The sequence below is a fragment of the Sporosarcina koreensis genome, assembly GCF_001531445.1.
In the GTDB taxonomy this organism is placed as follows: Bacteria; Bacillota; Bacilli; order Bacillales_A; family Planococcaceae; genus Sporosarcina; species Sporosarcina koreensis_C.
Window position 1 is genome coordinate 57,672 of the sequence record NZ_LQYA01000203.1, and the last position, 40,837, is coordinate 98,508.

Here is a 40,837-nt window from a genome sequence, read left to right on the forward strand (position 1 = left end):
GCGCATGAAAATGATATAGAACTCACTCCAAAATCATTAAAACCGATCTATCAAATGTTCTTGAAAAAGACGAATAAAAAAGAAAAAGAAAAATGAAGTGGTTGTAAGCTCGTTAAAAGCTTGATGCTATGAGATTATAGCTTTCTTACTTGAGAAAGATAGACGGACATTTTCTATTTTAATCATGAAATAGAATGGTAGACTGGAACTATAACCAGTTAATACCTCTATCAATTTTATAAAATATGATTAATAATGTTTGTCGAGGGTATACGTATATGGGATGCATTACTCTCAATTATTTCGTACATCTCAGAGGAGGAAATTTATTTATGGGTAACAACCAACCAAAAAAATATCGTAATTTCATGATCGGTGCAGCTTCAGCAGCATTGGTCGCAACAGCAGTAGCACCAGTGGCTAGCGCGGCAGAGTTTTCCGACGTGAAAGGGAATACGCACGAACCAGCTATTAAAGCATTGGTAGAAACAGGAGTTATCAATGGCTATCCCGACGGTACATTCCAACCGAATAAAACATTGACTCGTTCTGATGTTGTCAAAATGATGGGTAAATGGCTAGTATCACTAGACTATAAAATCCCGACAGATTACAAGACAAACCCGCGATTCAAAGATCTTACATCTAAATCAAATGACGAACTCCTTAAATATGCTGCACTTGTAAAAGACAATGGCGTATTTAACGGTTACGAAGATGGAACACTCGGAGCAGGAAAAGATATTACACGTGAAAACATGGCGATCGTTCTTGTCAGAGCATACGACGCTATCCATAAAACCGATCTAGTAACACTAGTAAAAGAAAAAGAATTCAACAAAGATGTAACAGATCTAGCAAAAGCGAAAGCAGAAGCTCGTCCTTACATCGATGTACTAGACTACTTCGATATCACGAACCCGATTGCACCGCAATTCAACCCGAAAAACACAACAACACGCGGTCAATTCGCTTCATTCCTCTACAAAACTTCTAATGTAAACGTAGAAGAAGAAGCAGACACAGAAGCACCAAAACTAGTTTACACTGGCGAAAAAACACTTAACGTTGAATACGGCGCAGACTTTACACTTCCAGTTGTAACTGCAACTGACAACGTTGACGAAAAAGTCGAAGTCACTTCTGTTATCACAAACGAAGCTGGCGAAAGACTAACTGCCATCGACACAAAAGTCTATGGCACATACAAAGTGACATACAGCGCGGTTGACGAAGCAGGAAACAACGCTGAGGATTTAGTACTTACGGTTGTCGTTGCAGAGCCAACAAACCTTGAAGTTGCATCCGTTGAAGGAATCAACGCTACACAAGTTGAAGTGAAATTCAACCTTCCAGTTGATAAAGCAACTTTGTTTGCAGACGGTAAAAGCGGAGCGTTCAAAGCTAATGTCGTTTCACTAACATCACTTGACAATGTACGTCCAGGAGCTCTTACAGGCGAGTTGTCAACTGACGGTAAAACGTTGACAATCACAGCGGCTAACGTACTTTCTAAACGTTACGATGTCGTCATTGACGGTTTGAAATCATACAACGGCAAAAACATTGTGAAGTATGAAGAAATGGTTACAATTGCGGCAGATAAAACGGCACCAACAGTCGTGAAAACCGAAAGAACTTCTGCTAGCACATTCAAAGTAACTTTCTCTGAACCTCTTAAATCTCTTGGAGATGTTAGCTATAAACTAGCAAATGGTACAGCTGTTACAAGTTCTGCTAAAGGTGTTACAAACAACTTTAAAGCGGGAGCTAAAGAAGTAACATTCACTCTAGGTTCAGACGTTGCTGCTAACCAAGACGTGATTGCTACATTCATTGGCACACAAGACCAAGCCGGCAACTTGATCTCACCGAATCCTACTACTGTCACTTTCCAAAAGGGCGACAAAGATGGAGTGAAACCAGTTGTAACATCTGTTACGCAAACTGGTGCGAAATCTTTTGCAATCAAATTCACTGAGGAGTTACAACAAGGTCCGACTGTAAAAGTTGGTGGCACAACAGCTTCAAAAGTGGAGAAAGATGCAAATGATCCAACTGTTTACAATGTAACTACTTCAGCTGTTCTTGATGAAGCGAAAACTGTTGAAATCAGTGGATTCATCGACCTTAGCGGCGAAGCGGGCGACACAGTTAGCAAAGTGGTAAGCTTTGTTAAGGATAGTAATGCTCCAAAAGTTGCTTCAAGCAAAGTCGTTGCGGATGAAACAAACGGAAAAGAATATCTTGAAATTACATTCGACAAGAATGTTGATTTAGGTAATGCTCCTACAGTAGACGGAGTTGGTTCGTATGTTAAAAATTACGTAACAACACAAGTTACTGCTGAAAATCTTTCCGCTACTACTGTCGAATACAAAAACACTTCAAATAAGAAGGTTGTACGTGTTGAGCTTGATGCATTCCTTGGTTCTACATTTGATGTAGAAGGTGCAGTTTACACACTTGATTTGACATTTGCAAATATTACAAGCGAATCAGGAGTTATTGCTGACACAGCTAAAGTAACGTTTACTCGTGGTAAAGATAACACTCCTGCAAGCGATGCAATCGTTGGGGTAGAATCTGTTGTTCAAGATCCACAAGATAACAACAAGGTAAATGTCACATTTGATAAAGCGGTTGACGGAGCATCTGCGACGACTGCTGCTAATTATCAAATCGATGGTGCAGTAGTTGAATCTGTGAAATTAAATCCTGTTGCAGATGGTAAGCAAGTTGCAGTTCTTACATTGAAGCAAGATTCTAATAATTTTACAGGAACTCGCAACATCAACATTGCAAACGTGAAAGCACTAGGTTCAGCTAAAGTGATGGAGCCTTTCTTCACGAATACTGTATCACTTAAAGAGAATGTTGCACCAACAGTAGCATCTGCTAAATTAGTAGGAACAAATCAAGTGACTCTTACATTCTCTGAAGCTGTCACTACAACTTCAGGAACTAATGATTTTGACCTTCTAATCGGTGGAGCGACAGTTGCATCTAAAACGGCTGTAACAACTCCAGCACATACAGACGGAGTTACTACTGTAACATTCACATTGGAAAACAACCTTTCTAATGCTGATTTAGAAAAGACGTTAGAGTTGAAAGTTAAAAACACCCTAACTATTAAAGACGCTTCTGGAAATAAACTGGCAATACCTGCGAATATCACTATTTCTAGATAATAGAAACGCATGATACTACGTAAACCCCTTGGTTCAGCCAAGGGGTTTTCTGTATACTAAATTTAAAAGCAAAAGGACTGATCCCAATCAAAATAGGTCTAATCGGAAAAGGAAACCTCGGCACATATCTCTTACAAAAAATAAACAAAGAACAACTCCTGCCCAATGTCAAAATCACCGCTATATTAGATGAACGAGAGAAAGCGAGAGTTGAGCTTCCTGCGTGCGCCGATACATACGATTGCCAAGCATTTCATGACATAACTTCATTCTTGCAATCTGACATTGATATCGTAGTCGAATGCTGCAACATCGAAGCGGCAAAAACATATGGACTTGGCGTCATCCAAAAGAAGGACTTGATGCTCATCAGTGTTGGAGCGTTCGCCGATTCTTCCTATGGCAAACGTTTAGAACAGGCGGCAGAAGAAAACGGACATCGAATCTATTTGCCATCCGGTGCGATAGGCGGCTTGGATGTCCTGAAGGCGGCTAAATTGGCAGGCGGGCTTGAGTCCGTCGTGCTTACTACCAGAAAACCCGCTCACTCTTTAACTGCAGATAAAATTACTGTGGAGCAAACGCTGTTTGAAGGGCCAGCCCGTGACGCGATTGAACAATTCCCTAAAAATGCGAATGTCGCCATCGTATTGTCGTTGGCGGGTGTTGGAGTAGAGAAGACGCGTGTCCGTATCATTGCCGATCCAGCCATCAAGCAAAACATTCATCATATCACGGCAAAGGGTTCTTTCGGCGAATTCGATATGACCATCAAAAACAACCCGTCTCCGGACAATCCGAAGACGAGCCATATAACGGGTTCTAGTATTTTAGCGGCTCTTGCCAACTTGAATAGTGCAGTTGTAATAGGAACGTAAAAGTTTAATACCCTTGCACTCTTTCCTTTGCGGGATTGCAGTCAGGATCCGGTGTACCTGCCGACTCCGCGAGTTTCAATAAATAGTAACATTCCTCGCGGGCCATATGGTCAGCCATCAGTGGGGTTAAGGCTCCAAGCGTTTCTTTTTTCAATCCCATTTCTTCTAGTTCATTCAAAAACGTTTTGAAGATGGACATTTCCAAGTAAACGTCGCTATGGAATTTTTCCAATGCAGGGAATTTGGCCACGTTAGTGCGCAAAAATCCAGTCATTTCAACGGCTTTCAGGTAGAACGCTTCCCAGTCCTTCATGAATATGCTGCTTTTCTTTTTCAGCTGCGTTTCAACACGATCCATATTTGCATCAATCGCACCGGCGTGACCTGCTGCGTCTAGCAGCCATATGAGATCATGGTGAAGTGGGTGGACTAGCGGAGGCGTTTCCCCCTTTTCCAAATAGGAAAAGAGTCTGATCGCTTCTTCGACTTCATTGACCATATGGTTGATGAAAGATGGAGTCAATGAAATCTTTATGTTCCCGACCAATTGTTCCTTGATAATGGCTAGCTTAAACTCGCGGATTGCTTCACTTTCTGTTTTAGAATGACTGACCAATGATAGTAATTCGCTTTGATTTAAAGATTGCTTCGACCGATTCAATAATTTATCGAACCGATCAATGAAAGCTGCGGCAGTGTCAATCCAAGCGTTTTGGCCAGGGGCAAGTGAATCGTGAAGGAATCTGCCATGATCCCCAAGTATTTGAAGCCAAAAATGCAATTCATCCAAAGCTTCTTTCTGAAATGAACTATTCAAAACTTCACCTCCTCGTATACTACTTACCATTCTATGAGAAAAAAATGGATATATAACAATCTCCAAGGTATTCCACTTGATCCTCGACTATGGTTAAATAGTAGTAGGTCCAGAGATTCCGAATAATAGTGAAAAGTCTGTGTGTGAAGAGAGTTAGGGGGGATGAAATGGTGAAACAGGTGATTGAACAAGTAACGGATGATCATGTCGTAAAGGCGCTCGAGAAGAATCTTGCCATCATCCGATATGATTTGGATCATAAAATTGCTTACGTCAACGATATTTTTGCAAATGCAATGGGGTACTCGAAAGATGAAATGATCGGTGTCCGGCATGACGATCTTTGTTTTGATGAATATGTGAAGAGTGCTGAGTATGACAAGTTCTGGCGGGAGTTGCTGCGTGGCATCAGCCAACACGGGAAAATTGAAATGAAAGATAAGAATGGTGAGAAAGTATGGCTTGAGGCAACGTATATGCCTGTATTCAGTCATGATGGGAGAAAAGTCATTAGTATTTCCAAAGTTGCCTCAAATATTACGAAACGGCAAATGTCTATCACCTCTGTTGTCGAAGAGTTAAGACAGATGTCGGAAGGGTTGACGGAACGCGCGGATATTGGAATGGAACGGAGCAAGGAGTTGTTAGTAATTATCGAAGATATCGCGGCGATTTCCCATGACAATACGAAAACTCTTGAGAATTTGCAGTTGCATGCCGAAAGCATCCAGCATATCGTGAAGACGATCAGGGAAATTGCGGCTCAAACAAATTTGCTCGCTTTGAATGCAGCGATTGAAGCCGCGCGGGCGGGGGAGCATGGAAGGGGCTTCGACGTTGTTGCAAAAGAAGTCCGTAAATTGTCTGCAAATGTGGAGAAGTCGATCGTGGAAGTACGTGAGGGAGTCGAAGCGATCACGACGGAAATCAAAAATATTTCTAAAGGAACGACGTTGGCCCAGGAAAACGTCGACCGTTGCCAGCAACGGATTGAAATCGCAATGGACGATTTTTTAGCGATCGCTTCATCTGCGTCCGAGTTGGACAATCAATCGAGGAAAGTATCGAGTATCGTGTAAGCATAAAACAGGTGAAGGAGCATTTACTCCTTCACCTGTTGTTTCATTTATTCTTGCAAGGGCACTATGAATTGCGCAAGGGTCCATTCTTTTGAACAAGGGCTCATTCTTTCCGCTCTAGGGTCCATTCTTTTGAACAAGGACCCATTCTTTCTGCTCCAAGGTCCATTCTTTTGAACAAGGACCCATTCTTTCTGCTCCAAGGTCCATTCTTTTGAACAAGAGCCCATTCTTTCCACTTCAAGGTCCATTCTTTTGCGCAACGGCCCATTATTTCCTAAAACCTCAATCAAAGATTCCCCGCGCCAAATGTATCTCCCTCTTCAAGATTGCCAGCTTCAAAACCTCGGTAAAACCATTTTTTTCTCTGTTCTGAAGTACCATGTGTGAAGCTTTCGGGAACGACATAGCCACGAGCCCTTTGCTGGATTGTATCATCGCCGACCGCGCTTGCTGCGTTCAATGCTTCCTCCAAGTCTCCCTTCTCCAAGACGCCCATTCCTTGCGCATGATGCGCCCATACACCTGCGAGATAATCGGCTTGCAACTCCAGCCGCACTGAGTATTTATTATATTCCTCCTCACTGACGCGACTACGTATTTTCGCCATTTCATCGCTGATACCTAACAACTTTTGCACATGATGCCCGACTTCGTGTGCGATAACGTAAGCCATCGCAAAATCACCAGGCGCCTTGAACTGTGTTTGCAAATCATCATAAAAACTCAGATCGATATATAATTTCTCATCAGCTGGACAATAAAACGGACCGACCGCTGAACCCGCCATCCCGCAGGCGGATTGGACGCTTCCCGAGTAAAGCACCAGAATCGGTTCGCGATAAACCATTACTTCCTTCTCAAAGACTTCTGTCCAAACATCTTCCGTATCGGCCAAAACGACGGAAACAAAGTCGGCTAACTCCTTATCCTGCTCTGTTTCTACATACTCTGTATTTTAAGGGGGCGTTGCCAAGTTGTTTAAGATATCTCCCGGGTCACCGCCGAGAAACATGACGAGGAGCACTATGACAACACCGCCGATACCTCCACCGACGAGCGTTTTTCCTCCCATCCCTCTGCGATCTTCCACATTTCTGCTGCCCCTTCTTCCTTTCCATTCCATATGCATTGCCTCCTTGAAAACATCGATGAATAAGCAAGTCGTTTCCATATGCTTTACCCTTTTCCTGGACATCTAGCCCGCAATATAAAAAAAGATATCGCAATCCTTTTCGGAGTCCGATATCTATGCATTATTTGGAGAACATGATTTCTTTGCTGTCATATCCCTTGAAAGTAATTTCCAATCGAATCATTTGAAAATCCTTAAATTCAAATGCCTCTGCGGCACTTTTGATCAATTCCGTTTCTTCGGCTTCGGGGTCAGGTTCCATTTTATCAAAAGCGTCCATTATCTTTTCAAGCGCCTTCTTCCCGTGCAATGCAACTTCCTGTTTTTTATTCAGATACTCCGCCTCTGATCTTTCCTTTTTTTCGGCGAAGCTTGCCTTCAATGCTTCTTTCTCTTCCTTTGTATCAATCGTCACGCTAAATGTTGTGATGCCATATGTATCGACGACATTGCTTGCTTCCTTTTTTGGAACGATGTTTTGGTTGCTGCAGCCACTTATCATAACGCAGCAGCAAGCTAACATGAAAAATATCCATCTTCTCATATTTGATCATTCATCCTTTCGATTCCACTGTTTCTAACATAGCCGGTAATCTGTTCATATATACGATGTCGGATAAAGTGAAACTAATATTCGCGTTCATCATAGACAGTGGGGGGATTTTTTATGGATCATAAATTTCCAATCCAAGGGAATTTCTAATAATCACATACTATTGAAGTATTACAATAATATGTATATAGTGAAATATAATACAATGTTTTGAAATAAATAAAAACAATAATCAAAAGGGGAAGCTGGGATGAATCGAAATTATTTAAAGCATGAATTTTTAATTACAGCAAGAAGCAGACGTACGATTCCATTTGTTTTCTTCATCACAGTTTTATTGTTTAGCTATTGTTTACTATTATGGCCGTATGCGAATACGAAGGAAGCATTTAATAAAAAGGAGACAGAGGAATATTTAGCTTATTTGGGAGACCAGCAAAAATTATGGAGAAGTATCGGTAATACCGGCCTTGTTTTTCCTTGGCATAGCTATTCCTATGATCGTCAGATAGGCACACCCGTTTATTCGATGAATGCCTATAATTATGATTTGTTTTCCGGTATGTTGATGTCTTTTGAAGATCGGAACTATGAACGGTTGCTTAAATTAAGGACAATCTATTTGCAAGGGAATCCAGGTGAATATTTAGAGGATCGGTTTTTATTTCAGACCGCACCATTTCCAAGCAAGGACAGGGCGCATGCTTATCAGCAAACGATGATGAAGTATGAGGATTATCTAAATAAGGATCACCCCATCACATTTGGTTTAATGTATGAAAAAACGGGGTTGCAAACATTGCAGAACTTCCTCCAAAATTACGGCGTTTACTTCCTTTTATTTTGCGTGATTTATGTGAGCAGTGACATCTTGTCAAGGGACCGAAAACATCAGGCGGTCCTGCAAGGCTTGCCATTATCTTGGTATCGCCAACTGAATTTGAAATCATTGTCGGCATTCCTTTATTCAATGGCATTCATTGGAAGCGTTATCATTGTTGGCGTACTCGTCATGACGATTCAGTTCGGATTCGGCTATTTCGATTTGAATGTTCCCATCATGATTCAACAACAAACGTTTACACTCGAGGACTATAGTGTCATTTCTTTGGCTTCCTATTTAGGAAAGACACTCGTCGTCATACCGCTGTTAGTGATCTTATTCGTACGGTTGAATATCGTCTTAAGTTTGCTTTTTAAAAATGAATGGATTGTTCTATTCATCAGCAGTTTGATCTTGTTCTCTGAACGCATTTATTTCACGCGCTCGACACAAGAATTGTTTGGCAAGGACATCAGCCTGTTTCCACAGACTTATTTTGATTTTGGCAAAATCATTGATGGACAAAAGAATTTTTTATTGAACACAGAAACGATCACCTATGCAAAAGGCATCTTCGTCTTGCTCATTACATACGTCATCATTGAAATCATTCTGTATATTGTTGCCCTTATCATTAATAAACGCCGATATTATTTAGCACGTTAAAAGCCAGGAAGGAGGTAAGATCCAATCATGTTTTGGAAATATTTATTATTTGAAACAAGACTATTACTATTAAATAAAAAAAATTGGTTGTTAGGACTTGCACTGATCCTCTTTTTTCCGCTTTATTATTCACATTACAGTCAATTGGATTTGATTGACATAAGGGAAGAAAAGAATGAAGAAGCTGAGAACTTTCCTAAGATTTTGGATAAGTTTCCGGGTTCTGTTTGGCAAACGAAAGAAGGAAAAGAAATTCGGGCCATTTTGATAGAACAATCTTCATTGCTTAACATGCAAAGACTTTACTTACGGAACGAAGGAATCTCTCAAGGGTATTTTAGTGCAGGACCTAATTTTCACAAGTTTTTTGATGCAGGACTTCAGCTGAATGAATTGCGTCTTGATTTGCATCGACGAGGAAATAAAGGGATTCAAAAGGAGTATATTGTACCAGTTGACGAAATCCTAAAAGAAAATGCACTGTTTCGGTATCACATAGAGCATGAACTCTCCCTCATCAAAGATCCATTTGAGGCTAGCAATTACTTACCAGTGGCATTGCGCCTCATAAGCGGAGTCATGTTTTGCCTGCTCGTATTGTTTTCGGGAAGCAGCATGCTTGTAAATGATCAACTTCATCCTTCCGTCTTGTTCGGGTTTCCTGTTTCGTTCATGCAAAAAGCATTTAGTAAGGTAGGGGTCCATTTCGTGCAAATTATGCTCTTCCTATCTGCAAGTATAGTAATAGGAGGTTATTATGTATCGAGAAAAACAGGGTGGGGAGATTTTAGGACTCCTGTTCTCATTTATCAGGACGCGGATTTTATCGCAGTATCCATGCTGCGCTATTTGTTTTACATGTTCGTCGCATTTGGATTAATTGCCCTATTACTTTTGTTCACGTTCCTATTCGTTAATCTTGTGACGAAAAACTTGTATGCGGCAATTGTCATCATCTTATTTGTATTGCTCTCCCCACAACTTCTTTTAGTTGCCGGATTGGAGACGAATTGGCTCTATCCATTGAAATTCATTGATATCGGCGCCGTTCTAAGCGGGGAAGCGGCTAAGGAATTCGGAATTGAAGAACTTGATTTCAAGCATGCGTATAGTTGGCTTATCGTCCTTAATTTGATTGTCATCTCCGTCTTATATGGAAGAAATAAGCTAATGCATATTCAAAGGGTGGAAACAGTATCAATAAAATCAAGTTGAAAGGCTGGGGAAGATGATGCTGAAATTATCGAATGTATCAATTGCCTATAATGATAAAGTGGTGTTAGATTCATTAGATTTAACAGCGGACAAAGGAGAAATTATCGGAGTTGCAGCGCCAAATGGAACAGGTAAGACGACGATGTTCAATGTGATGGCGAACTTTGTGAAACCCGATTCCGGACATGTGTTTTTTGATGGGAAATATACGTACCGGAATGAAAAGGAAGAATTGCACATCCATCGTATGTTGGCGACATTCCCCGAACAAAAGGACTTATTTGAAGAGTTGTCTGGCGTCAATCATATGAAACTGTACGCAAATATGTGGAAAGGATCGACGAAGCATGTGCCCACCATCATCGAGCGTCTTCATATGGGGCATTATGTGAAACGGAAAGTTCAGACGTATTCATTAGGGATGCGGCAACGATTATGCTTCGCGATGATGATGGCGGCCGACACGCCGATTATGCTGATGGATGAAGTGATGAATGGTCTGGATGTCGAGAATGTCGCGCTCATTTCAGAGTGTTTAATGGAAATGAAGCAGGATAAGCTCATATTTGTCGCTTCGCATTTGTTGGCAAACTTGGATCTTTACGCAGACAGAGTTCTTTTTTTGAAAGATGGAAAGTTTGTACATGAACAAAAATTTACGGCTGAAAACGAAACATTCCTTAAAGTGGAAGTAAGTGTTGAACAGTATGAATTGCTTCAAGCGGTACGGGATTTGCCGCCCGGCCATATGTATATAGCCAATTACTTATTATGCATTCCTATAGGTGGGATGAGTGAATCGGAACAAATAAAATGGATGGGCCGGATGCTTAACTATAATAAGGAAATGACAATCGGACCAATGGGAACGGTGGAGTTTTATGAGAAATATTATGCTAAATCGATTTGACGACAAGGGCATATTAACTTTGATTATTATTTCCATGTTGCTCTTATCAGGTTGTCATAATTTACAAGGAACCAGATCGAACAAAATTACCGCATACGCAGAAAACTATGAAATTATAGGAACGACAAGAGATGAAATCATCGGAACGGTTCATCAGGCAATTTTCACGACGGTCGATCGGAGTAATAAAGAAGCAAAAAGAACGTACGGCCCGATGCCGACAAAAAAAGGAGCAAAGCTAAATATTGAGACTGGAAGATACGCATTGACCGGTTATCCATCAGGGAATATTTATATATACGATAATGATGATAACTTGATCGTTCAGGAAATCGTAGGGGAAAAAGCCGGTGTGCCTACATTAACCGTTGATATCGATTCAACTTTTTCTATTGTATTTGACGGTGGATATAATACGGTAACGATACAACCTGTAAAGACAGAGCTTTCCACCGAGTTGACCGCAGGCATATGGGATGTCGGGTTGGACATTGAGCCGGGTACGTATACAATCAGCATCCCCTATGGGTATGGCTATGTACAAATTTTTGAAGAAGGAAAAGACCCTCAACTATTTGAAATGATGGGAGGGGAATTGACAGGCTCCCAAAGTCAAGTACAGTTGAAAGAAGGGCAGAAAGTGCGTATATCAAAAGTTTCAATGGTTACATTTGAACCATTGAGTGAACAGAATGGGAAATAAATGAAACGGCGGGTTGAATTGCATCCGCTGTTTTTTATATGATTAAGGAGGCTTTACTCCTTCTCCTTGTCGTCCATCGCTACTGTATAAGCATTTATAAGCAAAACAGGTACGGTAAAGGGGGTGAAAGGATGCAGACAGAAAAACAGATGACATTGAAGGATTGGATTTTGACGTTAGTTCTCCTATTTATTCCGATTGTAGGACTTGTTATGTTAATTATTTGGGCTACGGATAAACAAGATCCACGAAACATTTTTGCAAAAGCCTATTTAATCGTGTCAGCTGGAATGCTCGCGATCGTCTTCATATTTTATGTGTTCATTTTCTTATTTTTCTTAATCGTAGGTGTTATGGTTTCATAATCCTGACGAGTCCCTTTGACTTTTGAATAAATTGTGTCAAACCAAAGGGAAAACCTATGAATTTCCAAAGAAAAATCCGTAAATCTTTAAATTATTGCAGATGAAATGATATGATGGGAAGGATGATACATTGGGGAAATACCTCTGAGGAGCGTATATAGATATGACGAAGGATATTAAAATTACCTATACTGAAAATGTTTTAGATGATCAAAAATCGGGCACGTTGATTGCGGATTTGAAATCCCTATTTAAAGCGCCTGTTTTGATTGCCAATGCACTGCCCGTATTTGTCGGCTTTTGGCTTGCCCTTCATTTCACAGGGGGCTCCCTGTTTGCGAACAGCAAACTGTTTTGGCTGACAATCATTGGCAGTACGATTTTGATGGGTGGGGCGCTTGTTCTAAATAATTGGTATGATGTTGACATCGACACGGTCATGAAAAGAACGCAAAAACGTCCGACCGTAACCGGAAATATCTCATTGAATACCGTTTTGGGAATTGGGATTTCCTTGTCGGCGATAGGCATGGTCATGTTGCTGTTCACGACGATGGAAGCTGCGATTTACGCATTCATCGGTTGGTTCACATATGTGATCATGTATACGATGTGGACAAAGCGCAAATACACATTGAATACGGTCATTGGAAGTGTTTCAGGGGCCGTGACGCCGATGATAGGATGGGCTGCAATTGCACCGTCCTGGCATATGGTACCGATCATGCTTTTCATCATTTTATTCATTTGGCAAATGCCGCATACATTTGCAATTGCAATGAGGAAGTACAATGAATACAAAGCGGCGAATGTAGCGATGCTGCCGGTTGTTCGCGGATTTAAGATGACGAAGCGTCAAATGTTCGTTTACATTGCATGCCTGCTTCCATTGCCGTTTTATTTGGGATCGTTAGGAATGGTATTCATCGTGCTCGCAACAATCTTGAATGTCGGATTCTTGATTGTCTCCATTCGCGGCTTTTTCACGAAGGATGACGATAGATGGGCATATGTGATGTTCATCTACTCCGTCAATTATATTGCGATACTATTCTTATTGATGGTGGCTGTTACGCTGCCAATCTTCTAAAACCAAAAACTGCTCCGTTTATCGAAAGAGGATGACGGAGCAGTTTTTCTGTTTCTGTATGATTGAAATTTCGCTCTCGACTATCAATTGGAAATATTCAGTTGTGAATGAAAGCGTTTTCGTATATAATCTAATAAAGTATCAATCAATTCTGTTAATTGGTAGAAACAAGGGGGAGTTAAGATGGAGAAATCAGTAAAACGTTTTCTGATCGGCATCACATTAGTGTGCACATCGATTTTTCTAATCGGATGCGGCGCGGGTTCTACAAAGACGAACAGTTCTGGTGGGGATGATACAACTGGTAAACGGAAATTAATTGTCGGAACGGATGCGGCATATGCGCCGATGGAGTTTATGGATGAAAAAGGAAATATTGTAGGGATTGACATCGATATCGTCAATGCTGTCGCGGAAGCTGCAGGTTTTGAAGTTGAGATAAAGAACTTGGGTTGGGAACCTTTATTTCCTGCATTGGAAAATGGAGAAATTGATTTCGCTGTTTCATCTATCACAATCAAGCCGGATAGAGAGGAATCATATGATTTCTCTACTCCCTATTTTGTAGCGAATCAATTGATTCTTGTTCCAGAGGATTCCGATGTTGAAAGCTTTCAAGATTTAAAGGACAAAAAAGTTGCTGTTCAAATTAATACGACTGGACATGAGGTTGTCAAAGATCTTTTAGGAATGACAAGCAAAAATATTGTCGCTCCTGAAACAATGCCTCTTGCCATAAGTGAAATGATTAATGGAAATGCAGATGCTGCTGTCGGTGACAATGCGGTTATCATTGAATACAAGGCGCAGAATCCCAAAGTCAAATTAAAAACGGTTGAGGATGATAGCTTTGAGAAGGAATATTACGGACTTATGGTGAAAAAGGGAAATAAGGAAATTGTGGATTTATTAAATGAGGGAATTGAAAAGATCAAAGCAAATGGAAAATTGAAAGAAATCACTGACCAAGACTTGGAGTAATTGTTGTCCTTTACGCAACAACTGCACACATCTTGGAGGTGATGAATGTGGAGTTTTTAGGTTTACGTATTGATATGTTCGAAAATATTTGGAGCTACCGAGAGCTTTTCATCCGAGGAATTTGGGTAACTCTTGGTTTGACCGCTGTGGGTTATGTAGGCGGATTCATTTTAGGATTGATCGTGGGGATAGGAAAACTATCAAAACGGAAGTGGATCCATTATCCAGCAAAAATGTATGTTGATTTTTTCCGGGGAACTCCATTATTAGTGCAAATCCTATTGATTCATACCGCATTGATCCCTAGTATGTTTGGACATTCATTAGGATTTTTTGTGTCGGGATCGCTGGCATTAATGCTCAACAGTGCTGCCTATAACGCGGAAATTATTCGCGCTGGAATTCAATCGCTCGACAAAGGGCAGATGGAGGCTGCCCGTTCGCTTGGCATGCCCCATAACACCGCCATGAAATTGATCATTCTACCGCAAGCATTCAGAAGGATGATCCCGCCGCTTGGCAATGAATTGATTGCTTTGTTGAAGGACTCTTCACTTGTTACGGTTATCGCTGCGACTGATTTGCTGTATGCAGGAAAGATTGTTGCAGGAGCTTATTTTAGATTTTGGGAGCCGTATTTAACGGTCGCCGTCCTTTATCTCATTTTGACATTTATCTGTGGGAAACTCATCACTTATATCGAAAATAGGTTCAGCAATAGCTATGTCCCGTCCTCAAGAAAGTCTATTTTTTCAATGAGACGTTCGGAGCCAGGAGGGGGATTGCGATGATAAAAGTAAGGGATTTGCATAAATCATTTGGACAATTGGATGTGCTAAGAGGCATAGACTACGACATTAAAGAGAAGGAAGTCATTTGTGTCATCGGTCCGAGTGGATCTGGGAAGAGTACGTTTTTGAGATGCATCAACCTTCTTGAGGAAATTACTGCGGGGGAAGTCTTTATAGATGGCGTAAAAATCAATGACGCGAAAACGGATATTAATGATATTCGGCGGGAAGTCGGGATGGTCTTCCAACAATTCAACTTGTTTCCCCATATGCGGGTTATCGATAATATTACGATTTCCCCGATTAAAATCCGTAAAATGAGTGAACAAGACGCGGAAGAATTGGCGATGCAACTTCTAGAGAAAGTGGGTCTGTCCGATAAGGCAAACGCCTACCCGGAGCAATTATCCGGCGGACAAATGCAACGGGTTGCCATCGCAAGGGCGCTTGCAATGAAGCCGAAGGTCATGCTATTCGATGAGCCGACATCTGCATTGGATCCAGAAATGGTGAAAGAAGTGCTGGATGTCATGAAGCAGCTGGCAATCGAAGGGATGACGATGGTCGTTGTCACTCATGAAATGGGGTTCGCGAAGGAAATGGGAGATCGGGTATTATTTCTGGATCAAGGCTTGCTTGTTGAAGAAGGGACGCCTGATGAAATCTTTTCGAATCCGAAACATGAAAGAACCAAGGCTTTTTTCAGTAAAATTTTATAGGGAATAGAGGGGCTGTCCAGAAAGTGGGTTTCTGTGACAGCTTTTTTGCTTTTAAAGATGATAGGCGCCTAAGCGATGGCATCTATACTAATTTTCCTATCCAATTTTGCATATCATGAAAAAGAGTAAAAGACTAGGAGGGATAATATGTATTATCCATACCATCAACAAATAAGAACGCCAAATCGTTTAATTACCGTAGTCGGCCACGGAGATATATTCATTGAGCCGAATATCGCAACAGTACAATTGGAGGTTGTCACGGTAAATGAACAACTGAGCGAAGCACAACGGGAAAATGCAACCGATATGAACAACGTCATCCAATCGCTTTTACGCTTAGGCATTCCGCGAGAAAATATCCAAACCGTTTCATATAACATTTTTCCGAAATATGATTATGTAAATGGCGAACAGATTTTCAGAGGATATGAAGTAAACAATGCCATCTCGGTAAAAATTACAGATATTCAACAAGTGGGACGAGTTATTGACACGGCTGTGGAAAATGGGGTGAATCGGGTATCGAATATACAATTCACTGTTGAGGATACCGAACGTTATAAACAAGAGGCAATCGTCAGGGCTCTGCGGAATGCCCAAACGAAAGCTCGAACAATCGCTGATGCATTGCAGCTGCAAACCGAGCCGCAGCCAGTCAAAATAATTGAAGTGGAACAAGGTGGACAGCCAGTTCCGTTCCAAGCTTTAGCAAAATCCAATCAAATGACAACTCCGATAGAAAGTGGACAGATCATTATCAGCGCAACGTTAAGAGTTCAATTTCGATATTGACGAGAAAAGCCGGATCCGGATATAGGATTTCGGCTTTTCTTTTAAGTTTGCAGGTTTTTTCAAACATTTTGTTGAATGTACTAGTAAGTATGTAAATTGAGGGGGAGAAGCAAATGGAATACTCTGTCGAACGGGTAGAAGACTTGCATTCATTGGATATTACAAAGTTGGTAAAGGAAAGTGAAGAAGAGGGTTATCGTTTCGTCACTCGCCTCGTAGGTGAATTCGAGGATGGCACCAATACATTCAATAAGCCTGGTGAAGTGTTATTCTGTGTCAAAAATAATGAGGATTCCATAGTTGCAATTGGCGGCATTAATCAATCGCCATTTTCGCAAGAAAGTGATGTGGGACGTCTACGACGATTTTATGTACTTGATGAAGCACGACGGAAAGGGGTCGGTACGTTATTGCTGCAATCGATCATTGAGCACGCGAGCCATCATTTCAAAGAAATTACAGTCCGGACAGATTCAGCGAAAGCGGATGCTTTTTATCGCGCGGGCGGATTTTCATTCGACGATTCCGCTTCTGAAACGACACATATTTTGCGGTTCAGTTGAGGAGGGAATTAAATTGTATAAGGAATATATGGAATATGGAAATAAAGAAGGTCCGCTCCTCGTGTTCATTCACGGGGGCGGTGTGGGTAGATGGATGTGGGACAAGCAAATCGCTTATTTCAATGAGTACCATTGTTTGCTTCCCACATTGCAAGGGCATGGGGACAGAAGTGATGAAACTTCCTTCTCAATTCGTAAAAATGCATTAGAATTAATTACGTTAATCGAGCAGACAAAAGGTGAGAAGGACGTACATATTATCGGTTTTTCGATTGGAGCCCAAATCTGTTTAGAAATCATAAGCATTGCACCAACCCTTATTCGTTCCGCAATGATCAACAGTGCGGTTGTCATTCCGATGAAGTCCATGATCCCTTTCATTTCCCCGACAATCAAGATGACTTTTCCGCTTATTAAGAACAAGACTTTCGCCAAAGCCCAAGCGAAACAAATGTACATGGATGGCGAATACTTCGAAAAATATTATGAAGAAAGCTTGAAAATGAATGCCAACACGCTAATTAACGTTCTTAAAGAAAATATGGCGTACTCACTTCCAGAAAACATTTCGAACAGTAATGCCCAGATATTAGTTACTGCCGGTGAAAAAGAGAAAGGGCTAGTGAAGAAATCCGTGCGAAAGATTGTTGAGGGGAACGAACATTTTGAATATTTTTTCGTCCCTACTATTGGACACGGTTTTCCAGTAGCTAAACCAGATCTATTCAATCAGGTATTGGAAGATTGGATCATGCATCAACAAGTACATAAGCTGTAATGGAGGGAAAGCAGTTGGGGAAATGGAAAGTGATGAACAGTGAATACAAGTATAAATCACCGTTCGGAAATTTGAGGAAAGACACTTGTCAAATGCCCGATGGAACAATTATTGAAGATTACTACGTGAATGAGTATGCGGATTGGGTAAACGCAATCGTATTGACAGAGGGTAGAGAAATAGTTCTTGTAGAGCAATATCGTCATCCTGGAAACGATTTTTATTTAGAAATACCCGCAGGGAAAGTGGAAGAAGGTGAATCGTATGAAGAAGCGATTCGACGTGAAGTCCGTGAAGAGACTGGCTATGTTTCGGAACATAAGATGATTCCTCTAGGGGAGTTCATGGTCAATCCCGCCACTCAGACGAATAAGGTGATTACGTTTTTAATGACCGATGCAAAACGTACACATGAACAAGAGTTGGATGATACAGAAGTTCTGGAAGTAAAACATTTTCCTTTTGCTAGCATGGGAGAAATGATTCGGAACAAGGAAATTACCCAGTTGTTTACTGTGACCGCGTACCAGTTAGCAAAAGAATTCATTAGAAATGGAAGAGATAGAGATTGAAAAGGAAATCTAATCACGCACTCGTCATCGGTGGCACAGGCATGCTAGCGGGTGTATCGACGTTCTTGGCGAAGGAAGGATATTCCGTTTCTGTCATTGGACGAACAGCTGCAAAGTTTGAAAAATTGAAGGCAAGTAGTCCTCCTGACTCAGTCTTTCCAATCCAAGTTGATTTTTATTCAGAAGCGCTATATACAGAAGTCGAGAAATCGATTGCCGAGCGGGGACCATTTGATTTGATCATAAGCTGGACACCTAATTATCGGGCGCTCGAGCAGATTTGTGAAATGAATAGTCAAGCAGGATCGTTCCGCCTCATTCATGTAAAAGGAAGTCGTCGGTTTTTTGAAGATGAGGAGATTGTGATACCCGGAAATTGTACGTACGAAAAAGTTTTCTTGGGTTTTGTTATCGAAGGAGAAACTTCCAGGTGGCTAACAAATGATGAAATTTCAAATGGTGTCATCCAGCAAATTGCGAGTATGAGAGATGAAAGAATTGTCGGCCAACTCATTCCCTATAGCGCAAGGCCGATGTAGAACGGAGAGTGAAGCAGCGATGCTAAAACGCAAATACGGCAGTCGATATGATTGGAAGCGGATAGTGAAGAGAGAGTATGCAGAAAAATATATTTCTACACCACGATTTACTGGATATGTAACTCTGTTTAAAATGAATGAAGTAGCTGCGCCTCTTTACAAGACATATAAGGGAAGGGCAGTTTGCATCGCAGATAAGGGATACAGCTGGTTGCAGCATTTTCCCGATGGAATGCATTTTTCTGTGACGACGGTGTTTGATTCAAACGGCCAAATTGTCCAATGGTATATCGATATTTGCAGGGAGAATGGCTATTGTTCAGCAAATGGGCCATGGATGGATGATTTGTTTTTGGATCTGATTGTGTTGCCTAGTGGGGAAATAATAGAGAAAGATATTGACGAATTAGAAGCTGCACTTAACAGTCAAAGCATATCAGATGATGAGTTTGCACTTGCTTGGAAGGAATTTGATCGAATAAAAACATTGTTAGCTGAAAACAGCTTCGAGCTTCTTGAGCTTACCAAAGAGCATTTACTAATCGTAAAGGAAAACATAGAGGGTGAACAATCATGAGTAAACTATCTAAAGCGATCGAGCTGCGAAGTGAAGGAAAAATCACTGAATCAAATGAAATGCTGGTGGCTATGGCAAAAGATGATCCGAAAAGTGCCGAAATTAATTACCAATGTGCATGGAGTTTTGACATATTAGGAAAGGAAGCGGAAGCCGTTCCTTATTATGAAAAAGCGCTACAACTAGGCTTGAATAACGAAGATACATTAGGGGCAATCATTGGACTCGGAAGTACATACCGAACTTTGGGAAGCTATAAAAAGTCAAAGGCTATCTTTGAAAGAGGGCTAGCTCGTTTCCCTGATAACAATGCATTGAAGACGTTCTATGCTATGACATTATATAACGTAGGAGAACATGTAAAGGCAATGGAAATTCTCCTAACATGCCTAGTACAAACTTCAAACGATCCAGACATCATCTCTTATAAGAGAGCAATTGGTTTCTATGCAGACAAGTTGGACAAGACATGGTAGGTAGCTGGATTCATTAAACAAAGAGAAATGCAAAGGAATGATTGATATGGAAGATAGATTTCAAGTTACAGAAATAGAACGAGAGAAAGTATTGAAAAGTTATTTTAGAAAAGGATTAGATGGGCCGTTAGATACGTTTCCAAGCAAAGACAAAAGAAAGTACATCATTGCCCAAGAAATAATTAAGCGATTTGAAGTTGGAAAAGTATATTTGGAAAAAGAGATAAATGCGATTCTTAAAGAGATTTATCCTGATTTTGCGACCCTTCGACGTTTTTTCATCGACTATGGATTTATGAATCGCAGTGATGATGGGAAGGAGTATTGGATTGGAAATAAGTAAGCTGGATAAAAGTAATCAGGATGTATTGAACAAACTTAATACGTTCATCGACAATGTATTTGGGGAGAATAGTGATTTAAAGTCACGGATGAACAGAAGCGTTTCCGCCAAACTCCATAAAGATATTTATTCAGTACAAAATGATGATGAAATATTTGCGGTTGCTTCCACCCAAAAATCTACTTGGCATCCAAACTGTATATATGTCCAACTTGCTTATGTCTTAAATGGATTCGATAAGCAGGCTCTTCAAATCCTGATTGCTGAGCTAGAAAATAAATATGATCAGCCTTTGTTTTTCCTGCTGGACGATAGATTTTATGGATTAATAGAAATTCTAACCCAAAATCAGTTCAAGATGATTAGAAAAACGGAGATTATACATATCGAGCCGACTCTGCTAAAAGGTGAAACAGCGCACGATGAACATCTTTTATCAATCGGAGAGATACGTACGAATGTAGCAAGAATGGACAGTTTTATTCAGCTTTGTAAAAAGACGTATACAGAAACACATACCGATAACCCTGTTGCTACCTTGTCGATTGATAGCTGGAGGTATGCTGCAATGGATGGGCTGATGGAGGAACATAGTTATGTCATGGTAAACGGCTCGAAAGTTACAGGCTTCAGTCTTATGTACGAGTCAGATGAGAACAGTTGGGAATTGGGATGGGTAGGTGTGGATGACACTTCCAGAATCAATGATTTGGATAAATTAATTCGTAAACAAGTAGAGGATGCCGTAAAGCATAGTATCTCATTCATTGAAAAAGAAGTCGATTCCACATGTCCATATTCGCTCCATATTTGTGAGTCCGTTAAATACGAAGTGGCGGAGACATTATATGCTTACATGAAATGAGGTTATAAGATGAATATCGTAATAGAATCACCAAGAGATAATAATGATTTAGCCGCGTTTCTTGCGAAAATGAATTCAGTATCGAGCCAGCATATCGGTTATTGCGGGGAATCAAAAGAGGAAATCTACGACACGCTCACAAGTGATTTTTCAGACTTGGATTTGGCAAATTCTTTTGTAGTCGCTTATGACGAAGAAGAAATTGTAGGTGCCATCGGACTGGATACCGATTTGGAAGACAGAAGTGCGGAAGTATGGGGGCCCTATGTGAGTGAGGAGTTTATTCATTCTGATCTTGTCAATAATCTTTGGGAGAAAGTGACTGCTCTATCCGCATCACAAGTGGATCAGTATCATTTTTTCCTAAACCGTGAAAACGCGTATGCAAAAGAATTCTCCGTTTCTCAAGGCGGAAAATCACAGGGGCGGCATACAGTTCTAACAGCCAAGAAAAATGAATGTAAAGAAACCATTGAAGAAGGAGTAATAGAATACAACCCTGCGTATGAAGATAGCTTTGCAGAATTGCATGGACAAGCTTTTCCTTCCACTTATTACAGTGCACAAACAATTCTTGATCGATTAAGTGAACAACATCAAGTATTCATTGCGACTCGCGACGACCAATTGACTGGTTATGTCTATATCGAAGTCGACCCTCGTCATGGCGAAGGCTCTATCGAATACATTGCCGTTTCAGATCAATGCCGCAGACAAGGGATTGGCAAAAAACTGCTGACTTTTGCGTTGGGCCAATTGTTTGCATATGAGGAAATAGAAGAGATTTCTTTAAGTGTTGATAATGAAAACGAGACAGCTATAAGACTTTATCAAGCTGCTGGGTTCAAAGTGAAGCATGAATTGATTCATGTGAAAATCGATAAAAAGGCAGTCGTATTATGATCCATAACGAGGAGGATGTCATCCGCTTGGTTTCTGAAGACGAGTGGATGATGGATATTTTACGAAGTGCGCAGTCTTTGAATTTACCGGATTGGTGGGTTTGCGCAGGTTTCGTGCGATCGAAAATTTGGGATGTGCTTCATGAATTTAATGCAAGAACACCTTTACCGGATATTGATGTGATTTATTTTGATCCGTCGAACGTGGATGAAGGAGTGGAAAAACGCTATGAAAATCTATTAATAATGCGTCAGCCTACTATCCCATGGTCTGTAAAAAATCAAGCAAGGATGCATATTGTAAACAATGACCGTCCCTATTTGTCGTCCACTGAAGCAATAGCCAAATTTCCTGAAACAGCTACTGCATTAGGCGTGAAATTGGATGAAGAAGGAAAGATAGTGATGATTGCACCGCATGGAATTGAGGATGTCGTCAGCTTCCACATAAGACCAACGCCTTACTTCAGGGAAACAGAAGAGCGGATGAAATATTATCATCAACGCATTAGCAAGAAGAATTGGAAGTCGATATGGAACAAGGTTGAAGTTTTCTGAACGAATATTTGTTAAGGGAGCATTTGTATGAAATTTTCTATAAAGAATTCATTATTTACAGCGATTGTTTCAGAACTACATAAAATAAGTTCGAATAAAAGTCTGCTCCCGATCTTGTCTGGAATAAAAATCGAAGCAACACTAGACGGCATCGTTCTAACAGGTGGCAACTCGGAATTATTCATTGAAAAGAAAATCCCTATACGGATGAAAGGGGAAACGGTCGTTGAGGTGCATGAAACCGGCAGTGTGGTTGTCTTGTCAAAGCATTTTATGAATCTCCTAAAAAAACTGCCTGATGACATTGAGATTTCATCTGACAATATGCAGTCAGTCCTTATCAAATCTGGTGATATTGTAACGAGACTGAATGGCTTACGTGCAGCGGATTATCCGCGATTGCCAGAGATCAAAATTCTTCACTCTGTGAAGCTCAATTTCAGTTCATTAAAAGAAGTAATCAAACAAACGATATTTGCTGTTTCTAAAAGTGACGCAAAGCCGGTGTTGACAGGTGTGAAGATGGAATTTGACAACAATAAACTTATTTGCACCGCAACTGACTCCCATCGGCTATCGCAAAAAGAGATAGGAATCACTTTCATTGAAGCACCTCATTCAATCGTTGTTCCGAGTAAAAGCTTAATCGAACTTCTACAATTGAAGGAATCCAGCCTCGCCACTGTACATATTTCGATAGCGGATCATATGATTGTGTTTTCCACTGAAAATACGATTTTATATTCCGTTTTAATAGAAGGGAACTACCCGAACACCCAATCATTAATCCCGACAGATTTTATGACGAGAATTACGATGAATACAAAAACATTGATAGCGGGGATTGACCGGGCTTGCGTTTTCTCCGAAGAATGGAAGCATAACAATGTGCACTTGTCTCTGATCGACAATACCATTTTGAAAATAACAACAAACTCAACAGGAATCGGAACAATCGAAGAACGACAAAGAATAAGCAGTGTGGATGGCGTGTCCGCTATTGATATGACCTTCGATGGTCGGTTTTTGCTTGAAGCGTTAAAAGGGATACAGGAAGAACAAGTGACAATCAGTTTTTGTGGAATGATGAAGCCGGCGGTCATTGAGCCGGAAAACGAAACTTCATATGTGCAATTGATATCACCACTTCGAACATAAAAGAGGAGGATTGGAAATGGGCTATATTGAAGAATTGCGAAAGTTGGTCGGACATCGACCGCTGATATTCGTCGGTTCGGTTGTAGTCGTTGTTGATGAACAGGGGAGGATCTTGCTGCAGCAGCGGAAATTTCCGGAAGGCGCTTGGGGAATTCCAGGCGGGCTAATGGAATTAGGGGAATCGACGGAAGATGTAGCGAGACGTGCATTATTCGAAGAAACACGACTGCAAGTGGATGAACTGACTTTGATCAATGTTTATTCGGGTCCTGAGCATTTTATTAGAGCTGCAAATGGAGATGAATTCTATGTTGTAACAACCGCCTATTACGCAGAAAATGCGATAGGGAATCTGGTGGTCGATCCAACTGAATCCATCACATTTAGCTATTTTTATCCTCATGAGTTGCCAGAAAATATCGTTGGAAGTCATAAGGACATTTTGGATGAATTCCTTTCGAAGCATTATACATTTTTGAGTACGGTTAACTAGTATCCGAGAAAAGGGGATTTATTACATGAAGCAGTGGACGAAGGAAGTTGTGATTGATGCGCCAATTGAACGGGTTTGGAAATACTTGGATGGATCGTTAGAGAATATGCAAAAGATTATGCCTCAAGTCGTCTCAAACGAACCTGTCACCATTACAGAAGGAATGGTCGGAAGTATATACTTGCAAAAGTATAAAGAAGGCAAGCGAGTAATGGAGTATGAAGTTGAAACACTCGACTATTTGGATTCACCGAATGAAAAAAAGATGAAAGTCGGCTTTACACTTGGCGGGATGTTCGAGATAACCGCCGGTTATGAGCTAGTAAAGTTGGATGATGATCAAACTAGATTCATTTACACAACATCCAACAGACCGCTGAAATGGTTTGTAAAGTTATTTTTACTATTTGCAAATGATAAAGTCGTTGTCGATTTTGTTGAACGAGTGAAAAGGGTTGCGGAAGAAGAGGAGGGCAATTAATGAATCAAGCTGCAAAGGATTATTGGGAGCGATTTTGGGGAGTAGAAGAACGTCCTGAGGTAGTCAGTGCATGGATGTTTGGCGAATCGGCTGATGAGCTAGCTCAAGCGGTAATAGAAGGAAGGAAGACGGCGACTTGTTCAGCGCACGTATTATATGAGATGGAGAATGAATCGGTTCCGGTAATTGAGGAATACAGCATCATCTTGAACAGCTTGGAAGAGCCTGTCGCAATTATCAAGACGGTGGAAGTATCCGTCATACCAATGAATGAAGTCACGGAAGAATTTGCTTTGGCGGAAGGAGATGGGTCATACCGGAATTGGAAGGAGATCCATGAACGCTACTTCAAACGTGAATTAGGCAAAGTAGGATTAGAGTTCACAGAGGATATGCTGCTTGTCTGTGAAAAATTTGAGTTGGTTGATGTGAAAAATAAGAGCGGACGAATGAATACTAGATTGCTAAGGGTGGGCACTACATACATCCCTGTAAGCAATGTTGAACGGGCATCTCAATGGTATGTTGAGAAGTTGGATGCACAGTTGAATTATGAGGACGAAGATAAGGCGATCCTGAACTTGGCGGATCAAAGTTTCTTTCTCGTGAAAGCGAAAGAAAAGGAGACAGCCAACTTTTTTGATGCATATGGGAATGAGCGCTTTTCTTTAACATTTGAAGTCGACGGGGAACAGGCTTTAAAGCTGCTGCACGAAGACTTACTGGAACGTGATGTAAAGGTTGGAGAGATTGAAAAACGGGGACATGCAGGTATTAACTTTGTGTTTTCGGACATGGACGGAAATCGATTTGATGTGTGGAGCGAATTGAGTCCATCGTTTAAGAAGAAAAATCAATGAAAATAAGGGGAGTAACATGGGGTATATTAGCGAGTTGAGGGAACTGATCGGGTCTCGCCCAATCATAATGGCCGGTGCGAATACAATCGTAAGTGACGCGGAGAATCGGTTGCTTTTACAATTGCGGGCCGACAATAACTGCTGGGGGTTGCCAGGAGGTTCGATGGAGCCCGGAGAATCCTTGCAAGAAGTAGCGAAGCGGGAATTATACGAAGAATGCAATCTAATAGCTAATGAACTTACCTTTTTCAATATATTCTCTGGTGAACAATATTATTATAAATATCCTCATGGAGATGAAGTTTATAATGTCATCGCCACTTTTATTTGTACAGATTTTGAAGGTGAATTAAGGGCAGATCAAGATGAAGTGTTGGCTTTACAATTCTTTTCGATTGACGAACTGCCAAGTAATCTAAATCCGTCGGAAACTCCAATTATACAAAAATATATCCAGACAAGGGTGAGGGGTTTTTGAGAGTCGTTAGATTGGATGAAATTACAGGGAAAAACATTACTCAATACGGCTCGGATTTTATCATGAGGAAAATCATTATGACAAATCAACCATCCCATGTTGGCATAATGGAACTGAAGGTGAATGGCCTAGTAGGTTATCATGAAGCGACCATTCCACAAGCGCTTATCATCCTAGAAGGCGAAGGTTGGATCCGGACAGGTGAGGAAGAAAAGATGAAGGTCACAGCGGGCGATGTCGTCTTATGGGAAAATGGGGAAGGACATGAGACGACAACAGAAACGGGTCTTAAAGCAATTGTAATTGAATCTGAAGGATTGGATATTAGGTCGTTTTGAAGTGATAACATGAAAATCAATCACTCTTTACTTAAAAATGCAAATGAGAATTTGGAGCGTATCAAAATGAAAAATAATGTAATGGAACGAATCGAACATATACAAAATGAAATACAGTTTTCAGGCACTGTTTTTGTTAGAGATAAAGAGAGCATTTATGCGGACGTTAGTTACGGTTATTCAAACCGTGCGGAACAACTACATAACGAAGCGGGAACACGTTATGGAATTGCTTCAGGATGCAAGCTATTTACCGCTATCGCGATTTGTCAGCTTGTAGGAGAGGGGAAGATAACTTTTGATACGAAGGTAACAGAATTTCTTTCATTCGACTTCCCGCATTTTGATGAACACATTACAGTTCACCATTTACTCACTCACACATCAGGTGTTCCTGATTATTTTGACGAGGAAATCATGGATGACTTCGAGGAATTATGGATTGAAAATCCTATGTATCATTTACGTCGCTTAGAGGATTTCTTGCCATTATTTCAAAATGAGCATATGAAATATATACCTGGCGAACGTTTTCACTATAATAATGCGGGTTTTATTCTGCTTGGTTTGATTGTTGAAAAAGCTAGCGGGCTTTCTTTTAAAGAATATATTCAGCAGAGAGTTTTTGAAAAGACGGAAATGACCGATTCCGGCTATTTTGCGCTCGATTCACTTCCAAGGAAGACCGCGATTGGCTATATTGACAATGAAGACGGTACTTGGAAAACGAATGCTTATTCAATACCCGTTCAGGGCGGGTCTGATGGTGGAGCATTTGTGACATGTAAGGAGATGGCTAAACTTTGGGACGCTCTACTAAACTTTCAATTGTTGAATAAGGAACTTACTGAGCGATTGCTGACTTCTCATGCCAAGGAAGAGGATGGCGATTATTATGGATATGGCGTATGGATAGAGAAGAATGACAATAGCGTCGTCAAATATCATGTGATGGGATATGACCCAGGCGTCAGTTTTCATTCAGCTTATTATCCAGAGAGAGACATCCGTCTTGTTGTCTGTTCCAATGGTTCTTCTGGTGCGTTTAAAGTGATGGATGGAATTGAAAAGGAATTGGAGCTTATTGGATCCCTGTGATGAAATTGTCTAGCAACAATGCAATATTGGTAAAATGGGGGAATGAGGAAATGGACTGTTTCATTTGCAAAAAACACCGGGGAGAAATAAAAACGGATGGCATCGCAATCTATGAAGATGAGTTTGTTTGCGTAGGTCATATTGATAATAATGGGGAACCGGGCTATTTGGGACATCTAATGATTGATCTGAAAAGGCATGCACCGACACTTGGAGATATGAGTGAAGAAGAAGCGAAAGCGTTTGGAAGTATTATGGCACGTGTAAGCAAGGCACTAATGGTAACTGAAGGGGCGGAGCATATTTACTCTCTCGTTTCCGGAAATGCAGTTCCACATTTGCATATGCATATCGTTCCGCGCTATCCAGGTACTCCCGAACAATATTGGGGTCCGATGTCGGTCCGGGACTGGTCCGATGCACCAATAGGGGGGAATCAAGAAATAATCGCGCTGTGTGAACGGGTGCGCTCATACTTGGAGAAAAACAATGAGCAATAAGTTTTCGTGGGTTGGGAGTAAGAAGGATTTCGTCGATGAGAAAGATATTCAAACGATTGATCGAGTGACGGTTGGACGATTTGGTGGAAATTCTTCTGCCGGTCAGTATAAGAATGAGGATGGCTGTGTTGTTTGGGTAGGAGAGGATTGGGAATTTGCAGCGATTTTTGATGCGCATTACAGTGCTGAAAGTGCCGAACTGGTCATAAATACACTTGAAGAGTACGAACAAGAACTTACGGGGATTCTATCCAAGTCTAGATTGCCGGCATTTCACCATGTGCAAGAAAAGCTTCTATCCATTTTCCAAAGTGACAAATTTCTTGACCAATGCAAAAAGGTCAAAGGAGAAACTGCTTGTTTGATCTGTATCCGAAAAGAGAACTATCTTTGGTGGTTTTCCGTTGGTGATTGCGTAGTTTACGTATTCCACCCTGAGTTGATCGCTCTCGGTCAATTCCAGTTGAATCAAAGGCAGTTCTATGAGTGGATCGGTCATGTGAATACGTTCGATAAAGCCGTTCCATGCTTCTCTTCAGGCGTTCGGGAATTAAGAAAAGGTATGAATCGCATCTTCATGTCGACGGATGGCTTGCTAGAATGTCCCGGGGAACCCTTTTCGAATCCCAAAGATGTAGCGGATAGTCTGGATGCGGAACAGCTTGGAGAAGCCTTTTCCTTGATTCTAAATGAAATTGAAAAAAACAATGTAAGAGACAGTACGACAATGATTGGTTGGACAGTTGACGTTTCGAAACAAGGCAGCATTCCAAGCGATGTATAAAGAAGCTAGTTAATTAATGCCCAATTTCTTCGTTAACGAAGAAATTGGGCTTTCCTTGTATAATCACCTCTATGATACAAGTTTTAGACCGACGGCTGCGCCTAACACCATTCCTATAAAAACTAGTCGTTTCCAGTCTTTTGATTCGCCGAATAACACCATACCTAAAATCGCTCCGCCAGATGCGCCAATTCCTGTCCAGATTGCGTAAGCTGTACCCATCGGAAGTGTTTTCATCGAATAGGCTAGAAAGATAAAACTTGCTCCAAACCCAGCAATCAATAAAACTAATGATTGCCAATTTCGATCCTTATGCAATTTATTGATCATAACAACGCCAAACATTTCAAACAAACCTGCCAAGATTAATGATATCCATGCCATTAGGATTCATCTCCTTCCTGAACTTTGTCCGCTGTGACTAGTTTCAAACCAATGACTCCTGCTAATAAAACTACGATCAACAGTACTTTTTCCACTTTAAATGGCTCTCCGAAAACAAGAATTTCGGAAAAGACAGTTCCTGCTGTACCGAGACCGACAAAAACGGCATATACCGTACCAACGGGGAGCTTCCGTCCAGCCATGATCATAAGATAGAAGCTAATAAAAATGGCGATAGCCGTTCCTGTCCAAGTCCAAAAATCATTCGCGTGTTTTAACCCAATCACCCAAAAAACTTCAAAGAAAGCAGCGACAAATACTTTGACCCATTCTTTATTCATCTACTAGACACCTCCAATATTAATATTGCCAAAAAACAAAAAAAGCCTAGGAGACAACTGATAAACAGTTTCTCCCAGGCTTTTATCCTTCCGTGGCACAGCTGAGCTGCGAGTTTTCTCTCGGACCAGACCAACACTTGTTGCGGAACCCTAGAAAACATTCGTACTTATACAATTGCTTTACATTATACGTAAAATCACAAAAAATGCAAGGGTCGTTTATTGGAAATAGGATTCAAAAGAAAGATATCGGTCATTTCCCAACATATATGGTCATTTCGTGACTTTCTTCTCACGGGTTTTAGAGGCCTGTGAGAAATCCAGAATAAAAAAATCATCAAGGGCATACTTGACATGACACTTAAAGGTGTCGTACTATGAATTCGAATAGGATACGTTAAAGTGTAAGTTTTGAAAGTTCAGGGACAATGTCCAAGTAACTTACAGCAGTGTTAGAGGTAAGAGATCCTCGACACTATGCCATTTAATTATAGGGCGCTTTCCCAAGACACGGAAAGCGTCATTTTTATTGAAAGAGGCAAAAGAGTTATGAAGTCCAACTAACATGTCGATAGTAATGTTAGAGAATGGAGAGGATGCCATAATGAAAATCAATCAATTAATCGCGAACAATATTAAACGATTAGATGTTGCACTTCCTGAAGATAAATCGTTAGGCATTGCGGGTTTATCTGGATCTGGAAAAACAACTTTCAGTCAAACGATCGGTGAAGAATCGAAGAAGCGTCTCGTTTCCTTATTGCCTAAGGCTGAATACCAGTATTTATTCCCTAGTATTATGGAAACAAATTTCAGTGCCATCAAAATGGAAGAGATGCCTTTAGTGCTTTTTCTCGGCAGATCATCGATTTCCTCTAATCCTCGCTCAACAATAGGCACACATACTGGCGTTTTTACGGAAATCCGTACAAGGCTAGCTGACAAATTTACTCTGTCCCCAGAAGTGTTTTCATTCAATAATGAGTTAGGCTGGTGTCCGAAATGTAAAGGGCGCGGCAGTACGAGCAATGTTGAATGTAAAACATGTGGCGGGAAACGCTATAGCCCAGACGTTGAGCAATATACGTTTGACTTATTTGATAAACCGCATTCGATTTCCGATATTAACGACTTGAGTGTCGAATCAATCCTCTCGCTGGCAGAAGAATTACATATTAGTGAAGCAAAACAACATATCCTCAATAATATTATCAACATGAATATTGGTTACTTAACGCTAAATCGAATTATGGGTACATTGTCAGGTGGGGAATTGACACGGTTGTACTTGGCGGAATTCATGGCAGCAAGCGAAAATACCGTTATTATCATTGATGAGATTTCAGTAGGGCTCGATCGTCAGACGCTATTGAAAATCTTGGAGCAGATAAAGCAATTAGGTTATAAAAATCAAATATGGCTCATTGATCATTCTGACACAGTGCTTGATATAACGGATAAGCAATTGTTCTTTGGACCTGGCAGCGGAAAATACGGTGGGAAAATTGTAGAAGAATCACCACGACCGAAGCCTGTTTATCAGGAACGGAATGAGGCGAAACCAACAGAATTCTATCAATTTATAGATCTTTACTGCCGTAATATCAAAATGGCTGAATTTGAAATACCGAAAAATAGACTTGTAACTGTGACAGGTGAATCTGGCTGCGGTAAATCTACACTTATCAATGAATGTGTAGCCAAAGATTTTATAAAGCGATATCCGAAAGATAAATTGGTCATGGTAGGCCAGGATCGAAACCAATCGATTACGAGCCGGTCAACCGTTGCAACTTTCCTTGATATTAAACAGAAGCTGAAAAAATACAGCGACGAAATCGATGATATTTTTGAACGGTCGATTGAAGATATTATTGATGAACTGCCAGACGGGGAAATTGCTCATAAACGCCTGAGTTTATTGATTAAACTTGGACTCGGTTATTTGACGCTGGAAAGAAGGACGCAGACGTTGTCGACGGGTGAATTCCAATGTGTCCATTTAGTCTCCGAGCTGTTTGCAAGCACAAGAAATCCCCACACCCTTTTTATTTTTGATGAGCCTTCAAAAGGTTTATCCCAAAATATATTGAACCAATTCATCGACAGTATCAGGTTGATTTTACAGGATGAAACGGTTTCGATCGTAATGATTGAGCATAATGACTATATGATGGAAAGCTCTGATTTCATTGTTGATTTTGGGAAAAGGAAGAGTGAACCTGTCACGCATCTGGAGGTAGTCAGTCATCAGGATTATTACGACAAAAAGGATTCGGAAGATATCGTGTTGCCCTTATCTATATCCTCCGCGCTCAAGCAACAGAATGGCATACGCTATGTACGTGAAAATCATATCGACTACTTTAAAAATGCTGAGAATATTTATAAGGGCGGCATTTTGAAAAGCTTGTCCTCAATGGCCCGGTTGATTTACGGTGAGTACGAATCTGACACCATTGCCCCTGTCATTGCCATAGATCTGGAACGACATTTGTATAGCCAATATAGTTTTCTGTATGAACTCGGCGGTCTTATCAACCATATTGTGGCGGCGCATCCGACAAATAATGATACGAAAAGCTTCGATTTTTATAATAAAGATAATCATTGTCCATCATGCTCAGGACGACTGGAAATAGAAATATTTGATAAAGAGCTTATCGTTCAAAACAAAGAAGTCCCATTTTGGGATGGGATGTTCCATCAAGGCGTTATGGATGTATTAAACTATTATAAATACGAAAAGCTGGAATTTCTGTTTGAAGAAATTAAGAATGAGTTAGGTCATGACTTGACGAAAAGCTATAATACGATGACAGATGAAGAAAAGCATACATTTTGGTATGGGTATTTTGAAAAGTCATTTTATGATAAGAAGGGAAAGGCGCGCAGAACGTGGGTAGGTTTCAATTCGATCGTCGGCATGTATATCGTCGTTTCAAAGTCAATTATTAAAGAGCAAATGAAAGCTTCTAGAGAAATGATTACATGTCCAATTTGCAAGGGGACTGTGTTGAACCATCATAAGTCGCTTACTTTCGGTGACATGGATATTCGTGAATTGATCAAACAGCCGGTTAACGAAGCATTGAAAATTGTTGGTGACTTGCCCGTGCTCATTAAATTGCGATCGATTGTAGGCGGGGATATGATATTGACTGAAGATGTCTCTTTATTGCCTAGGGAAACACAAGTCGCGTTGAAAGTATTTGAATTGGAGCAGGCAAGTTTTTCGGGTTATGAAATGGTATTGCAAAATGTCTTGCCTTTCTGGGATATGATCAAAGGTGACATCGAAACAATAAGCAACAACAATCAAGTGACAATCTGTGATTTCCAAAATGTAAATGAAACAAGAGAATCGATTATCGATAAGTATTTCACAAATGGAAAATACAAAAAACTGACATACGTTTATGAAGCTTTCGGCTACAAGAAATTAATTACCCGAATCAATAAAATCAGAAAGGCTGCTCCTTGCCCATTCTGTAAAGGCAAGAAAGTGATTTCAGAAGATAACTTGCATGATGGCGTCTTTAAATTAACCATCCCATGTGTCAGTTGTCATGCGACTGGCATCAATGAGGAAGGCTTGAAGGAAATGATCGAGGGGACGGATGTAGAAACATGGCTCACTGGAAACGTAAGCGATGTCGTCGATGAAAGCTTATATACAGAAGCGGTTGCCGGCATTCCGATATTCATTCGTATCCGTGAGTTGAATAAACGGGATATGATGGCGGTATATGAATGCCTTGAGCAAAATAATTAATTTGAGCAGTAATGATGCCCCTACACCGGATCAATCGTGTAGGGGCATCCTATTAAGGCCATCTTACCTGTTTTTTCTTTTTATCTTTCCGCAGCTCCGCGAATTCCTTGGCAATTTCCTCTTTCATATCACCAGGTTTGATTTTCTGGTTTTTCGGCGTTTGCGGCAAGGAACGGGTATTGTTTCCACCTGTTTTATTATTGTGGTTATCTCTTCCCAAAAATGATCGCTCCTTTCATATTGCTATCGTACATACTATGGCTTTCTGACATCGTTTTATGCTGAATCGGGCACATTTCTTGATCGTTTGAATATGCTGAACATGAACGTAAAAAATGTTTGGGGGCTATAGTTCAATGAATAACATGAATAATGATTATTGGGAAGGCAGCTGGCAAAATCCGCGGTATCGCAGAATTTCCATGATGCAGGCGACAGAGATTGCATTACAGCGGGTGCCGGGTGAAGTCGTGAAGGCCGAATTGGAATTCGACGACGGTGTTTTGCAGTATGAAATTGAAATTCGTACAAGTGAAGGCGTTAAATATGAAGTGAAAGTGGATGCTGTAACTGGGCAGATTTTAAGAGTGAAACTTGACTGATTCGAACCGACTAAATGCTGATCCTCCCGTTTTGGATTGGAAGGGAGAGGGTATGCTTAAAAGAAGCATACTATGAGGAGGTTCGGGATATATGTCGCTAAGTGAAGAACTGAAAAAACTGAAGGAATTCGAGTGTAGTTCCCGCTGTGTGTTGAGTGTGTATTTGAATACGAACCCTGCTGACCCGGAACAACAGAATGGCGCTTGGAAAATCCATTTGAAAAACGGTTTGAAACGCATCGATGAGTATTTGGAAGCTTCTCATGATGAAAAAGAAATAAAAACGTATAAAAAATTGAAGGAAAAAGTGACGAAGGAAATTGAGAACAATCAAAACGACTTGAATAAAGGGGTCGTTATTTTTGCGTCTGAAGATCCGGAATTATGGTCCGTCCATTATGTGCAAGTTCAAGTAAAGACAAGTTTTCACTGGGAGGATCGTCCTGTCATAGAGGAAATGGAGTACATGTTAAAGGCTTATCCGGAGGCAGGAATTGTCCTGACGAGCTTCGGTGAGGTGCGTATTTTGGATACTGCGATGGGCTTCATCAATGGAGAAAGGACATATGAGTTTGACTCGGGATTGGAAGTTTGGCGGGAGCAGACAGGCGTTAGATCTTCATTGCAACGGGGCGCGGGTGGCAACAACCCGGATCAACTCGATCTTCGCCTGAAAGAAAACCTCGATAGATTTTACAAAGAAATGGGTACCATTGTCGAAAAGATGCGGAAAGAGCGTAACTGGAAGGAATTATACGTAGTTGGCGAAGCGGAGCTTGCAAACTCATTTGCAAAGACACTTCGGACCAAGCCGAATAACTGTATTTATAAAAACCTGAACAACGTCGAATCGAAAAAAGTGCTGCATCAAGTATTTGAAAAATAGTATTCCCAAAAACCGTTCCTTTTGAGGGACGGTTTTTCGTGTAGCTCCGGTCGCCAAAGGCTCGGGGTCATAAGTCAAAGATGCTCTGTGGCAAAAAGCGGCACGCCGCATCTTCGCCTTATGCCTGTCGCCTCTATGCAGGCGCCCTTCGCTTTTTTTGTACAGATACATATGCATAAACATATTATAGGGAAAACGATTGATGGGAGGGTGAACGATGGGAATGTTTTTTAATAAAAAGAACCATTCGGATCTATACAAAGGTGATCATATTGCCGCTAAGAACCAATCCATTTATCGAACCGATTCTTTGTCTGAGGCTATAAAAGAACAGAAGAAATCATTCGACAAGATGAATGAGAAGTACAATGAAATGGAAAAACAAATCCAAAAACAAAGAAGGATCCAATCCGATCGATGGAGAACGACAGGAAGCCGCTTCGATGAAATACTAGATCATCAATCTCAGCATCGTCAATTTGAGCAAGATGCGATTGCAACATTGGAACGTTTGGATCTAAAGCATAAGGAACTGCAAAAAATGCTTGAAAGCAAGAGGAGAATGAATGAAGAACTTGTTGAACAAATCAATATGCTGAACCAATCGAACGCAGAAATTGCGGAGCGATTGGATAAATTCGATGCCGATCAAGGGATGCTTCTTACGAAAATGGATACGCAAATTGAAAAACAGGAGCAATTCTCCATATCGCTGGAAAAACAGAAGACGGCTCAAATTGATATGGCAACACGGATTGAACAGCATGAAGGGTTGATTGAAAAAGTGATGAGACAAATGGATTTTCTGAAGTCTGTCATTTTTGAACGGTCGCATTTTCTAGCTGAAAAAATCGACAAGAGCTACCTGCTTACAACAACCTATATTAGTAATTTGAAAGGAAAATCCAATCAATCCGGATCTAACTGAAATGACTTTTTACCTTTGCCTCCCTAAAAGTTCATGACCAGTAAAGGCAACTGTCTAGAGCAGGCATCATTCTTACACCTGCTAAATATAATAGGGGGGAGAGGGGGGACAAAAAATTGAATGAAAATGAGAAGGAAACACCGGCAATGATTGATCCGGAACCGGAAAAAGGCAAGCAACAATCCAAGGTAGAGGGGAATAAAACTTCGATCGGACTAACAGAGAATGTGGGAGGGCTACTCTGTTATATCTTTATCATCGGTCTTATTTTTCTATTCATGGAAAAAGAAAACCGCTTTATCCGATTCCATGCATTGCAATCCGTATTTACAGCGATAGCGATTCTTTTGATCAGCATCATATTGGGCTTCATTCCTTTCATCGGTGCAATTGCAAGCTTGTTACTAAGCCCGCTCGCCTTTGCTTTGATGATCTTTATGATGTATCAAGCTTATCAAGGCAACTATTATAAACTTCCGTTCATTGGGGACATGGTGGAAAATCAATTGGAAAAGCCATAATGAAAAGCCGCTCCGAATCTTAGCCGGGGCGGCATGTTAGTGTTCATTTAATAGCCCGATCCTCCTAACAAAATGATAAATATCCAAAACAAAAGTTTCATCGACAAAGTGATGGCCCCTAGGACGATGCCCGCAACTGCCATTCCTTTGCCATTCTGTTGTTTATTGCCTGAGACTCCGAAGACGATCGCTAAAATTCCCAGTAAATAAGGCAGAAGAGGAATGAGATTCAACACAACGCCTAAAATCCCTAAAACAAGTGAACTGATCGCCATGCCGTTTGCCACGCCATTCGTTTGTTGGTTTTCATTTTCCATCCATATCACCCCCACTATGACAGCGTATGCAAGAGTAGAAGTGAATTTGAATGAAATGACAAACTGTGTAAATATTCTAATGAAATACTAAAATGGGATTCTTTCATAAGTGCGGAAATGTTATACTATAATTTGGATAGGAAACAGAAAAGTAGCCTAGGAGGAAAAGTATGATACCTTTCGCAAAACCGACAGTGGAGCAGTTTTTTCGTACATACGCGATTACAAACTTTGCTGTCAACAATGATGAAACGAAGCTTATCTTCAACACGAATGTAAATGGCAAGATGAACTTATGGGCATTGGATTTGCCCGGCTCTTTTCCGTATTTATTTGCCCATCGGGACGAGTCGTGCAATTTCATCAAGTTCGATCCAGACAGCCAGTTTGTTTTGGCAGGGTATGATAATGACGGGGATGAAAACTATCAAATCTACGCAATCCCATTTGAAGGGGGCTTGCCGCAGCCACTGATCACAGGAGGGGCGGATGAGAAGTATTATTTCAGCCATTTAAGCGACGACGGTAAGCGTATCTATTATGTCACGTCTGTCGATAATCCTATGTTTTTGAATACGCATATGCACAACTTGGAAACCGGCATTGATACATTATTGCATCTAGGAGAAACTTCGACGACGGAGCTTGCCGCAGTTTCGGATGATGACGAGAAACTGGTATTTTCACAAGCATTTGCCAACACATATGTCGTCAGCTTCGTGAAGATCGGGGAAGAAACATTCCATTTGACGCCGGATCCGAATAAAGTCCATGTTGCCTATGATCCGGTATTCACAGATGACAACACAATCCATTTTGTGACGGACTATGAGAGCGATCATTCGTATATTGCGAAATTCGATTTGACGACAAAGTCATTTTCGAAAGTGTTGGATGTGGAAGGGGAAAGTGTCCAAACAATCAAATGGAATAAGGAAACAGGAGACATCCATTTCCTTACGATCAAAGGCGTAGTGGATAAATACTACCGCACGAACGTAAATGGGGGAGGGCTGGAAGAGTGTTCTTTGCCGGTCGATGTCATCGATCAATTCCGCATTGCCAAGTCCGGTAACGTGTATATTCTAGGTCGCAGTGCTACGCTTCCTCCGAATATCTACAAATCGGAAGATGGGGACAAGTGGACAAGACTGACCGAAAATAGAGTGCTTGGCGTCAGCGAGGAAGATATGGTCGAACCCGATGTCATTTCCTATGCTTCATTTGATGGTATGGAAATTGAGGCTCTTTTGTTTAAACCAAAAGAGGAAAATGCGAATGGCTACACGATCTTCTGGCCGCATGGCGGTCCGCAGTCTTCTGAACGGAAGATGTTCCGGTCGATGTTCCAATGCTTCCTGAACAGAGGCTATACTATTTTCGCACCGAACTTCCGCGGAAGTACGGGCTATGGCTCGGAATTCACGAAAATGGTCGAACAGGATTGGGGAGAAGGCCCGCGCCTCGACTGTTTGGCAGGAATCGAATGGTTGGTTGATAAAGGCATTACCGATCAGGATCGCTTATTCCTCGTAGGGGGCAGTTATGGAGGATATATGGCGTTGCTGCTGCACGGCCGACATGCGGAATATTTCAAAGCGGTCGTTGACATTTTTGGAGTGTCCGATTTATTCACATTCGTCAATTCCGTTCCGCCTCACTGGAAGCCGATCATGGAGCGCTGGCTAGGCGATCCAGAACGTGATAAGGAGCGTTTCATCAAGGATTCACCAGTTACGTATCTCGACGGAATGGTGAAACCAATGCTCGTCATCCAAGGCGCGAAGGATCCGCGCGTCGTAAAAGAGGAATCCGACCAGATTGTCACGAAGCTGACAGGGCTCGGCCGCGAAGTCGAATATCTTGTGTTGGATGACGAAGGTCATGGCTTCTCGAAGAAGGAAAATGAAATAAAAGTGTATAGCCGGATGCTGGAGTTTTTGGAGAAGCATCAGATCTGAATGAAAACAAAAGCTGTCCCCAGCCGTTGATTGACTGGCGGACAGCTACTATTATGGAGGGAATTAGTATGCGCTCATAAATCAGCGCAAGTGATCATAAATCAGCGCAAGTGATCATAAATCAGCGCAAGTGATCATAAATCGGGATAAGTGATCATAAATCGGGATAAGTGATCATAAATCAGGATAAGTGATCATAAATCAGGATAAGTGATCATAAATCAGGATAAGTGATCATAAATCAGGATAAGTGATCATAAATCAGGATAAGTGATCATAAATCGGAATAAGTGATCATAAATCGGAATAAGTGATCATAAATCGGGATAAGTGATCATAAATCAGGATAAGTGATCATAAATCAGGATAAGTGATCATAAATCGGAATAAGTGATCATAAATCAGGATAAGTGATCATAAATCAGAATAAGTGATCAAAAATCAAAACAAGCGATCATAATCTTGTTACTCCCAATCCTGTCGCTGCAGATCCTCGGCAACGAGCTGCAAATCATCTGCAGAAATTGTCAGCACCTCATAATCGCTCGTCTCCGCAAATTTCAATGCCATTTTCTTCATGAATTTTGGCGATCCTTCATTTTCCTCATCATATACGATCAAAATACCATCGGAGTTCCGCAATATAAACTTATCTCGCTCAATGAATTGCCATGGGGCTTCATAAGGCCGTTTCGTTAAACTGACCGAATAATCCGCGTGCGCCAAGATGAATTGATACGCTTCCTGTTTCGCCTCGTTCCAATTCTTTTCCTGCTCCTGGAAAGGGGTAATGACGGCGAATTTCAAGTCGGGAAAAGTGTCTTGCAGGTCGATGACAGTTTCCGCTGCCCATGTCTCCACTCCCGGTTGTCCGCTGACAATCACCCATTCGAGTCCGCTGTCAAGTAAGGGAGTCAATCGGTCTTCCAACGCCTTTTTGATAATGCCGATGCCGGGATGCTTATCGTTGAAGATACCTAATTCATGCGCTTTATAGCCTGTAATAACAAGTCTTTTGATCATTTTTTCATACCCTCGACGGCTGCATTCGCCAGTTTTGTAATAACCATGTCATCCATAGGCGGATTATGCAGGCCAGCCCGGACATCTCGGTAATAGCGTTGGAGCGGATTGGACAGCTCCAAGCTTTTCGCACCGACGATCCGCATCGCCTGATCGACAATGCGAATTGCCGCATTTGTCACGATATGTTTGGCGGCGCCTAATTCTTGATTCATCAACGTACGTCGTTCCTGGTCATCGTAAGCGGCTGCAACACTATATAAAAAATGCCGTGCTTTCATTAACTCCAAATCGATATGCCCGATATGACTTTGCACATTCGGCAATTCGGAAATCGTCCCTTGAATGCTGTTCGGACTATATTCGACGGCAAACTTCACTGCATAATCACGAGCTGCTTGTGCAATTCCTAAATAGCAGGCAGGAATATGAAGCAGCCAGCCATTCATTTTATCTCCGCGTTTACCTTTACTGAATTCGACGAAATCTTCCTCACTAACAATCACATTATCTAAAACCAAATCATGGCTTTCCGTTCCGCGCATCCCGACCATATTCCATGTCTCCTTGATCGATACGCCTGCACTTGATTGAGCAACAAGGAAGAATCCGATTCCTTCCCGTTCTTCGACCCATGCGGAAACAAGGGAATGCGTAAGGACAGGAGACATCGAAGTGAAGTTTTTCTGCCCGTTAATAACCCAATGCCCATCCTTTTTGACAGCAGTTGTTTGAGGACGGCCGCCGCGCGTCGGACTGCCGGTTTGTGCCTCACTCGCTGCGCGGTTCACTAATGCGCCGTTCAAAATCTCTTTTGCAAATCGTTCCAAATTGTTCTTTTCCCAAAGCTCATTTGCATAAAGGTCACCAACGACGCCTTGATGCCAACCGATGGATAATCCGGTTGCCCCATCGTAAGATGCAATCGTTTCCTGCATTAAGATCATATCTGTAATGGTAATTCCGCCACCGCCATATTTTTTCGGAAGTGCAAGTGTTGTATAGCCCGATTCCTGTCTCTT

At 41.2% G+C, this 40,837-nt stretch carries 47 protein-coding genes, 2 pseudogenes and 1 riboswitch (1 of these 50 running past the window's edge); of the genes and pseudogenes, 40 read left to right on the top strand and 9 right to left on the bottom strand.

What is annotated here, in order from left to right; all coding sequences use genetic code 11:
* The 3 genes from AWV70_RS19060 to nadX form a co-directional block, all read left to right on the top strand.
* Positions 1–96: the end of a YcjF family protein gene (locus AWV70_RS19060; protein WP_060210116.1), read on the top strand. Its footprint begins 918 nt before the window's first position; the window shows 96 of its 1,014 coding nt (coding positions 919–1,014); its start codon lies off the left edge, out of view; the stop codon is at positions 94–96.
* A gap of 236 nt (positions 97–332) precedes the next feature.
* Positions 333–3,194, top strand: coding sequence for an S-layer homology domain-containing protein (locus AWV70_RS23070; RefSeq protein WP_160327687.1), 2,862 nt, complete (start codon positions 333–335; stop codon positions 3,192–3,194).
* Positions 3,195–3,295: 101 nt separating this feature from the next.
* Positions 3,296–4,072 carry an aspartate dehydrogenase gene (nadX, locus tag AWV70_RS19070; protein WP_268777889.1) on the top strand — a complete coding sequence of 259 codons (777 nt, stop codon included), beginning with the start codon at positions 3,296–3,298 and terminating at the stop codon, positions 4,070–4,072.
* 4 nt (positions 4,073–4,076) lie between these two features.
* Here nadX and AWV70_RS19075 read toward each other — a convergent pair whose 3' ends face one another.
* Entirely contained in the window at positions 4,077–4,889 is an 813-nt protein-coding gene (locus tag AWV70_RS19075) for a DUF2935 domain-containing protein (protein ID WP_235588761.1), read from the bottom strand.
* Between the two features lie 167 nt (positions 4,890–5,056).
* Between AWV70_RS19075 and AWV70_RS19080 the strand changes: the two genes are divergently transcribed.
* The gene (locus AWV70_RS19080) at positions 5,057–5,968 is read left to right on the top strand and encodes a methyl-accepting chemotaxis protein (RefSeq protein ID WP_060210119.1); all 912 of its coding nucleotides are present in this window, start codon (positions 5,057–5,059) and stop codon (positions 5,966–5,968) included.
* Positions 5,969–6,257: 289 nt separating this feature from the next.
* Here AWV70_RS19080 and AWV70_RS19090 read toward each other — a convergent pair.
* Positions 6,258–7,094, bottom strand: a pseudogene (locus AWV70_RS19090) (neutral zinc metallopeptidase).
* 130 nt (positions 7,095–7,224) lie between these two features.
* Entirely contained in the window at positions 7,225–7,647 is a 423-nt protein-coding gene (locus AWV70_RS19095) for a YusW family protein (RefSeq protein ID WP_060210121.1), read from the bottom strand.
* Positions 7,648–7,906: 259 nt separating this feature from the next.
* On the opposite strand from AWV70_RS19095, the gene AWV70_RS19100 reads away from it, so the two are divergent.
* The 30 genes and pseudogenes from AWV70_RS19100 (at position 7,907) to AWV70_RS19245 (ending at position 29,077) form a co-directional block, all read left to right on the top strand.
* Entirely contained in the window at positions 7,907–9,145 is a 1,239-nt protein-coding gene (locus tag AWV70_RS19100; protein ID WP_060210122.1) for a hypothetical protein, read from the top strand.
* Between the two features lie 27 nt (positions 9,146–9,172).
* Positions 9,173–10,360: a hypothetical protein gene (locus AWV70_RS19105; protein WP_060210123.1), complete on the top strand. Its 1,188-nt coding sequence runs from the start codon at positions 9,173–9,175 to the stop codon at positions 10,358–10,360.
* A gap of 13 nt (positions 10,361–10,373) precedes the next feature.
* Entirely contained in the window at positions 10,374–11,270 is an 897-nt protein-coding gene (locus AWV70_RS19110; protein ID WP_235588762.1) for an ATP-binding cassette domain-containing protein, read from the top strand.
* Entirely contained in the window at positions 11,242–11,973 is a 732-nt protein-coding gene (locus AWV70_RS19115) for a hypothetical protein (RefSeq protein WP_060210125.1), read from the top strand. Before AWV70_RS19110 ends, AWV70_RS19115 begins: the two co-directional genes overlap by 29 nt.
* Before the next feature lie 131 nt (positions 11,974–12,104).
* On the top strand, positions 12,105–12,338 hold the full coding sequence (locus AWV70_RS19120) for a hypothetical protein (RefSeq protein ID WP_060210126.1): 234 nt from the start codon (positions 12,105–12,107) through the stop codon (positions 12,336–12,338).
* Positions 12,339–12,501: 163 nt separating this feature from the next.
* On the top strand, positions 12,502–13,428 hold the full coding sequence (gene cyoE / locus AWV70_RS19125; RefSeq protein ID WP_060210127.1) for a heme o synthase: 927 nt from the start codon (positions 12,502–12,504) through the stop codon (positions 13,426–13,428).
* Positions 13,429–13,611: 183 nt separating this feature from the next.
* Positions 13,612–14,409: a basic amino acid ABC transporter substrate-binding protein gene (locus tag AWV70_RS19130; protein WP_060210128.1), complete on the top strand. Its 798-nt coding sequence runs from the start codon at positions 13,612–13,614 to the stop codon at positions 14,407–14,409.
* A 74-nt stretch (positions 14,410–14,483) separates the two neighbouring features.
* Positions 14,484–15,200, top strand: a complete 717-nt coding sequence (locus AWV70_RS19135) for an amino acid ABC transporter permease (RefSeq protein ID WP_414714852.1) — start codon at positions 14,484–14,486, stop codon at positions 15,198–15,200.
* Positions 15,197–15,919 (top strand): amino acid ABC transporter ATP-binding protein, encoded by a 723-nt coding sequence (locus tag AWV70_RS19140; protein WP_060210130.1) that lies wholly within the window; start codon positions 15,197–15,199, stop codon positions 15,917–15,919. The genes AWV70_RS19135 and AWV70_RS19140 overlap by 4 nt, the downstream gene beginning before the upstream one ends.
* 147 nt (positions 15,920–16,066) lie before the next feature.
* Positions 16,067–16,714: an SIMPL domain-containing protein gene (locus tag AWV70_RS19145; protein ID WP_060210131.1), complete on the top strand. Its 648-nt coding sequence runs from the start codon at positions 16,067–16,069 to the stop codon at positions 16,712–16,714.
* A 113-nt stretch (positions 16,715–16,827) separates the two neighbouring features.
* Positions 16,828–17,277 carry a GNAT family N-acetyltransferase gene (locus tag AWV70_RS19150; RefSeq protein ID WP_060210132.1) on the top strand — a complete coding sequence of 150 codons (450 nt, stop codon included), beginning with the start codon at positions 16,828–16,830 and terminating at the stop codon, positions 17,275–17,277.
* Positions 17,278–17,290: 13 nt separating this feature from the next.
* A complete protein-coding gene (locus AWV70_RS19155) occupies positions 17,291–18,055 on the top strand; it encodes an alpha/beta fold hydrolase (RefSeq protein ID WP_153010056.1) in 765 nt (254 codons plus the stop codon).
* Positions 18,056–18,069: 14 nt separating this feature from the next.
* Positions 18,070–18,627 carry an NUDIX hydrolase gene (locus AWV70_RS19160; protein ID WP_235588764.1) on the top strand — a complete coding sequence of 186 codons (558 nt, stop codon included), beginning with the start codon at positions 18,070–18,072 and terminating at the stop codon, positions 18,625–18,627.
* Positions 18,624–19,166, top strand: a complete 543-nt coding sequence (locus AWV70_RS19165) for a hypothetical protein (protein WP_060210134.1) — start codon at positions 18,624–18,626, stop codon at positions 19,164–19,166. The genes AWV70_RS19160 and AWV70_RS19165 overlap by 4 nt, the downstream gene beginning before the upstream one ends.
* A gap of 19 nt (positions 19,167–19,185) precedes the next feature.
* Positions 19,186–19,743 (top strand): DUF402 domain-containing protein, encoded by a 558-nt coding sequence (locus tag AWV70_RS19170; protein ID WP_060210135.1) that lies wholly within the window; start codon positions 19,186–19,188, stop codon positions 19,741–19,743.
* Positions 19,740–20,219, top strand: coding sequence for a tetratricopeptide repeat protein (locus AWV70_RS19175; protein ID WP_414714851.1), 480 nt, complete (start codon positions 19,740–19,742; stop codon positions 20,217–20,219). The genes AWV70_RS19170 and AWV70_RS19175 overlap by 4 nt, the downstream gene beginning before the upstream one ends.
* A gap of 46 nt (positions 20,220–20,265) precedes the next feature.
* Positions 20,266–20,562 (top strand): DUF2087 domain-containing protein, encoded by a 297-nt coding sequence (locus AWV70_RS19180; protein WP_060210204.1) that lies wholly within the window; start codon positions 20,266–20,268, stop codon positions 20,560–20,562.
* Positions 20,549–21,427: a hypothetical protein gene (locus tag AWV70_RS19185; protein ID WP_060210137.1), complete on the top strand. Its 879-nt coding sequence runs from the start codon at positions 20,549–20,551 to the stop codon at positions 21,425–21,427. Before AWV70_RS19180 ends, AWV70_RS19185 begins: the two co-directional genes overlap by 14 nt.
* A gap of 9 nt (positions 21,428–21,436) precedes the next feature.
* On the top strand, positions 21,437–22,330 hold the full coding sequence (locus AWV70_RS19190; RefSeq protein WP_060210138.1) for a GNAT family N-acetyltransferase: 894 nt from the start codon (positions 21,437–21,439) through the stop codon (positions 22,328–22,330).
* The gene (locus AWV70_RS19195; RefSeq protein ID WP_060210139.1) at positions 22,324–22,887 is read left to right on the top strand and encodes a nucleotidyltransferase family protein; all 564 of its coding nucleotides are present in this window, start codon (positions 22,324–22,326) and stop codon (positions 22,885–22,887) included. The genes AWV70_RS19190 and AWV70_RS19195 overlap by 7 nt, the downstream gene beginning before the upstream one ends.
* Positions 22,888–22,914: 27 nt before the next feature.
* Complete coding sequence (gene dnaN, locus AWV70_RS19200) at positions 22,915–24,045, top strand: DNA polymerase III subunit beta (RefSeq protein WP_060210140.1); 1,131 nt, start codon at positions 22,915–22,917, stop codon at positions 24,043–24,045.
* A gap of 16 nt (positions 24,046–24,061) precedes the next feature.
* Positions 24,062–24,538: an NUDIX hydrolase gene (locus tag AWV70_RS19205; RefSeq protein WP_060210141.1), complete on the top strand. Its 477-nt coding sequence runs from the start codon at positions 24,062–24,064 to the stop codon at positions 24,536–24,538.
* Between the two features lie 25 nt (positions 24,539–24,563).
* On the top strand, positions 24,564–25,019 hold the full coding sequence (locus AWV70_RS19210) for an SRPBCC family protein (RefSeq protein ID WP_060210142.1): 456 nt from the start codon (positions 24,564–24,566) through the stop codon (positions 25,017–25,019).
* A pseudogene (locus AWV70_RS23550) lies at positions 25,019–25,459 on the top strand (ASCH domain-containing protein); the annotation flags it as partial. The gene AWV70_RS19210 and the pseudogene AWV70_RS23550, both read left to right, overlap by 1 nt.
* Before the next feature lie 9 nt (positions 25,460–25,468).
* On the top strand, positions 25,469–25,879 hold the full coding sequence (locus AWV70_RS23555) for a VOC family protein (RefSeq protein WP_060210205.1): 411 nt from the start codon (positions 25,469–25,471) through the stop codon (positions 25,877–25,879).
* A gap of 16 nt (positions 25,880–25,895) precedes the next feature.
* The gene (locus AWV70_RS19225; protein WP_060210143.1) at positions 25,896–26,357 is read left to right on the top strand and encodes an NUDIX hydrolase; all 462 of its coding nucleotides are present in this window, start codon (positions 25,896–25,898) and stop codon (positions 26,355–26,357) included.
* Entirely contained in the window at positions 26,354–26,695 is a 342-nt protein-coding gene (locus tag AWV70_RS19230; RefSeq protein ID WP_060210144.1) for a hypothetical protein, read from the top strand. Before AWV70_RS19225 ends, AWV70_RS19230 begins: the two co-directional genes overlap by 4 nt.
* Before the next feature lie 66 nt (positions 26,696–26,761).
* Positions 26,762–27,793, top strand: coding sequence for a serine hydrolase domain-containing protein (locus tag AWV70_RS19235; protein WP_060210206.1), 1,032 nt, complete (start codon positions 26,762–26,764; stop codon positions 27,791–27,793).
* Between the two features lie 50 nt (positions 27,794–27,843).
* On the top strand, positions 27,844–28,293 hold the full coding sequence (locus AWV70_RS19240; protein ID WP_082713717.1) for an HIT family protein: 450 nt from the start codon (positions 27,844–27,846) through the stop codon (positions 28,291–28,293).
* Positions 28,283–29,077: a protein phosphatase 2C domain-containing protein gene (locus tag AWV70_RS19245; protein WP_060210146.1), complete on the top strand. Its 795-nt coding sequence runs from the start codon at positions 28,283–28,285 to the stop codon at positions 29,075–29,077. Before AWV70_RS19240 ends, AWV70_RS19245 begins: the two co-directional genes overlap by 11 nt.
* A gap of 69 nt (positions 29,078–29,146) precedes the next feature.
* Here the strand turns inward: AWV70_RS19245 and AWV70_RS19250 are convergent, their stop codons facing one another.
* Positions 29,147–29,461: a DMT family transporter gene (locus AWV70_RS19250; protein WP_060210147.1), complete on the bottom strand. Its 315-nt coding sequence runs from the start codon at positions 29,459–29,461 to the stop codon at positions 29,147–29,149.
* Positions 29,461–29,802, bottom strand: coding sequence for a DMT family transporter (locus AWV70_RS19255; protein ID WP_060210148.1), 342 nt, complete (start codon positions 29,800–29,802; stop codon positions 29,461–29,463). Before AWV70_RS19255 ends, AWV70_RS19250 begins: the two co-directional genes overlap by 1 nt.
* A gap of 69 nt (positions 29,803–29,871) precedes the next feature.
* A riboswitch (guanidine-I (ykkC/yxkD leader) is annotated at positions 29,872–29,967 on the bottom strand.
* A 439-nt stretch (positions 29,968–30,406) separates the two neighbouring features.
* On the opposite strand from AWV70_RS19255, the gene AWV70_RS19260 reads away from it, so the two are divergent.
* Positions 30,407–33,577 (top strand): ATP-binding cassette domain-containing protein, encoded by a 3,171-nt coding sequence (locus AWV70_RS19260; RefSeq protein WP_060210149.1) that lies wholly within the window; start codon positions 30,407–30,409, stop codon positions 33,575–33,577.
* 52 nt (positions 33,578–33,629) lie between these two features.
* Here AWV70_RS19260 and AWV70_RS24215 read toward each other — a convergent pair whose 3' ends face one another.
* A complete protein-coding gene (locus AWV70_RS24215) occupies positions 33,630–33,797 on the bottom strand; it encodes a YfhD family protein (RefSeq protein WP_201024407.1) in 168 nt (55 codons plus the stop codon).
* Positions 33,798–33,933: 136 nt separating this feature from the next.
* Here AWV70_RS24215 and AWV70_RS19265 point away from each other — a divergent pair, with 136 nt between their 5' ends.
* The 4 genes from AWV70_RS19265 to AWV70_RS19280 all read left to right on the top strand — a co-directional run bounded on the left by AWV70_RS19265 (position 33,934) and on the right by AWV70_RS19280 (position 36,514).
* Positions 33,934–34,179 (top strand): PepSY domain-containing protein, encoded by a 246-nt coding sequence (locus tag AWV70_RS19265; protein ID WP_235588765.1) that lies wholly within the window; start codon positions 33,934–33,936, stop codon positions 34,177–34,179.
* Between the two features lie 91 nt (positions 34,180–34,270).
* The gene (locus AWV70_RS19270) at positions 34,271–35,065 is read left to right on the top strand and encodes a VLRF1 family aeRF1-type release factor (RefSeq protein WP_060210150.1); all 795 of its coding nucleotides are present in this window, start codon (positions 34,271–34,273) and stop codon (positions 35,063–35,065) included.
* 217 nt (positions 35,066–35,282) lie between these two features.
* Entirely contained in the window at positions 35,283–35,993 is a 711-nt protein-coding gene (locus AWV70_RS19275; RefSeq protein WP_060210151.1) for a hypothetical protein, read from the top strand.
* 116 nt (positions 35,994–36,109) lie between these two features.
* The gene (locus AWV70_RS19280; RefSeq protein WP_235588766.1) at positions 36,110–36,514 is read left to right on the top strand and encodes a DUF4870 domain-containing protein; all 405 of its coding nucleotides are present in this window, start codon (positions 36,110–36,112) and stop codon (positions 36,512–36,514) included.
* A gap of 47 nt (positions 36,515–36,561) precedes the next feature.
* Here AWV70_RS19280 and AWV70_RS19285 read toward each other — a convergent pair whose 3' ends face one another.
* Positions 36,562–36,831 carry a DUF4190 domain-containing protein gene (locus AWV70_RS19285; RefSeq protein WP_060210152.1) on the bottom strand — a complete coding sequence of 90 codons (270 nt, stop codon included), beginning with the start codon at positions 36,829–36,831 and terminating at the stop codon, positions 36,562–36,564.
* 170 nt (positions 36,832–37,001) lie between these two features.
* Here AWV70_RS19285 and AWV70_RS19290 point away from each other — a divergent pair, with 170 nt between their 5' ends.
* Positions 37,002–38,792 (top strand): S9 family peptidase, encoded by a 1,791-nt coding sequence (locus tag AWV70_RS19290; protein WP_060210153.1) that lies wholly within the window; start codon positions 37,002–37,004, stop codon positions 38,790–38,792.
* 465 nt (positions 38,793–39,257) lie between these two features.
* On the opposite strand, the gene AWV70_RS19295 is transcribed toward AWV70_RS19290, so the two are convergent.
* Entirely contained in the window at positions 39,258–39,815 is a 558-nt protein-coding gene (locus AWV70_RS19295; RefSeq protein WP_060210154.1) for an SLOG family protein, read from the bottom strand.
* Positions 39,812–40,837: acyl-CoA dehydrogenase family protein (locus AWV70_RS19300; protein ID WP_060210155.1), on the bottom strand; the 1,026-nt coding region annotated here is incomplete at its 5' end. The genes AWV70_RS19300 and AWV70_RS19295, both read right to left, overlap by 4 nt.

Bases quoted from the DNA above. Each gene is read 5' to 3' on its own strand.
- AWV70_RS23070 (WP_160327687.1), top strand. From the start codon at position 333: ATGGGTAACAACCAACCAAAAAAATATCGTAATTTCATGATCGGTGCA.
- AWV70_RS19080 (WP_060210119.1), top strand. From the start codon at position 5,057: ATGGTGAAACAGGTGATTGAACAAGTAACGGATGATCATGTCGTAAAG.
- AWV70_RS19095 (WP_060210121.1), bottom strand. From the start codon at position 7,647: ATGAGAAGATGGATATTTTTCATGTTAGCTTGCTGCTGCGTTATGATA.
- AWV70_RS19100 (WP_060210122.1), top strand. From the start codon at position 7,907: ATGAATCGAAATTATTTAAAGCATGAATTTTTAATTACAGCAAGAAGC.
- AWV70_RS19105 (WP_060210123.1), top strand. From the start codon at position 9,173: ATGTTTTGGAAATATTTATTATTTGAAACAAGACTATTACTATTAAAT.
- AWV70_RS19110 (WP_235588762.1), top strand. From the start codon at position 10,374: ATGATGCTGAAATTATCGAATGTATCAATTGCCTATAATGATAAAGTG.
- AWV70_RS19115 (WP_060210125.1), top strand. From the start codon at position 11,242: ATGAGAAATATTATGCTAAATCGATTTGACGACAAGGGCATATTAACT.
- AWV70_RS19120 (WP_060210126.1), top strand. From the start codon at position 12,105: ATGCAGACAGAAAAACAGATGACATTGAAGGATTGGATTTTGACGTTA.
- cyoE (WP_060210127.1), top strand. From the start codon at position 12,502: ATGACGAAGGATATTAAAATTACCTATACTGAAAATGTTTTAGATGAT.
- AWV70_RS19130 (WP_060210128.1), top strand. From the start codon at position 13,612: ATGGAGAAATCAGTAAAACGTTTTCTGATCGGCATCACATTAGTGTGC.
- AWV70_RS19135 (WP_414714852.1), top strand. From the start codon at position 14,484: ATGTTCGAAAATATTTGGAGCTACCGAGAGCTTTTCATCCGAGGAATT.
- AWV70_RS19140 (WP_060210130.1), top strand. From the start codon at position 15,197: ATGATAAAAGTAAGGGATTTGCATAAATCATTTGGACAATTGGATGTG.
- AWV70_RS19145 (WP_060210131.1), top strand. From the start codon at position 16,067: ATGTATTATCCATACCATCAACAAATAAGAACGCCAAATCGTTTAATT.
- AWV70_RS19150 (WP_060210132.1), top strand. From the start codon at position 16,828: ATGGAATACTCTGTCGAACGGGTAGAAGACTTGCATTCATTGGATATT.
- AWV70_RS19170 (WP_060210135.1), top strand. From the start codon at position 19,186: ATGCTAAAACGCAAATACGGCAGTCGATATGATTGGAAGCGGATAGTG.
- AWV70_RS19175 (WP_414714851.1), top strand. From the start codon at position 19,740: ATGAGTAAACTATCTAAAGCGATCGAGCTGCGAAGTGAAGGAAAAATC.
- AWV70_RS19180 (WP_060210204.1), top strand. From the start codon at position 20,266: ATGGAAGATAGATTTCAAGTTACAGAAATAGAACGAGAGAAAGTATTG.
- AWV70_RS19190 (WP_060210138.1), top strand. From the start codon at position 21,437: ATGAATATCGTAATAGAATCACCAAGAGATAATAATGATTTAGCCGCG.
- dnaN (WP_060210140.1), top strand. From the start codon at position 22,915: ATGAAATTTTCTATAAAGAATTCATTATTTACAGCGATTGTTTCAGAA.
- AWV70_RS19205 (WP_060210141.1), top strand. From the start codon at position 24,062: ATGGGCTATATTGAAGAATTGCGAAAGTTGGTCGGACATCGACCGCTG.
- AWV70_RS19210 (WP_060210142.1), top strand. From the start codon at position 24,564: ATGAAGCAGTGGACGAAGGAAGTTGTGATTGATGCGCCAATTGAACGG.
- AWV70_RS23555 (WP_060210205.1), top strand. From the start codon at position 25,469: ATGAATACTAGATTGCTAAGGGTGGGCACTACATACATCCCTGTAAGC.
- AWV70_RS19225 (WP_060210143.1), top strand. From the start codon at position 25,896: ATGGGGTATATTAGCGAGTTGAGGGAACTGATCGGGTCTCGCCCAATC.
- AWV70_RS19235 (WP_060210206.1), top strand. From the start codon at position 26,762: ATGAAAAATAATGTAATGGAACGAATCGAACATATACAAAATGAAATA.
- AWV70_RS19240 (WP_082713717.1), top strand. From the start codon at position 27,844: ATGGACTGTTTCATTTGCAAAAAACACCGGGGAGAAATAAAAACGGAT.
- AWV70_RS19245 (WP_060210146.1), top strand. From the start codon at position 28,283: ATGAGCAATAAGTTTTCGTGGGTTGGGAGTAAGAAGGATTTCGTCGAT.
- AWV70_RS19250 (WP_060210147.1), bottom strand. From the start codon at position 29,461: ATGGCATGGATATCATTAATCTTGGCAGGTTTGTTTGAAATGTTTGGC.
- AWV70_RS19255 (WP_060210148.1), bottom strand. From the start codon at position 29,802: ATGAATAAAGAATGGGTCAAAGTATTTGTCGCTGCTTTCTTTGAAGTT.
- AWV70_RS19260 (WP_060210149.1), top strand. From the start codon at position 30,407: ATGAAAATCAATCAATTAATCGCGAACAATATTAAACGATTAGATGTT.
- AWV70_RS19265 (WP_235588765.1), top strand. From the start codon at position 33,934: ATGAATAACATGAATAATGATTATTGGGAAGGCAGCTGGCAAAATCCG.
- AWV70_RS19270 (WP_060210150.1), top strand. From the start codon at position 34,271: ATGTCGCTAAGTGAAGAACTGAAAAAACTGAAGGAATTCGAGTGTAGT.
- AWV70_RS19275 (WP_060210151.1), top strand. From the start codon at position 35,283: ATGGGAATGTTTTTTAATAAAAAGAACCATTCGGATCTATACAAAGGT.
- AWV70_RS19285 (WP_060210152.1), bottom strand. From the start codon at position 36,831: ATGGAAAATGAAAACCAACAAACGAATGGCGTGGCAAACGGCATGGCG.
- AWV70_RS19290 (WP_060210153.1), top strand. From the start codon at position 37,002: ATGATACCTTTCGCAAAACCGACAGTGGAGCAGTTTTTTCGTACATAC.
- AWV70_RS19295 (WP_060210154.1), bottom strand. From the start codon at position 39,815: ATGATCAAAAGACTTGTTATTACAGGCTATAAAGCGCATGAATTAGGT.